Genomic DNA, 57,390 nt, shown 5'->3' with positions numbered 1-57,390 from the left:
CGCCTCATCTTTACCCCTGTATTAATGCATGCAGCGCAGAAGATTGTGAGCGTGGCAGGCATTATTCTTCACAATGGAAAAACGTCTATGTCTAAAGTGGATTTACGATCCAAAAAAACCTGGGGAGCGCTGGCCTTAATTGCCGCGATCGCGGGGGCGATGGCTTCCGCATTTGCGTGGACGGCGGGCTGGCTTGGTTCACGCACCATCAGCCAGGCATTAGTCCCGGAAACGCCAACGCCGTTTCCTCCTGGATTTCGCCGTGCGCACGGCAAAGGGATGTGCTTTACCGGAAACTTCGTTCCTGAAGGAGCTGCGAGGTCACTGTCTACTGCGCGTCTCTTTTCACAAACGGAAACGCGCGTTGTCGGCCGGTTTTCTATTGGCACTGGCAACCCCTACGCGGCGGATAACTCAACGAAAACCCTGAGCATGGCACTGATGTTCAGCACAGACGACAAACAGCAGTGGCGTATGGCGATGAACAACGAGCCCTACTTTGCCACCCGGGATCCAGAAGGCTTTCTGGCTCTTCGCAAAGCAACCGCGCCAGATGCAGCAACCGGCAAACCGGATCCGCAGCGCCTCGCTGCATTCTTAAAAGCCTATCCGGAAGCAGAGAAATACCTTAAATGGGCGGCACACAAACCCGCACCCGGCAGTTTTGCTGGCGCAACGTTCTACAGCATTAACGCCTTCTACCTTGTTGACGCCCACGGTAATCGCCAGGCGGTTCGCTGGATGATGCGCCCGCACGATCCTTTTATATCGTTGAGCGAGGCGCAGCGTCAGACAGCCGATCGCAACGCCATGTTCGAGGGCGTCAGTCAGAGACTTGCTCAGAAACCACTCTACTGGGATTTCGTTCTTCAGCTCGCGCAGCCGGGTGACCCGGTGGATGACCCTTCCCAGCCGTGGCCGAACGATCGCAAGCAAATTGTGGCCGGAACGCTGGAGGTGACGCAGGTGGAACCCCAGGCAGAGGGTCCCTGCCGCGACGTTAACTTCGACCCATCGACGGTTCCAGCGGGTGTGGAAGTGTCTGCCGATCCTGTCCTGAACGCACGTTCTGCCGCGTATTCACACTCTTTCAGCCGCCGCGAGCGGGAAATTGGCTACGGCAAGGCAACCGAGGCCGTTCAAATGCAGGAGGTTAAATGAACCCGAACCGTGAAGGACAAGAAAAAACGCCCCAGCATTTCAACGCGCTGGCTCGAGGGCTGCACTGGCTCATGGCGGCGATGATCCTGGCAATGCTGTTCATTGGTACGGCAATGATGACGACGCTCCATCATCGGATAGCGCTAATCGACCTGCATCGCCCTCTGGGGATTGCCATACTACTGCTGGCGCTGCTCCGTCTGATGAACCGCCTGCGTAGCCAGCCCCCCCAGCTCCCTGCAGATTTGCCCTTCTGGCAGGTATTTGCGGCAAAGGCGTCGCACTGGCTGCTGTATGCGCTCATGCTGGCAATGCCATTTTTGGGCTGGGCGCAGCTGTCGGCAGCAGGCTTGCCCGTCGTTATGTTTGAGGGTTTTAACCTCCCACCGATTGTGCCAACAAGCCCAACGCTTTTCGCATGGTGCCACGATGCCCATAGCCTTCTGGCGAAACTCCTTTTTGCCGTGGTGCTCTTACATATTTCAGCCGCATTAGTTCATGCCTGGATCTACCGGGACAGCGTTTTTGCCAGCATGGCGAAAAGCGGCAAATCGGCGAGTGAGCCGTCTCAAGAGCGCTAACATTCCCATCGCCCAACCGCGTCCGTTTGTTTAATTCCCCTGTTCGCTACCCGGATGGAAATCGGGTGGCGCATCATTTAGCAACCTGAGCGAGGCATATTGTTTTCGCTCTGGGTACACCTTGAAATACCATGAAAATATTATCGACACTCCCGATATTATGCCGAACATTCCGGGGCTCCCCTGCCAGAATAAACGCGACTGATATATTAAAGAAATGGATAATATCCACAGACGAAGGTCTAAGATTTTTCCTAGAAAAATGGAGGCTGCTCTACGACATTTTACTCTTTCGCCGTCGGTACAAAGTCAGGTCATAATTTCAGGCGTGACAAATAAAGATTACTGTTCGCGCACCCAACAAACTTTTAAAAAAAGACTGTCGCCTGTCGCCCCGTCGTCAGACATGCAGGGGCACGATTTAGCAGGGTAGCATAGCGCATGAGCGGGTAGCATTCCGGCGCCTGCCCGGGCGGATAACGACACCTCTTTCAGGCGTTAAGTACGTTTAAAGCGTTTGTATCACAGATGAATCTGCGGAGAGAAAAACGTGAGTCAATAAAAACGATCGTTTTTTAAACGCCAGAGAGTTTATTCAAGTAAAACCAGCGTATCTAAAAAAAATGACGCGTTTAAGGCTCCTTACTCCCACCATTGCAAAAACACGCTAACCACATGATTTGCAAGAAATTTAAAAGATAACCACTGCAAAGATAAGGGTGGCTCAACAAAATATATAAACTAGTAGGATTACTAAATTATAATTCATATACTTCTGTTCAAAAGTGGAGGCCATAATGCGATTAACCCTAATGCTGGTATGCTGTCTGGTTCAGAGTTTAGCCTGGGCGGGTGAGTTGCCGAAACCCGCGGGAAAACCCATTTTGACGATTTACGGTAATATAGAAAATACGAACGAAGCTGGAAAAGCAGTGTTTGATCTCGCCAGCCTTGAAAAACTGGGTATGGTGAGCTTCGAGACGACCTCTCCCTGGTATACGGGCCGCACGAAGTTTGAGGGTGTTCCAATGAGCAAGCTCATGGATTATGTTGGGGCAAAAGGGACTAACGTAAATGTGATTGCGCTCAATGATTACGCTACCGCTATACCTCTTAGTGATTTTAAAAAATATAATGCCATTCTTGCCTTAAAGATTAATGGCGAATATATGCGCATCCGCGATAAAGGACCCTCATTCATTGTATACCCTTATGACAGTCTTCCTGAGTTGAATAATCAGATTTATTACTCGCGTTCAGCATGGCAGGTTAGCAAAATGAAGATTGAATAGCAGTTCAGGAGAACATAATGAACAGGATACTGGTTGGTATCATTTTTTCTCTTTTTATCACGACGGGATATATTGCCTTTCTTGTTTACGATCGTCAGCAAGAGCTGCAAAAATTAACTCATTACACCGAGTCCTGGTCCGTGGCTCAACTGGTATCCGAGTATTACCGATTTGAATCATGGCTTGGTCTATACGCAACCGATACCGATGACGTTACGATAGACCAGGCCCGCATGCGTCTCGAAATTATGCTCAGCCAGGGCGAATTGTTGAAAGGAGGAGATTTAGGCCGCTATATTGGGAGCGATAAAACGCATCAAGAGCTTGCTGCACGCCTGGAAGAAATACTGGCGTATCTGGACAGTAATCTGGAAAAAATGAGCCATGCAGAGTTAAAAAAGTACCTGGCAAATATGCACCTGCTCGACGCGCCGCTAAGTCAACTGTCTTCAAGTGCGTTAACAAAAGATATTAACACGATTAATGAATCCAACCATAAAATACAGATTCTTTATTATATTTACTCTGCACTTTCGTTACTGCTGGTGATATTAAGCTTTATTCTGGGATTCTTAATGATCTACCAGAATAAAAATATTCTTAAAGCCCATATGCAGGTTAAAACCCTCGCTGACGAACTTCAGCTGTCAAAAGAAACGCTGCAAATCCAGAATTCGAAGCTGGAATACGATGTGTATCATGACTCCCTCACCGGCATGAAAAACCGTCTTTTCTTCTGGGACGACCTCAATAAAATTAACCTTCAGGCAGATAAAAACCATACCCCTGTTACGGTGATGTTATTTGATTTAGACCGATTTAAAGAGGTCAACGATACCTATGGCCATGATGCGGGCGATTTACTGCTGAATCAGGTATCCCGACGGCTTACCTCAATGAGCAACGCGACAGATACGTTTTACCGCCTGGGCGGTGACGAATTTGCACTTCTCTCGAGCGGCCTGACCGAAAGCGCTGCGGTTTCGCGCGCTAAAGAGATCAGCGATCGTATCAGTCAGCCCTACACGATTAATAACCAGCTGATAAAAATTGCCACCTGTGTGGGTATCGTTTTATCTGATAATGAACGGCGCTCGGATTATCTCTATAAATTCGCCGATCTTGCCCTCTACGAAGCCAAAAAAGAGGGCTCACAGCAGATAAAAGTCTTCCGCCAGTGGATGCTGCAGAAGCTGCAGGAAAGCAGAACCCTTGAGCATGATATGGCTCTCGCGATCGATAACCATGAATTCGTTGTTTATTACCAGCCTATTGTCGATTCATTCAGCAATGAAATTTACGGCTATGAAGCGCTTATTCGCTGGATACACCCGGTGAAGGGGATATTGTCACCTGATTACTTTATTTCTGTTGCTGAAAAAACCGGCATGATCAATGAGATCGGCAAAAATGTGCTTGAACTTGCCTGCCGGGAAGCGGTGTCCTGGGCGGTGCCGGCCAGAATCTCGGTGAACGTCTCACCCGTTCAGTTAGGCACAAAATCGTTTACGACGATGGTTCAGTCCATCCTGAAAGAGACAGGCCTGCCGGCCAGCCGACTTGAGTTAGAGGTAACAGAGTCTTCGCTCTTCAGTGACAGCAACATGCCGATCACTATTCTCAAAAAACTCCGAGCACTGGGCGTCAAAATTTCTATCGATGATTTCGGAACGGGATATTCATCGCTCTCGCGACTGAGTGAACTGAATTTTGATAAAATTAAGATAGATAAATCCTTTGTGAACCCGATATCCACGCAGGATGATGCCCTTAATATCGTTAAACTGATTACCAGCATGGCAAAGAGCCTGAATATGCGGGTTATTGCAGAAGGTGTGGAAACCGAAGCGCAGCTTGAACGCCTTCAGGCGCTGGGCTGCGATCTCGTGCAGGGCTATCTTTTCGGAAAGCCGCAGGCTGAAATCGACAGAAAAATAAAAAACGGTACCGTGTGATCCTACCGGGATCACACTTTTCAGCTCTGGGTATTCACATACAATAACCCGGTGTTACCATTCACTCAGTAAATACCTTTCTACTCAACCCGAGGCTTTGATGCTGGAGAATGTCATCATCCGATAATCAGTTTCCCCGACCTTTTCAGGCCGGACTGATTATCACTGCGCCGAAATCGAATGCGGACACCGCTGTGTGTTTGCACGTTTTGCACATGATGATGAAACAGGTTTTCCAGTATGAATTTATCCCGTCAGGAACAGCGTACCTTACACGTTCTCGCCAAAGGTGGCCGTATTGTGCACGTCCGCGATACGTCCGGCCGCGTCACCGCCGTTGAATGCTACAGCCGCGAAGGTCTGCTGCTCAGCGACTGCACGCTCGCCGTCTTCAAAAAACTCAAAACCAAAAAGCTGATCAAATCCGTTAACGGTCAGCCCTACCGCATCAATACCACCGGGCTGAATAACGTCCGTGCCCAGCCTGATAATCGTTAAGGAGAGGATGATGGATATCCCACGTATTTTTACCATTAGCGAAAGCGAACATCGCATTCATAACCCCTTCACACCAGAAAAGTACGCCACGCTGGGGCGCGTGTTACGCATGAAGCCAGGCGCACGCATTCTCGATCTCGGCAGCGGCTCAGGAGAGATGCTGTGCACCTGGGCACGTGATTACGGGATTACTGGTATCGGCATCGACATGAGCCCGCTCTTTACCGCGCAGGCAACGCGGCGCGCAGAGGCGCTCGGCGTCAGCGAACGCGTCCATTTTGTGCATAACGACGCGGCAGGCTACGTGGCTGATGAACAATGCGACGTGGCGGCCTGCGTTGGCGCCACGTGGATTGCGGGCGGCGTTGCCGGGACGATGGACCTGCTGGCACAAAGCCTTAAGCCTGGGGGAACCATGCTCATCGGCGAACCTTACTGGCGACAGGTTCCCGCAACGGAGGAGACGGCTCGGGCTTGCGGCGTCTCGTCCACCGCAGACTTTCTCACCCTGCCCGATCTCGTCGCGTCTTTCGATCAGCAGGGTTATGACCTGGTCGAAATGGTGCTGGCAGACCAGGAGGGCTGGGACAGATACGAAGCCGCGAAATGGATGACAATGCGCCGCTGGCTGGATCAAAACCCCGACGATGATTTTGCACAGGAGGTGCGCGCGGAGCTGACGGTAGCGCCCAAGCGCCACGTGGCTTACACAAGGGAATATGTTGGCTGGGGCGTGTTTGCGTTAATTGCACGATAGGAGGGAACGAGTGGTATAGCCTTTTGGGGCTATACCGCCTTAGGCAGGAAGCGCTCAGCGTTGTGAACGCTGCGCTACGCCTGACATGAAAAACTTCTATCATTGCTTTTTCGGTTACCGTAATCACAGGCGCCTTATGGACACCCCTTCTTTTCTCTATTTATTACTTTTCCCGGCCAAAAAAATGATGAAAGTGGGTAAAGCCAACAACATCTATAACCGAATTCAGTCGCTAAAACGGTTCTGGGGCGATGTGGATTATGCCCATTCTTACCGTATTGCCTTGCCGCAGTCCGAGGTTTTTAAGCTGGAGAAAATGCTGCATTTTCTTTTGGCCAAATATCAAACGGGTATTGATGCCGGCGACGGCTATACCGAGCTGTTTTCCATTGAGGCGCTGGAGCCCGCAATTAAGCATATTCATTACGTTATTGAGCATGGCGTCATTAATGCTCAGCTACTGCAGGGGATCGAAAAGCCACAGCTTCGCCCCGGTAAAAGCGCGGCGCACCGTCACGGGAAAATGAAAAAGCGGTCAGATGCAATGATTAGCAACGTTGTCAGGGTGACGGAACAGTTCAGCAGGATAAATCGCTTACTGCTTATCTTGCTGTTTAAGCAGCAGCGCCTTCGTTATCAATATGACATTGAAGGTAATACCATACTGTTTCGGATAGCGGATAACCGTACTAACCAACGCGACATTCACAAAATAATGCATATGTTCAGCTTTTTTATTGAAGACTTCAGATACATGGGCGGGACCAACTACTGCTCGGGGGTCTTTGGTGAAGGCACGATCACGCAATACAACGTGGAGTTGATTTCAGCCGACCCTGACGCACATCCTCTGGTGGCCTATCTCGCCTCGCAAACGGAGCGCTTGTTTAATAAATTGCCATCGAGATCGTCGTTATTAATGGAAGATCTGCCGATACTGGAATCGAGCCGCATCCTGCGTGAGATATTACAGAGTGAAGACGAGGCTTAAGTTGCTAATGCCGCAACACTTATTGCTATTCAAAGGCAAACCGACGCACGGTCATCAAGAAACCCAAAAAACGTCCAACGTTTTTCCAACGCCGGGTAAGAATTTAAGTTGCAATGACATCACATCATGCCTTCATCAATCCAGTCAGTTTTCGAGCAATACATAATGCCATTGCACCGGCCATTTCTACCGCTCCGAGTAAAATGCCAGGCTCACCCAGTAACAGGGTATTCAGCGTTTCCGCTTCTGTCACACTCTTATCTGAAAGCACTACCGCTAGCTGTGTATATAAAGCTTTATAAATTAGAGGAATTATAGACTTATGAGGAAGAAATGGTGCCGATAATAGGAGTCGAACCTACGACCTTCGCATTACGAATGCGCTGCTCTACCAACTGAGCTATATCGGCCCTGAGAGGCCGGTTACGAGTGTAACCACGGGGCAAAAGGTTAGATCTATCCGGGTGATGCGTCAATGCCCTTTTGAATCAAACGGCTATTTTTGCATCACCCGTGATTATTTACGCACGAATCGTATCGTCACCGAAGCCGATCCACTTGTAAGTGGTGAGTGCTTCGAGGCCCATCGGACCGCGCGCGTGCAGTTTCTGCGTGCTGACCGCCACTTCTGCGCCCAACCCAAACTGTCCACCGTCGGTGAAGCGGGTGGAGGCATTCACATACACAGCGGATGAGTCCACTTCGTTCACGAAGCGATCGGCATTGCGCAGCGTGCGCGTCAGAATGGCGTCCGAGTGCTGGGTGCCGTGTTCACGGATGTGCGCAATGGCGTCGTCGAGATCCGCCACCAACTTCACGTTCAGATCCAGTGACAGGAATTCGTCATCGTACTGCTCCGCTTTTACGGGAACCACGTTAGCCGGGCCATTCTGAAGCAGTGCGAGCGCGTTGGCGTCAGCATGCAGCGTCACGCCGCTCTCCGCCATCTGCTTGCTCAGGGCCGGCAGGAAGGTGTTTGCGATATCCTGGTGCACCAGCAGCGTTTCCACCGTATTACAGGTGCTTGGACGCTGAGTTTTCGCGTTCACGATAATCTTCAACGCCGGTTCAATTTCAGCGCTGTCGTCGACCACGATATGGCATACGCCGATGCCGCCGGTGATCACCGGAATGGTCGACTGCTCACGGCACAGCTTGTGCAGGCCCGCGCCACCGCGTGGGATCAGCATGTCGATGTATTTGTCCATGCGCAGCATTTCGTTGACCAGCGCACGGTCAGGACTTTCTATCGCCTGCACGGCACCCGCCGGCAAGCCGCACTCTTCCAGCGCCTGCTGGATGACCTTTACCGTCGCGGCATTAGTGCGCCAGGTCTCTTTCCCGCCGCGCAGAATGGCGGCGTTACCGGTTTTCAGGCACAGGGAAGCGACGTCAACCGTCACGTTTGGACGGGCTTCATAAATCACGCCGATGACGCCGAGCGGCACGCGGCGGCGCTCCAGACGTAAACCGCTGTCGAGCAGCCCACCGTCAATCACCTGCCCTACCGGGTCAGCCAGATTGCAGACCTGACGCACATCGTCGGCGATGCCCTTCAGGCGTGCCGGGGTCAGCGCCAGGCGGTCGAGCATCGCTTCGCTCAGACCGTTGCGACGCGCTTCCAGTAAATCCTGCTCGTTGGCGAGCAAAATTTCCTGGGACTGTGATTCCAGATAATCAGCGATTTTTTCCAGCACGCGGTTTTTCTCGCGGCTGGAAAGGAGCGCCAGTTTGTAAGAGGCGGCCTTCGCGGCGGCGCCCATTTGTTCCAGCATGTTCTGGCTCCTTAACGAATAATCATGTCATCGCGATGCACGGCAACCGGGCCATATTCATAGCCCAGAATGGCGTCGATCTGCTGCGAGTGGTGGCCCGCAATGCGGCGCAGGGCATCGCTGTTATAGCGGCTTACGCCGTGGGCGATGTCGCGACCTTCAAGGTTACGGATGCGGATCACTTCACCACGGGAGAAGTTGCCTGTCACGCTTTTAATTCCTTTAGGAAGCAATGAACTCCCTCGTTCCAGAATCGCAGCGGTTGCCCCTTCATCGACGACGAGTTCGCCAGCGGGAGGCGCACCAAATATCCAGCGCTTGCGGTTTTCCAGCGGGGATTCCTGGGCATGGAAGCGGGTGCCGACGGAAATGCCTTCCATCACATCGCCAATCACGCCAGGGCGGCTGCCCGCAGCAATAATAGTGTCGATACCGGCACGACAGGCCACGTCAGCGGCCTGCAGCTTAGTGCCCATGCCACCCGTACCCAGGCCTGAAACGCTGTCACCGGCAATGGCGCGCAGGGCATCGTCGATGCCGTGAACGTCGGCGATCAGTTCAGCATCCGGGTTGGAACGCGGGTCGGCGGTAAATAGCCCCTGCTGATCGGTCAGCAGCAGCAATTTATCGGCACCGGCCAGAATGGCGGCCAGCGCAGAGAGGTTATCGTTATCGCCCACTTTAATTTCAGCGGTGGCAACGGCATCATTTTCGTTAATAACGGGAACAATGTTGTTGTCCAGCAGCGCGCGCAGCGTATCGCGCGCGTTAAGGAAACGCTCCCGGTCTTCCATATCCGCACGCGTCAGCAGCATCTGCCCGACGTGAATACCGTAGATAGAGAACAGCTGTTCCCAGAGTTGAATGAGTCGGCTTTGTCCCACGGCGGCCAGCAACTGTTTAGAGGCGATCGTCGCGGGGAGTTCGGGGTAACCCAGGTGTTCACGCCCGGCGGCAATCGCCCCGGAGGTCACAATCACAATACGGTGCCCTGCGGCATGCAGCTGAGCGCACTGACGTACAAGCTCAACAATGTGGGCGCGATTTAGGCGGCGCGATCCGCCTGTTAACACACTGGTACCGAGTTTTACCACCAGCGTCTGGCTGTCACTCATGATTCTCTGCCGTTCAACGATAAGGGAAAGTAATGTCGAACGAACGTTTTAACAGGAGTCAGCCCGGTTGCCAACTGCCTTAGTGCATCACCAGGCACTTTGTTGCGCGGGATCAGGAAGCGTAGCGGCAGAATTTGACAAATTTATTACCGTAATAATAAATCACAGTTTTTTAAAATTATTCTTAGTTTGTCATAAAAGTTTCATTCCAGAACGATAAAACCCTTCCTGTTTTTTCACGGGACTTAAGCATGAGCTTATCGTCCAGCGAATTTTTTAAGCGCGTTTATAAGACAGGATCGAAAATGAAAAAGAGCACTCTGGCATTAGTGGTTATGGGCGTGGTGGCTTCCGCATCTGTTCACGCAGCAGAAGTTTATAATAAAAACGGTAATAAACTGGACGTGTACGGCAAAGTGAAAGCTATGCACTATATCAGTGATGATGACACCAAAGATGGTGACCAGACGTACGTTCGTTTCGGTTTTAAAGGCGAAACCCAGATTAACGATCAACTGACGGGCTATGGCCGCTGGGAAGCAGAATTTGCCGGTAATAAAGCGGAAAGCGACTCCTCGCAGAAAACACGCCTGGCGTTTGCTGGTCTGAAAGTGAAAGACTTTGGCTCACTGGACTACGGTCGTAACCTGGGTGCCCTGTACGACGTCGAAGCGTGGACCGATATGTTCCCGGAGTTCGGCGGCGACTCTTCCGCGCAGACCGACAACTTTATGACCAAGCGTGCGTCCGGTCTTGCCACCTACCGTAACACGGATTTCTTCGGTGCGATTGACGGCCTGGACATGACGCTTCAGTACCAGGGTAAAAACGAAAACCGTGACGCCAAGAAACAGAACGGTGACGGTTTCGGTACGTCTCTGACCTATGACTTCGGCGGCAGCGATTTCGCGGTCAGCGGCGCGTACACCAACTCTGACCGCACCAACGCGCAGAACTTGCTGGCGCGCGGCCAGGGGCAGAAAGCAGAGGCCTGGGCTACCGGTCTGAAATACGACGCGAACGATATTTATCTGGCAGCGATGTATTCTGAAACCCGCAATATGACGCCAATTTCAGGCGGCTTTGCAAATAAAGCACAACACTTTGAAGTTGTTGCGCAATATCAGTTCGATTTTGGTCTGCGCCCGTCGCTGGGTTATGTCCAGTCTAAAGGCAAAGATATCGAAGGTATTGGTGATGAAGATCTGGTGAAATACATTGATGTTGGCGCGACCTATTACTTCAACAAGAATATGTCCGCGTTTGTTGATTATAAAATCAACCAGATTGACGACGATAATAAACTGGGCGTAAGCAGCGATGATATCGTTGCGCTGGGCGTGACGTACCAGTTCTAAGATTATCCAAATAAGATAATCCCGGCATATAAGCCGGGATTTTTTTGCCCGAGATAAATGCGGTCTGATGCCCTCACCCCGGCCCTCTTCCACAGGGAGAGGGAGAAAACCATTACGCGGTCAGCTTCACCGCTTCGCTGGAAAAGTCATCCGCTGGCTCGAATTTAAGGTCCAGGGTGGCCAGCAGTGCGCTCGCTTTGTCGTGGAACTCTTTCAGGGTATATTCCAGGCGATCGATCACTTCCTGATCTTTAATGGTGGTCGCCTGCCAGTTGCCGTCTTTATTAAACAGGCCAAACTGGTAGCTATACGTAAAACGCTTCTCCTCTGCTTCCATTTCCATCCACCAGCCCCAGAATTCACGTTTTTCGGGTGCAGGCTTCACGTTGACGCAAACAGCCAGGCAGTCGAAAAAAAAGCGATTCTCTTCACACTGCTCTTCTCGAATATACGGGCCGAGAGCCATAAATTTCTTAATCAGCCTACTTTTCGGGTGTCCACTCGGTAACGTCATTGCGATCTCCTTTTGTGAAGCCACTGTTTTACCAAACCAGCGAAATTTAGCAATCTATTAACACACTCTCTGGGCGATCCAGCGCGTGATCTCTTTCAAGGCTTTGTCAAAATTCTGATACACCGGGCTGAACGGCACCTCAAGCAATTTGCCATCCGCAGATGACGAAGTGATTAAGCGTGACTCTTCTTCAGGGCTGAACGGATCGTTTTTCCAGAAACCGGAAAGCATCGGCGTCGGGCAGCGGCGGCCCAGTAACCCCTGCGTTTTTAACGAGTAACGATTGAGTTCGACACGCAGCGCTTCGTCTGATGCATCATGCATGCCAAGGCGACTGGCCAGCACGTCAAGGTACATCTCCGGCACGCTCCCCTGACGGGCAGGATCGCTGAGCAGGGCGTGAACCACCGGGCCCAGGCAGGCGACGGCCTTCAGCCGCGAAGATTCAAGATAAGCCAGACGCACCGCGACGTTTGCCCCAAAACGGAAGCCGAATGCCGCAACGCGGGTGTGGTCAACCCACGGAACATTTTCCAGCGCTTTAAGCGCATGCTGGTGTAGCAGGCTGGAATCCTGCGTTAACTTCCACTTCGACGAGAAGCCAATGGATGGCATATCGAGCGTCAGCATCGCGATCCCTTTTGGTGCGAAGTAGCGCTCATACAGGCTGTAATAGTCAATTTGCAGGGAATCCAGACCGCCGCACATCAGCACGGTCGGGAACGGGCCATCGCCTTCAGGCATGTGCAGGAACCCGGTGACGGGCGCACCGCCCGGAACGGCGAACTCAAGCTCGCGCATCTGACCCGGCAGGCGTTGAGCCGCCTCCTCATAGGCACGGTTCGCCAGCGCCTGAGCCTGCTCGGCCAGCTCATCCCCTTTCAAATGCGGATAGGCGGCGATGGCGTAGAGATTGGCTGCATGCAGCCAGTGCTTGCCGCTGCGCGTGGCATCTTCTTCCTGACTGGCTTTTTGCTGCCAGAGCATCGCCTGTTTAGACCATTCGTAGATCCAGTTTCCGCCCCGGTAGCCCACCACCGTATCGTAAAGCTCGCTGTCGGTACGCTCCGACTCGCTCATCACGATACGCGCCTGCACGTCGAGGATTTCACGGGGGTCTATACCGCGCCAGATCCACATCAGGCGGTTAATCATGCGGTACCAGTGGGGCACGTTTTTACCGTCTAACGCAGACTGGACGGCAGGCATGGTACCCGGATTAAACCGACGGACCAGCGTCGACGTTTCAGGGTGTTTGAAACGGGGTTTGAAAAGAGTCTCGGTGAGATTCGCCTGCGTCATTGCGTTGCCTCCATGGATACGTCATATAGTGCCCATTGTAACGCGTGGCGGGATAAAAAGAACAACGCCCGGCATAGCCGGGCGTGTAAAGTTACGTACTGAAATTAACGGCCTGAAATAGGCGGTACGAAGACCACGCCCATATCCCACGGCTGTTCAATCCAGGTATCCTGCGGGATATCAATTACGTAATCGTCAACCAGCGGACGGCCCGCCGGCTTAGCAAAGATCGTCACGAAGTGCGCTTTTGGATACATTTCGCGGATAGCCACCGCGGTACCGCCGGTGTCCACCAGATCGTCGATAACGATGAAGCCTTCACCGTCGCCTTCAGCGCGTTTCAGCACTTTCAGCTCACGCTGGTTATCATGGTCATAGCTGGAGATGCAGACGGTATCGACATGACGAATACCCAGCTCACGTGCCAGCAGCGCCCCCGGTACCAGACCGCCACGGCTGACGGCAATAATGCCTTTCCACTGTTCGGAAGGCATCAGACGCGCAGCCAGTTTGCGTGCGTGAATCTGCAACATGTCCCAGGTGACGACGTATTTTTCGCTCATGTGAAGTGTCCCAGCCTGTTTTTATACGGCTTAAAAAGTGTTCGAGGGGGAAATAGGTTGCGCGAGATTATAGAGATCTGACGCACTAAAAACCAGTGTTTAGCGCCCTCAGCCTGAGTTTTTACATGCTTTATGCTACCCGCCAGCAGAGAAAGTGGTATTCTCAGTTGCATCTCGCAAGCCTGTCTTGTGGTAACTATTAACCTGCTAACCCTGTGGCCTGCAACCCTGTTTGCAGCGCCTCGACAAGGAGACTTATCGTGTCTGAACTGTCTCAATTATCTCCGCAGCCGCTGTGGGATATTTTTGCCAAAATTTGCTCCATTCCACACCCTTCCTACCATGAAGAACAGCTTGCCGAACATATTATGGGTTGGGCGAAGGAAAAAGGCCTGCACGCTGAGCGCGACCAGGTTGGCAACATTCTGATCCGCAAACCTGCCACCGCAGGTATGGAAAACCGTAAACCGGTTGTGCTGCAGGCGCACCTGGACATGGTGCCGCAGAAAAACAACGACACCGTTCACGACTTCACTAAAGACCCAATCCAACCGTACATCGACGGCGACTGGGTGAAAGCGCGTGGCACCACGCTGGGCGCGGATAACGGTATCGGTATGGCCTCTGCGCTGGCGGTGCTGGCCGACGACCGCGTTGAGCATGGTCCGCTGGAAGTGCTGCTGACCATGACAGAAGAAGCGGGCATGGACGGCGCGTTCGGTCTGCAGGCGAACTGGCTGCAGGCAGACATCCTGATCAACACCGACTCCGAAGAAGAAGGTGAGATCTACATGGGCTGCGCGGGCGGGATTGATTTCATCTCTACTCTGCCGCTGTCTCGCGAAGCGATTCCTGCAGGCTTCCAGACCTTCAAGCTGACGCTGAAAGGGCTGAAAGGCGGTCACTCCGGCGGTGATATTCACCTGGGACTGGGTAATGCCAACAAGCTGCTGGCTCGCTTCCTGGCGGGCCACGCGGCCGAGCTGGATCTTCGTCTGGTGGACTTCAACGGCGGTACCCTGCGCAACGCAATCCCACGCGAAGCCTTTGCCACCGTGGCGGTGCCAGCGGCGAAAGCGGACGAGCTGAAAAAACTCTCCAGCGTCTACCTGGATATCCTGAAAAACGAACTGTCGGCGAAAGAGAAGAACCTGACCGTGGTGCTGGAATCCGTTTCTACGGATAAAGCCGCGCTGACCGCGCAGTCTCGTGACACTTTCGTTCAGTTGCTGAATGCGACGCCAAACGGCGTTATTCGCAACTCTGACGTGGCGAAAGGCGTGGTGGAAACCTCCCTTAACGTGGGCGTGGTGACCATGAGCGACGACAGCGCAGAAATCATCTGCCTGATCCGCTCCCTGATCGACAGTGGTAAAGAGTACGTGGTGAGCATGCTGGAATCTCTGGGTACGCTGGCGGGCGCGAAAACGTCTGCAAAAGGCAGCTACCCGGGCTGGCAGCCGGATGCAAGTTCTCCGGTAATGGCGCTGGTGCGTGAAACCTATCAGCGTCTGTTCAACAGCACCCCGAACATCCAGGTGATCCACGCTGGTCTGGAGTGTGGTTTGTTCAAGAAACCGTATCCGGATATGGACATGGTTTCCATCGGGCCGACCATCACCGGTCCGCACTCTCCTGATGAGCAGGTTCATATCGAAAGCGTCGGCCATTACTGGACGCTGCTGACGGAACTGCTGAAGGCGATTCCTGCGAAGTAATCCCCTCACCCCAGCCCTCTCCCTCAAGGGAGAGGGTGAACAACCTCGTGCCACGGGGCTATTACAATCCCAAAACCAACTGACGTTCTAACTGCGGGTCCAGTAATGTGACATGCAGTCCCACCAGCCTCACCCCTCGTCCACCTCGTCGTTCTTCCCACGCCTTTTTCGCCGTTGCGATAAGGTCCTCCTTGTTCAGGCGCGGCCAGACGTGCTCCTGCGTTGTCTGTTGAAAGTCGTTAAATTTCAGTTTGATGCCCTGTCGGGCAATCAGTAAATCAGGCTTTACTTTGCTCAGGCGTCGTTCCAGCTCCGGATAGAGCTGTTCCGTAATAATGGTTTCGCATTCCGACCAGTCATGGATGTCTTCGCTCAGCGTGCGTTCAACCCCGACCGATTTACGTAACCGTTCGCTGCTTACGCTGCGCTCATCGATGCCCTGACTGCGCTCCCACAATACGCGACCAAACTTCCCAAAGCGCTTGAGCAGCATCGCCAGGTCGCTTCGCTGCACATCTTCGCAGGTGCGTAACCCCATACTTTCCAGCTTAGCGGCGGAGACTTTGCCTACGCCGGGGATTTTGCCAAGCGGCAGCGTTTTTAAAAACGCCGGGACCTCTTCAGGGGTGATGACGTACTGGCCGTTGGGTTTATTTAAATCGGAGGCGATTTTGGCGAGAAATTTTACCGGCGCGACGCCTGCCGATGCGGTGAGATTCAGCTCGTTAAAAATGGTCTGACGGATCTCCTGCGCCATCAGGGTAGCGGAGCCGTGACAGTGCAGGCTATCGGTGACGTCCAGATAGGCTTCGTCCAGCGATAGCGGTTCAATCAGTGAGGTGTAGCGGGAGAAAATTTCCCGAATATGGTTTGAGGCTTCTTTATAGGCGTCAAAGCGACCGGGCAAAAGGGTGAGGTGCGGACAAAGTTTCAGCGCCATCGCCGTCGGCATGGCGCTGCGCACGCCAAATTTGCGCGCAGGATAGTTGGCGGTGCTTATCACACCGCGCTGAACGCGGCTGCCGCCAATGGCGATGGGAATATCCCGCAGCGCCGGGTTGTCACGCATCTCCACTGCGGCAAAAAAGCAGTCCATATCAACATGGATTATTTTGCGCATCGGTCATACCACACATGTATTTATATACAGTATAACAAAAGGCAAAAAATGCGTCAGCAATTTTCCTTACTCACAGTTGTCATAAAAACGTGTTACAAACGCTCAAGACAAATCCTTTATTTACATAGAGTTAGCTAATAAATGGAGAGCAATCATTCATGAAGAAAATATTATCAGTTTCGCTACTGTTTCTGGCGAGTGCCGCATCAGCAAATCCAGAAATCGTCGCCCACCGGGGCGGTACCGCAGATGCACCTGAAAACACCCTGCCAGCCATAAAGCTCGCGCTCGAAAACAAAGCAGATATCGTCTGGATAACCGTGCAGTTAAGCCGGGATGACTTACCGGTTCTCTATCGACCAGCCGACCTGAAGGCGTTAACCAATTTGCAGGGAAAGGTGTCACAGTATACCGCTGAAGAACTGGCAAAGGCGGATGCCAGCGTGAAGTGGAAAGATAAAGGCCTGCCGGAAAACCTGCTTAATACTCCGATACCGACGCTGAAGTCGGTACTGACCGCCTGGCCAGATACGCGATTTTTCATTGACATCAAATCGCCGGATGCAGATCCAGCGACCATGGGCAACACGCTGCTTAACGTATTGAAAGAGACCAACAGCCTGAACCGCGTTCGCGTCTATTCAACCGAAGATCGCTATATGGAAGCATTGCCTGCCGAAATCCCCCGCTTTGTCACACGCAGCGAGACTCGCACGCGTCTGGCCACGATTTCGTTGAGCCACGAATGTCTGCCTCCTTCACAAAAAATGGACGATTACTGGTATGGGCTTGAGTTAAACCGAAAAATAGAGGTAGTCGAGAAATTCACCTTAGGCGAAGGTGTCTCTCCTGCAACATTAACGTGGGACAAAGAGGCCGTTGACTGCTTCCGCTCTCAGGGCAATGCCCATCTGATTTTTATCGGCGTGAACTCTGAAGAGGACTACCAGAAGGCGAAAACACTGGGTGCCGAAGGAGTTCTGGTGGACTCTCCAGCCAAAGCCAAAAGCTGGGCAAAATAAATGATAAAGGCCGCATGAAGCGGCCTTTTTCTAGATGATCCTCTGCTGGTCCCGAGCCATCCGTTTTTTACGCGCATCGCACGGTTCCGGGCAGTCGCATACCTTTTCCATCCCGATGGAAGAGATGCCTCCACAGCTGCCCTGAATACTTTTACGCTTGATGATCCAGCCCAACGACATCCCGAAGATCACCAGCACAAACACCGCGAAGGTTGCCAGAAAGGTCAACACGATCAGCCTCCGAAATCATCAAGGAGGATGTTCTCATCTTCCACGCCGAGATCTTTTAGCATCTTGATCACCGCGGCGTTCATCATTGGCGGACCACACATATAGAACTCGCAGTCTTCCGGTGCCGGATGCTGTTTGAGGTAGTTTTCATACAGCACGTTGTGGATGAAGCCCGTATAGCCCGTCCAGTTATCTTCCGGCTGCGGATCGGAAAGCGCCACGTGGAAGGTAAAGTTAGGGTTCTCACGCGCCAGCTGCTCGAACTCATCGTCGTAGAACATTTCGCGCAGCGAACGCGCACCGTACCAGAAGCTGATTTTACGCTTGCTGCTAAGACGTTTGAGCTGGTCGAAGATGTGCGAGCGCATCGGGGCCATACCGGCACCGCCGCCGATAAAGACCATTTCCGCGTCGGTATCTTTAGCAAAGAACTCGCCGAACGGACCGGAGATCGTCACCTTGTCACCCGGCTTGAGGGACCAGATATATGACGACATGACGCCCGGCGGCGCATCAGGCACATTCGGTGGCGGCGTGGCGATACGCACGTTGAGCATAATAATGCCCTTCTCTTCCGGGTAGTTAGCCATGGAGTAGGCGCGCAGCGCTGGCTCTTTTACCTCGGAAACGAAGCGGAAGAGGTTAAATTTATCCCAGTCGGCCCGGTATTCATCGGGCACGTCGAAGTCAGCATACGCCACGGTGTGCGCCGGACAATCAATCTGAATATAGCCCCCCGCGCGGAACGGGACGCTCTCCCCTTCAGGGACACGCAGCTTAAGCTCTTTAATGAACGTCGCTTTGTTATCGTTCGAGATAACCTCGCACTCCCATTTTTTCACGCCGAAGATCTCTTCCGGCAGCTCAATCTTCATGTTCTGGCGCACCGCAACCTGACATGCCAGGCGGCAACCCTCTTTCGCTTCACGCTTCGTGATATGCGACAGTTCAGTTGGCAGAATATCCCCGCCTCCCTCTTTCACCGTCACACGGCACTGCCCACATGAACCACCGCCACCGCAGGCTGACGAGACAAAAATCCCGTTCCCCGAGAGCGTATTAAGCAGTTTATCCCCTGCCGGGGTGCGGATCTGGTTCTGCGGATCGTCATTGATATCAATGATCACATCCCCGGAATTGACCAGCTTTGCGCGCGCCGCCAGAATCAGCCCTGACAGCACCAGTACTATCAGCGTGAACATTACCACGCCAAGAATAATTTCCATCTGTTAGCCCTTATAGCTGCACACCGGAGAAGGACATAAAGCCCAACGCCATCAGGCCGGTGGTGATAAAGGTGATCCCTAAGCCGCGCAGCCCAGCGGGCACGTTGGCATATTTCATTTTTTCACGGATCCCCGCCATGGTGACAATCGCCAGCATCCAGCCGATACCGGAACCGAAGCCGTACACCACCGATTCACTGAAGTTGTAATCGCGCTGCACCATAAACGAGACGCCGCCAAAGATGGCGCAGTTCACCGCGATCAGCGGCAGGAAGATCCCCAGCGCGTTGTACAACGACGGGAAATACTTATCGAGGATCATCTCCAGGATTTGCACCAGCGCCGCAATCACCCCGATAAAGGTGATGAAGTTCAGGAAGCTAAGATCAACCCCCTCCACCAGCGCGCTGTCCCGCAGCACGAAGTTGAACACCAGGTTGTTAATCGGAACCGAAAGCCCCAGCACAACGGTGACCGCCACGCCCAGGCCAAATGCCGTCGAAACCTTTTTAGAAACGGCAAGGAACGTACACATGCCCAGGAAGAAGGCGAGCGCCATGTTTTCAACAAACACCGCGCGCACAAATAAACTCAGGTAATGAGCCATCGTCGGTTACTCCTTTTCCTGCTGTTCAGGCTTCAACGTACGAATCAGCCAGATCAGCAAACCGATAATGAAAAATGCGCTTGGGGCCAGCAGGAACAGGCCGTTCGGCAGATACCAGCCGCCGTTCTGTACCGTATCCAGTACCTGAACGCCAAACAGCTTGCCGCTGCCAATAAGCTCGCGCAGGAAACCGACCGTCAGCAGGATTACGCCGTAACCCAGGCCGTTGCCAATACCGTCCATAAAGCTCGCCAGCGGCGGCATTTTCATGGCGTAGGCTTCAGCGCGCCCCATCACGATGCAGTTGGTGATAATCAGGCCGACAAACACCGAAAGCTGCTTCGACGTTTCGTAGGCGAAAGCGCGCAGCAGCTGATCGACCACGATCACCAGCGAGGCGATGATCGCCATCTGCACGATGATCCTCACGCTGTTGGGGATGTGGTGGCGAATCATCGAGATAAACATGCTGGAGAACGCCGTTACCAGCGTTACCGCCAGCGTCATCACCACCGCCGTTTCCAGTTTGGTGGTCACCGCCAGGGCAGAACAGACGCCCAGCACCTGCAGAGTTATCGGGTTATTGGCTAAAAGTGGGCCAATCAGCACTTTTTTAACTTCTTTCAGTTCACCCGTATCAGCCATTGTTCAGCGCTCCTTCACGTACATTTTTCAGGAAGGGACCAAAGCCCAGTTCACCCATCCAGAAATCAAAACTGTGCTGTACCCCGTTAGAGGTGAGCGTGGCGCCGGAAAGGCCGTCAACGGCGAATTCATCACCGGGACGCGCGCCTCCTTTCACCACCTTCAGCGCAGGCTGGCCGCTGTCGTCGAGCACTTTTTTACCGACAAACTGCGCACGCCAGTTAGGGTTCTCAACTTCCCCCCCCAACCCCGGCGTTTCGCCCTGATCGTAATAGGTGATGCCTTTGACCGTGCGGCCATCGGTATCCAGTGCCACAAAGGCGTACATCATTGACCACAAGCCGTTGCCGTAGATGGGCAAAACCACTTCCTGCACACGCTTTTGCTCGTCACGCACCAGGTAAATCTCCGCGATGTTGCTGCGGCGCTTAATACCTGCCGGATCCTGCGAGGCGTCAAGCGCGGTGCTCATCTGCGGATCTTTCAGCGCCAGCGCCTGGTTGTATTTCGCCGGGTCTTTATCCATCAGCTCGCCGGTTTTTAAATCCACCAACCTTGCGGTAATACGTTCAGCAAACACGGCCGCGACGTCGTCCTTCGTCATGCCTTTCTGCATCAGCCCGGCTACGGCCAGGATGTTGCGCTGTTTATCCAGCGCGCGCTGTTCCTGCTGCAGCGGTTTCAACCCTACGGCAGAACCGGCAACCACGATGGAACAAACCAGACACAGTACCAAAACCACCAGCAGCGTTTTGCTGATGCTGTCGTTATTTTTAACCTCAGCCACGCGCCTTCCTCCGCTTAATGTTGGCGCGCACGACCAGGTAGTCGAACAGCGGCGCAAACAGGTTGGCAAACAGAATGGCCAACATCATCCCTTCCGGATAGGCCGGGTTGACCACGCGAATCAGTACACACATCACGCCAATGAGCGCCCCGTAACACCATTTACCTCTGTCGGTAAAGGAGGCCGAGACGGGATCGGTGGCCATGAACATCATGCCAAACGCAAAGCCTCCCAGCACGAGGTGCCAGTACCACGGCATGGAGAACATCGGGTTCGTGTTTGAACCAATGAGATTGAACAGCGTGGCGGTAAGCACCATGCCGAGCATGACGCCCGCGACGATGCGCCAGGACGCCACGCGGCCAAAGAGGATGATGGCCCCGCCGATCAAAATCATCAGGGTAGACACTTCACCAATGGAGCCCGGAATGTTGCCAATAAACGCGTCGAACCAGGTCACAGGCTGGCCGGTAGCATTGTTGACCAGCGTTTCACCGCCGCCTGCCGCCCACTGAGAAAGCGGCGTCGCGCCGGAGAAACCGTCCGCCGCCGTCCATACCAGGTCGCCCGAAATCTGCGCCGGGTAAGCAAAGAACAAGAACGCACGCCCCGCCAGCGCCGGGTTGAGGAAGTTCCGTCCGGTCCCGCCGAAGATCTCCTTGGCAATCACCACGCCAAAGCTGATCCCCATCGCCGCCTGCCAGAGCGGCAGCGTAGGCGGAACAATCAGCGCAAACAGAATGGAGGTAACGAAGAAGCCCTCGTTGATCTCGTGTTTACGGATGATGGCGAACAGCACTTCCCAGAAACCGCCCACGATAAAGACGGTCATATAGACAGGCAGGAAGAAGACGGCCCCCAGCGTCATCATGCTGAGCCAGCCGGCATCTGCCGCAAAGCTCACGCCCAGCGACTGGGCCAGACGATAGTGCCAGTCAGACTGAATTACCTGCGCCAGCTGCTGGGCGTCGTACATATGGTGCAGCGCCGGAATGGTCTGCAGGCCGACGTTGTACATGCCCCAGAACATGGCCGGGAAGACCGCAAACCACACCAGGATCATCATGCGTTTCAGATCGATGGCATCGCGAACGTGCGCTGCCCCTTTCGTTACCAGACCCGGGGTGTAGAAAATGGTCGTCGTTGCTTCATACAGCGGGTAGTACTTTTTGAGCTTCCCTTCGGTAAAGTGCGGCTCAATTTTTTCGAAGAGGTGTTTTAATCCCATGGTTATCCTTCCTGCTCAATGCGGGTTAACACCTCGCGCAATACGGGTCCATATTCGTATTTACCTGGACACACATAGGTACAGAGCGCCAGATCTTCTTCATCCAGTTCAAGACAACCGAGCGCCTGCGCGCCGTCGGTGTCGCCGGCCAGGAGATCGCGCAGCAGCACGGTGGGTAGAATATCCAGCGGCATTACACGTTCGTAGTTGCCAATCGGGACCATCGCGCGCTCGCCGCCGTTCGTGCTGGTAGAGAAGTTAAACAGCTTGTGCCGCAGGAAGTGGCCCAGCGTGGTGCGGGTGACGGAGTATTTTTCTGCACCTGGCAGAACCCAGCCGAACAGCTCTTTCTCGCGCCCTTCCATAACTACGCTCACCTGAAGATGGAAACGTCCCAGGTACGCGTACGCATTTACAGCGCGGCGGCCGCTGAGTACCGAACCGGAAATCAGGCGGTTTTCACCCTCTTTCGTTTCCCCCGCAAGCAGTTCATTAATGTCTGCTCCCAGAAGCGTTTTAACCAGACGCGGGTTGGCGGCCTGAGGCCCGCCGATAGCGACGATCCGTTCAGCGCAGAGTTCACCCGTGGTAAAGAGCTTACCGATGGCAATGACGTCCTGATAATTAAGGTGCCAGACCTGTTTCTTCAGGCTCACCGGCTCAAGGAAGTGGATATGGGTCCCGACCAGCCCCGCCGGATGCGGACCGGAAAATTCATTAAACGTGACCTGCCCCTGAGGATGGCCGCCAAGCTTGCCGCCCCCGGCCTGGCAAACGTGCACTTTTCCGGGCGTCAGGCGAGTCAGAACGGTCAGCCCGGCATCAAAGGCTTTACGCTGCGCCAGAATAATGGGCTGCGGATCCGCGCTGAGCGGGTTGGTGTCGATGGCCGTAACGAAAATAGCGGCCGGGGCGGTATCAGGAACGGGCGATTTGCTGAAAGGACGCGTACGCAACGCCGTCCACAGGCCGGACGCGAGCAGCTGAGCCTGCACATCTTCGCGGCTAAGCGTCGCGAGGTCTGCCGCATCATAACGAGCAAACTCACGCTGTTCATCGCCTTCGATGCGGATAACCACCGACTGCAACACGCGACGCTCGCCGCGGTTGATCGCCACAACGGTGCCGCTGGCGGGGGCCGTGAACATGACGCCGGGATTTTTTTTGTCCTCAAAGAGCGCCTGCCCTTTGAGCACGCGATCGCCCTCCTGCACCAGCATTGAAGGACGCATTCCCAGATAATCGTCACCTAAAATTGCGACATGACGGACGCTTACGCCAGACGAGACGTGCTGCTCAGGCACGCCTGCAATCGGCAGATTAAGTCCTTTTTTTATTTTAAACATGTGGTTAGCAGGTTTCCATAAACAACAATCCAGTGGGCGCGAAGTGTAACATTTTCCCCTTCTGACGGGCAGGTAATCCGCCGTCGGGCGCGCCAAAATGCGAGCTATTACGCAAAGTTCCTGGAGCCAGCGGGTATTTGATGGTTTATAAAGTAAAACTAATTTGTAAACTCACCGCCCGGCTCTTGCGAAAATCTATAGCGGTGCTAATGTGAGCGCTCCTAACAGAATAATCTGATTTCGGGTCTCTTTTGCCGTCCTGGCAAGTTGGTCATGGTTTTATCAAGGAACTAGTAGTATGCGTAAAATCGCATTGTTCATTGCGATGCTTCTGATTCCGTGCATGTCGTTTGCCGGGCTGCTCAGCAGCAACAGCTCCACGACGCCGATCAGCAAAGAATATAAACAGCAGTTAATGGGATCCCCGGTTTATATTCAAATCTTCAAGGAAGAGCGCACGCTCGATCTGTTTGTAAAAATGGGCGAGACGTATCAGCTGCTTGATAGCTACAAGATTTGTAACTATTCCGGCGGGCTGGGCCCGAAACAGCGTCAGGGCGATTTCAAGAGTCCGGAAGGGTTTTACAACGTTCAGCGCAACCAGTTAAAGCCGGATAGCCGCTTCTATAAAGCGATCAACATCGGTTTCCCGAACGCCTATGACCGTGCTCACGGTTATGAAGGGAAATACCTGATGATCCACGGTGCCTGCGTGTCTGTCGGCTGCTACGCGATGACCGATTCCGGCATTGATGAGATTTTCCAGTTCGTGACCGGCGCACTGGTCTTTGGGCAGCCTAACGTTCAGGTCAGCATCTATCCGTTCCGCATGACGGATGCCAACATGGCGCGCCATAAGTACTCTTACTACGCCGATTTCTGGAAACAGCTGAAGCCAGGTTATGACTACTTTGAGCAGACCCACAAACCACCAGTGGTCTCCATCGTCGATGGTCGTTACGTGGTCAGCAAACCGCTGAGCCACGAAGTTGTCCATCCACAGCTGGCGTCAAATTACACGGTCCCCGAGACAAAATAGCACCCACTCGCCTGGCATAATCTTTTGCCAGGTTTCGTTGCCCGTCAGCGGCTGCGTTGCAATGACTGTGACCACATCGTTGGGTGTGGTCTCTTTCTGAAAATCTATCTCCACATCCTGATCGAGCAGCGTAGCGACGCCAAACGGCGCGCGGCGCGTGATCCAGAAGAGATTCGTCGAGCAGAACGCCATCACATAGCGCCCGTCAGACAGCAGCATGTTAAACACGCCTTTTTCTCGCAGTTCAGCGGCCAGCGTCGCGATGTATTTGAATACGGCGGCCATGTTGCCGGGCGTACGCGGATAACGTTCCGTCAGCTTATGCAGCAGCCAGCAGAAGGCCTTTTCACTGTCCGTTTCGCCAACCGGTCGGAAGTTCCCCGTCTCCAGCGACTTATAGCCCGTGAGCTGCCCGTTGTGCGCGTAGGTCCAGTTACGGCCCCACAGCTCACGGGTAAAGGGATGGGTATTTTCCAGTGCCACTTCGCCGCGGTTTGCCTGACGAATATGCGCGATCACCGAACAGGATTTAATGGGGTAATCCTGCACCAGTTTGGCAATCGGTGAGTTAAAGCTGGGCTGCGGATCTTTGAACGTGCGACACCCTTTGCCTTCGTAGAAGGTGATGCCCCAGCCGTCTTTGTGCGGCCCGGTTCCTCCACCGCGCTGCACCAGCCCGGTGAAACTAAAGCAGATATCGGTTGGCACATTGGCGCTCATCCCGAGCAGTTCGCACATAGATTACCTCCACTCCACAACTGCGGGGGGCGCTGGTGCCCCCCCAGCGAAGCCTTACTTAACCATCTCTTTTTCGATCAGTTGAATCAGGATGTGGATCACTTTGATGTGAATCTCCTGAACGCGGTCTGCATAGCCGAAGTGCGGAACGCGAATTTCGATATCTGCCGTACCGTCCATCTTACCGCCATCTTTACCGGTCAGGGTGATGACCTTCATCCCTTTTTCACGCGCGGCGGCGATCGCTTTGATCACGTTCGCGGAGTTACCGGAGGTAGAGATACCCAGCAGCACGTCGCCTTCACGGCCTACTGCCTCAACGTAGCGGGAAAAGATGTGGTCGTAACCGAAGTCGTTGCCTACGCAGGAGATGTGGCTCACGTCGGAAATCGCAATCGCCGGGTAGCCCGGACGGTTTTCGCGATAGCGTCCGGTCAGCTCTTCGGCGAAGTGCATGGCGTCACAGTGGGAACCGCCGTTACCGCAGGAGAGTACTTTGCCACCGGCTTTGAAGCTGTCGGCCAGCAGGACCGCTGCGCGCTGAATAGCGTGAATATTGGCATCATCTTTCAGAAAGTTCGCCAGCGTTTCCGCCGCTTCGTTCAGTTCGTTACGAATAAGATCCTGGTACATGAGGATAATCCTTCAGTATTGATGAAATAACACAGTGGAGTGTACCGGATAGCGGGAAAAGCGAGAAGCTAAAGCCATGCGAATCGTCCGGCGTTTTGATTTTTTGTGCCGGCGAAAACACGAACAATGTGAACCAGGTTGTAATTATTTTGTAAACACATTGCTAAAGGAATTCACATCAACTACAACCATATCATCACAAGTGGTCAGACCTCCTACAAGCAAGGGAGCTTTTCTTTATGATGATTTTGAGCATTCTCGCAACCGTTGTACTGCTCGGTGTGTTGTTCTATCACCGCGTCAGTTTATTCCTGAGCAGCCTGATTCTTATGGCCTGGACGGCTGCGCTTGGCGTCGCAGGCCTCTGGAATATCTGGATTTTAGTCCCTCTTGCCATCATTCTTCTGCCGTTTAACCTGGCCCCGATGCGCAAGTCGATGATCTCCGCGCCGGTGTTCAAGGGCTTCCGTAAAGTGATGCCGCCGATGTCGCGCACGGAGAAAGAAGCGATTGACGCCGGTACCACCTGGTGGGAAGGCGATCTGTTCCAGGGCAACCCGGACTGGAAAAAGCTGCACAACTATCCACAGCCGCGTCTGACCGCCGAAGAGCAGGCCTTTATCGACGGCCCGGTGGAAGAAGCGTGCCGCATGGCAAACGACTTCGCTATCACCCACGAGATGGCCGACCTGCCGCCGGAGCTGTGGGCGTACCTGAAAGAGCACCGCTTCTTCGCGATGATCATTAAGAAAGAGTACGGCGGTCTGGAATTCTCCGCTTACGCTCAGGCTCGCGTCCTGCAAAAGCTGGCGGGCGTCTCCGGGATCCTGGCGATTACCGTCGGCGTGCCGAACTCCTTAGGGCCGGGCGAGCTGCTGCAGCACTACGGTACGGAAGAGCAGAAAGATCACTACCTGCCGCGCCTGGCGCGCGGTCAGGAAATCCCTTGCTTCGCGCTGACCAGCCCGGAAGCGGGCTCCGATGCAGGCGCAATCCCGGATACCGGCGTAGTGTGCATGGGCGAATGGCAGGGCCAGCAGGTACTGGGCATGCGCCTGACCTGGAACAAACGCTATATCACCCTGGCACCTATCGCCACGGTGCTCGGCCTGGCGTTTAAGCTCTCCGACCCGGAAAAATTGCTGGGCGGAGAGGAAGATCTGGGCATTACCTGTGCGCTGATCCCAACCTCTACTCCGGGCGTTGAAATTGGCCGTCGTCACTTCCCGCTGAACGTGCCGTTCCAGAACGGTCCGACCCGCGGTCAGGATATCTTCGTGCCGATTGACTACATCATCGGCGGCCCGAAAATGGCCGGTCAGGGCTGGCGCATGCTGGTTGAATGTCTGTCGGTGGGCCGCGGGATCACCCTGCCGTCGAATTCAACCGGCGGTCTGAAGTCGGTAGCGATGGGGATTGGCGCGTACGCCCATATCCGCCGTCAGTTCAAAATCTCCATCGGCAAGATGGAAGGTATCGAAGAGCCGCTGGCGCGCATCGCGGGCAACGCCTACGTGATGGACGCCGCTGCATCCCTGATTACCTACGGCATCATGCTGGGCGAAAAACCGGCCGTGCTGTCCGCGATTGTGAAGTACCACTGTACCCACCGCGCGCAGCAGTCGATCATTGACGCGATGGATATCGCGGGTGGTAAAGGCATTATGCTCGGCGAAGGCAACTTCCTGGCGCGCGGCTATCAGGGCGCACCGATTGCCATCACCGTGGAAGGGGCAAACATCCTGACCCGCAGCATGATGATCTTCGGCCAGGGGGCGATTCGCTGCCATCCATACGTGCTGGAAGAGATGGCCGCCGCGCAAAATAACGACGTGGATGCCTTCGACAAGCTGCTGTTCAAACATATCGGTCACGTGGGCAGCAACAAGGTGCGCAGCTTCTGGCTCGGCCTGACGCGCGGCCTGACCAGCGCAACGCCAACCGGGGATGCGACCAAACGTTACTACCAGCATCTGAACCGTCTGAGCGCCAACCTGGCTCTGCTGTCTGACGTCTCTATGGCAGTGCTGGGCGGTAGCCTGAAGCGTCGCGAACGTATCTCTGCCCGTCTGGGTGATGTGCTGAGCCAGATCTTCCTGGCCTCTGCGGTCCTGAAGCGCTACGACGACGAAGGCCGTCAGGAAGCGGATCTGCCGCTGGTGCATTGGGGCGTACAGGATGCAATGTATCAGGCGGAACAGGCGATTGACGACCTGCTGGCGAACTTCCCGAACCGCTTCGTGGCGGGCGCCCTGCGCGCGGTGATCTTCCCGACCGGTCGCCATCATCTGGCGCCGTCGGACAAACTGGACCACAAGGTGGCGAAGATCCTGCAGGTTCCGAGCGCAACCCGCTCCCGTATCGGCCGCGGTCAGTATCTGGCGCCAACGCCGCATAACCCGGTGGGCCTGCTGGAAGAGGCGCTGCTGGACGTGATGGCCGCCGATCCGATTCACCAGAAAATTTGTAAACAGCTGGGTAAAAACCTGCCGTTTACCCGTCTGGACGAACTGGCGAAACAGGCGCTGGCCGGTGGCATTATCAATAACGACGAAGCTGCGCTGCTGGTGAAAGCCGAAGAGAGCCGTCTGCGCAGTATTAACGTGGATGATTTCGAACCGGAAGAGCTGGCGACGCAGCCGGTAAAGCTGCCGGAGAAGCACCGCAAACCTGAAGCGGCATAACCCGCTTCGCTCTGACAAACCCCGCCCGGTGCGGGGTTTTTTATTGCCACATTTTCTCGTAATGACGTGCTACAGTGTCAAAAAGGGGTCGTTTGAGGAGTCTGTATCGTGCCTGGTTTGAAGATTTCGATTTTGCAGCAGCCTTTAGTGTGGATGGATGGCCCTGCCAACCTGCGCCACTTTGATCGTCAACTGGAAGAAATTACCGGGCGAGATGTGATTGTCCTGCCGGAGATGTTTACCACCGGCTTCGCGATGGAAGCGGCTAAACAGTCGATGCCGCAGGAAGAGGTGGTCGCCTGGATGCATGCCAAAGCGCAGCAGACCAACGCGCTGATCGCCGGTAGCGCCGCCCTGCAGACGGAGCGCGGACCGGTGAACCGCTTCCTGCTGGTGGAGCCGGAAGGAAAAGTGCATTTTTACGATAAACGCCACCTGTTCCGCATGGCCGATGAACATCATCACTATGAAGCCGGTAACGAACGCGTGGTGTTCGAGTGGCGCGGCTGGCGCATCCTGCCGCTGGTCTGCTACGACCTGCGCTTCCCGGTGTGGTCGCGCAATCGCAACGATTACGACCTGGCGCTGTATGTCGCCAACTGGCCCGCGCCGCGCTCGCTGCACTGGCAGGCGCTGCTGGTGGCCCGCGCGATTGAGAACCAGGCGTACGTGGTGGGCTGTAACCGCGTGGGAACGGACGGCAACGGGCATCACTACCGCGGCGACAGCCGGGTGGTGAATCCGCAGGGCGAGATTATTGCCACCGCCGAGCCGCATCAGGCGACGCGCATTGATGCCGAGCTGTCGTTAACGGCGCTGAAGGAGTATCGGGAGAAGTTTCCGGCGTGGCAGGATGCGGATCCGTTTAGCATTGGGTGAAATTTTCCCCTCACCCTGACCCTCCCCCCAAAGGGGAGAGGGGATTGTTCGCTGCTCGCATTAGGGGGATAAAACATTAACTCACTAACGCCTGCCCGTCTTTGCGGCTTTCCGTCGCGGCCACGTAGTGCCCTTCCGGCATGCGGTAAATCACCTGCGCTCCGCCGAAGTTGTAATCCTGGAGCGGATCTTCTACCACGATCTGATGCCCGCGCTCGCGCAGCGCCGCAATCGTGTTGCGATCGAACGTCGATTCAACGATCACCTCCCTGCCCTGCACCACGCGCCAGCGCGGCGCGTCGATGGCCGCCTGCGGGTTTTGCCCGTGCAGCATAATGCGCAGCGCCATCTGCATGTGCCCCTGCGCCTGCATCGGGCCGCCCATCACGCCGAAGGACATCAGCGGCTGGCCGTTGCCGTCCATCGCAAAGCCCGGAATGATGGTGTGGAACGGACGCTTGCTGCCCGCCAGCGCGTTCGGGTGATTAGGATCCAGCACAAATCCACAGCCCCGGTTTTGCAGGCTGATCCCGGTGTCCGGCACCACGATGCCTGATCCAAAGCCCATAAAGTTGGACTGGATAAACGAAACCATCATCCCGCTGGCGTCGGCGGTGCTGATGTAGACCGTGCCGCTCTGCGTCGGGGAGCCGTAGACAAAATCAGAGGCTTTATCGTGGTCGATAAGCGCCGCGCGCGACTTCAGATAATGGTCGCTCAGCAGCTCTTTTGCGGCGAACTCCATGTGTTCTTCATCCGCCACGTAGCGGTCGAGATCCGCCAGCGCCAGCTTCATCGCCTCGATGGACAGGTGAAGGGACTGCACGGAGTCCGGATGATGCTTCTCAATTCCGCACTGCTCCAGAATACCGAGCGCAATCAGCGTGGCGATCCCCTGGCCGTTTGGCGGCAGCTCCTGCACCGAGCCGCCCGCGAAGTCGCGCGACAGCATCTCGACCCAGTCCACGCGGTGGTTTGCCAGATCCTCAGCCGTCAGGTGCGCGCCGTGTTCTTTGGCAAAAGCAGCAATTTTCTGCGCCAGCTCGCCGCGGTAAAACGCGTCGCCGTTGGTTTTGGCAATCAGCTCCAGCGAATTAGCCTGCGCCGGGTTACGGAAAATCTCTCCCACGCGCGGAGCGCGCCCTTCCGGCGCAAAGCAGGCGCTAAAGCCCGGCTGATCTTTCAGCTTGTTATAGCCTCGCTGCCAGAGATGACCAATCAGCGGTGAGACCGGGAAACCGTTGCGCGCGTAGTCAATCGCAGGCTGCGCCAGCGTGGTCAGCGGCAGCGTGCCAAAACGTTCCGCCAGGGCAACCCAGCCGGACACAGCTCCGGGCACCGTCACCGCGTCCCAGCCGATTTCCGGTACCGCCGTTTTGCCGGCAAACAGATCCGCATGCCAGCTGGCCGGCGAGCGCCCGGATGCGTTCAGGCCGTGAAGTTTTTCACCGTCCCAGACGATGGCAAAGGCGTCGCTGCCGATCCCGTTGCCGGTCGGCTCAACCACCGTCAGCGCCATCGCGGCAGCAATGGCCGCATCGACGGCGTTGCCACCCAGCTGCAGCATTTTCATTCCCGCCTGCGCCGCCAGCGGCTGCGACGTGGCAACGGCATTATGGCCCATCATCGGTGGGCGTCGTGAATCGTAACCGGACGTAAAATCAAGCGCTTTGGTCATCATGACTCCTTAGTCATGGCGCGGATCGAGCGCATCGCGCAGCCCGTCGCCAAGTAAATTAAAGCCCTGCACGGCAAGAAAAATCGCCACGCCGGGGAAAACAGACATCCACGGTGCCTGCTCAAGAAACCCTTTCGCGGTGTTGAGCATGGAGCCCCAGGACGGATTGGGCGGCTGCTGCCCCAGCCCTAAAAACGACAGGCTGGCTTCGGCGATAATCGCCGAGGCGATGGCCAGCGTGGCCTGCACCAGGATCGGCGACATCACATTTGGCAGAACGTATTTAATGATGATCCAGCGATCCGGCAGGCCAATCGCCCGCGCGCCGTCGATGTACTCTTCGTTGCGGATGGCGATCACCTGCCCGCGCGTCAGGCGGGCAAAGATCGGCATTGCCGAAAGACCGATGGCGATCATCGCGTTGGTCAGGCTCGGGCCCAAAAATGCCCCCAGCGCGATCGCCATGATCAGGAACGGACAGGCCAGCAGCGCCTCGATAAAGCGCGATATCACGCCGTCCCACATCTTCTGGAAGTAGCCCGCCACCAGCCCCAGCGGCACGCCGATGACCACGGCGATAACCACCGACATACAGCCCGCCATCAGCGAGGTGCGAGCCCCCCAGATAATGCGGGACAAAATGTCGCGTCCCAGCTCGTCGGTGCCGAACCAGTACATCGCCGACGGCGCTTTACGCACCGCCAGGAAGTTGGCTTTGACCGGATCGAACGGGGCAATCCACGGGGCCAGCAGCGCCACCAGCACAAAGAAGCCCACCACAAGCGCGCCAATCACCGCGCTTTTGTTGGCAAGGAATTTCTTCAGCACCCGGTTTTCCGCGCGCGGCAGCGCGGGCGCAACGGTTTGCGTCGTCAGTTCCGCCATCGTTAACCTCGCATTTTCGGGTTGATAAGGACGTAAAGCACGTCGGCCAGCAGGTTGAGCAGCAGAAAGCCGATCGCCACGATCAGCACCACGCCCTGCACCACCGCGTAGTCACGGTTGAACACCGAATCGACGATCATCTTGCCAAAGCCCGGAATGGTGAAGACCTGCTCGGTCAGTACCGCGCCGCCCAGCAGCTCGCCGAACAGCAGCGTGGTGAGGGTGATCACCGGTACCAGCGCGTTGCGAAACGCGTGCTTCAGGATCACCGCTTTCGGCAGCAGCCCCTTAGCCCGGGCGGTGCGGATATAGTCAGCCTTCAGCACCGCAATCATCGACGCGCGGGTGTGGCGCATCAGCGTCGCCGCGAGGCCGGTTCCGAGCACGGACGCGGGCAACAACAGCGTGCGCAGGTTCTGGAGCGGATCTTCACTGAACGGCACGTAGCCGGACGCGGGCAGCCACTGCAGGTTCACCGAGAAGACCAGAATCAGCAGGATCCCCAGCCAGAAGTGGGGTATCGAGATCCCCGAGATCGCCACGAAGTTCGCCCCGTGATCGACCCAGCTGTTTTTATTCACCGCCGCGAGGATCCCCATGCTAATGCCAAACACCAGCGCGATAATCATCGCCAGCAGGGACAGCTCCAGCGTAACCGGCAGCTTGCTGGCGATAAGCTCAGTCACCGGTTCGTGCGTGCGTAAGGAGACGCCCAGATCGCCCTGCAGCGCCCGCGTCAGCCAGTGGAAATACTGCACAGGGATCGGCGCATCCAGGTTCAGCTCCGCGCGCAGCTGGGCGATCACCGCCGGATCGCGCTCTTCCCCGGCCATGGCGATCAGCGGATCGCCGGGCAGCAGCTTTTGCAGGCCGAACACCATCATGCTCACCAGCAACAGCGTCGGGACGGCCAGCAGCAGACGTTTGCAAATCAGTTCCAGCATGGGTTCTCCTCAGGACCTTTATTTCGCCAGCGTCAAACCGGCCAGACGCACGATGCCGTCCGGGTACGGCTTAAAGCCCTGCACGCTTTTGTTCAGGCCAAAAATGCGCGGCTCGAAGTAGAGGTAGGCAATCGGCATGTCGGTTTGCAGCTGCTTCACCACCTTGTCGTACAGCGGCTGGCGCGCGGCCTGGTCGGTGCTCTGGCGCGCCTGGGTCAGCCACTCGTCGACCTGAGCGTTGCTGTAGCGGCCGTCGTTCAGGGTACCTTTGCTGTGGATAAAGCCGTAGATGCTGCCGTCCGGGTCCGGGCGTCCCGACCAGCCGGAGAAGCTCAGCTGATAGTCACCGCTCTGCTGGCGATCCAGCAGCGTGGCGAATTCGGTCATCTGCAGGTTCAGCGTGAAGCCCGCCTCAGCAACCATCGCCTGCAGCACCTGTCCCACCTGCTGCGAGGTTGGGTTGTTCGGCACCAGCAGGTTGACGGTCAGCGGCGCGGTGACGCCTGCGGCTTTGAGCAGCGCTTTGGCCTTCTCGACGTCACGAGGTGGCACCGGCAGGTTGACGTGATACGGGCTCACCGTAGAAAACGCCTGGTTTGCCGGGGTGTAGAGGCCTTCAAAGACCACCTGATTTAACGCCTCACGGTCGATGGCCTGAGAAAACGCCTCGCGCACGCGGGCATCCTTGAACGGATCGTTCGCCGGGACCTTGCCATTGTTGATGTTGAAGGTGATCCCCTGATAGCCCAGACCGGTTATCTTCGCCAGCGCCAGCTTGCTGTCGGCTTCGACGGTTTTAACGTCGCTGGCGGCGATGCCTTCGGTCAGATCGAGATCGCCCGCGCGCAGGTTCGCGAGGCGCACGGAGGCGTCCGGGATCGGCAGATAGATAATTTTGTCGAAGTGGTAGGCGTCTTTGTTCCAGTAGTTGTCGAAGCGGGTCAGAACAATGCGGTCCTGCGACACGCGGCTGTCGAACTTGTACGGGCCGGAACAGACCGGATGGGCGGCAAAGTCAGGCTTCTTCGCGGCTTCGGGTGCCATCATCGCGCCCGCACGGTCGGTAAGCTGCATCAGCAGCGCGGCGTCAGGGGTTTTCAGGTGCAGCGCAATCTGCATCGGGCCGGTGACCTCTACCGACTCCACGGAAGAGATCTCGCTTTTACGCAGGGAACCTTTGAGAGTCAGGGCGCGGTCGAGGTTGTATTTCGCGGCGGCGGCATCAAATTTTTCACCGTCGTGGAAGGTCACGCCTTCACGCAGATCCATGGTCAGGGTTTTTCCGTCTTCGCTCCAGGCCCAGGATTTCGCCAGACCCGGCACCACCTTAAGGTGCTCGTCGACGTCCACCAGCCTGTCGCACAGGGAGGCAAACACGAAGCGGCCATAGTAGGTGCGCGCCAGATGTGGGTCGAGCATGTCCGGGTCTGCCCCCAGACCGATCCGCAGCACGCTTTCAGAATGGGCGGGCAGCGCCGCGCCAAGCAACATAACACTTCCCAGTACGGTCAAAAGAGAATTACGCATTGTCATTATCATGAGTTCCTTGAAGGAAGGGAGGAGTGAGCAGCAGCGTGTTCAAACAGCGCGCGGCGGCGCAGAAAGGCTGCGGATGGCGGTGCGATCTGGATAACGCTGCGATCGCGATTAATGTCCTGCCAGCGGTGGCAGGCAACCTGACGCCCGCCGTCGAGCACCTGATTAATCGGCTCGACCTGCCGGCATTCATCGGTGACGTACGGGCAGCGGGTGTGGAAGCGACAGCCGGACGGCGGGTTAGCCGGGTTCGGCAGATCCCCCTGCAGCAGCGGCGCGTCGCGTTCCACGCCGGGCTGCATCTGGGGAGCCGAGGCGATCAGCGCCTGCGTGTAAGGGTGCAGCGGTGCGTCAAAGATCTCGTCGACGGTAGCAAGCTCAACGATTTGCCCAAGATACATGACCGCCACGCGGTCGCTCATGTGGCGGATCACCGCCAGACCGTGGGCGACAATCACCATCGTCAGCCCCAACTGGTGCTTCAGGCTCTCCAGCAGGTTGACCACCTGCGCCTGCACCGACACATCCAGCGCGGAAACCGGCTCGTCGCCCAGCAGCAGCTTTGGCCCCGAGGCCAGCGCGCGCGCAATGCCGATACGCTGGCGCTGCCCGCCGGAAAACTCGTGCGGATAGCGCCCGGCCCAGGCGGCAGGCAGGCCAACGGTCTTGAGGAGCTCCGCGACGCGATACTGACGATCCGCTTTCTTCATGTTCTGGTGCAGCCACAGCGGCTCGCCGACGATCTGCTCCACCGTCATGCGCGGGTTCAGCGAGGCAAAAGGGTCCTGGAAGATAATCTGCAGCTCGCGCCGGAGCTGGTTCAGACGGGCGCCGGAGGCGTCGGTGATATCCTCCCCCTGATAAAACACGCGCCCTTCGCTGGCGGCCAGCAGGCGCAGCAGCAGACGACCGAGGGTGGATTTCCCGGAGCCGGACTCGCCGACAATCGCCAGCGTTTCGCCCGGCATCACGGCAAGCGAAACGCGATCGACCGCTGTGACAAACCGGGCCGGAGAAAAGAGTTTTTTCGGGCCGGGGAAAAGCTTGCTGAGGTCCCGGGCTTCAAGAATGGGCGCGGTCATGCGGTCTCTCCCAGGGCAATGTGGTGTTCGAGCGGCACGCGGAAGCAGGCAACCTGATGGCCCGCGCCGAGCGTAGTGAGCTGCGGTTTTTCATCATGGCAGCGCGACTGCGCAAACGGGCAGCGCGTCGCGAAACGACAGCCTTTCGGCATGGACTCCGGGAGCGGAACCGATCCGGGAATGGTGGAGAGCTGGCCTTTGCGTGCCCCCAGCGAGGGGATCGAGCCCATCAGGCCGATGGTGTACGGGTGCTGCGGGTCGGCAAAGATGGCCTTCACGCTTCCCTGCTCCACCACCTGCCCGGCGTACATCACCGCCACCTGCTGCGCCACTTCTGCCACCACGCCCAAATCGTGGGTGATCATCAGCACCGCCGTGCCGGTTTCTTCTTTAAGGGTGTTCAGCAGAGTCAGGATTTGCGCCTGAATGGTGACGTCCAGCGCGGTGGTCGGTTCATCAGCAATCAGCAGTTTAGGATGGTTGATCAGCGCCATCGCAATCATCACGCGCTGGCGCATGCCGCCGGAAAGCTGGTGCGGATACGCCTTGAGGCGCATCTCCGCCGCCGGGATCTGTACCTTCTCGAGGATCTGCAGCGCGACCTTCATCGCCTCGGCGCGCGAAACGTTCTGGTGCCGCATCACCGCTTCGCTCAGCTGATCCCCCAGGGTAAACGCCGGATTGAGTGAGGTCATCGGCTCCTGGAATATCATCGCCAGCTCGCTGCCGCGCAGGTCGGCATACTCCCGCGGCGAGAGCTTGCGCAGGTCGTGGCGGCGAAACTGCATCTCGCCGCTGACGATCTGCGCACTGGCGGGCAGTAGCCCCATCAGCGCCAGTGAGGTGATACTTTTTCCGCAGCCGGACTCGCCCACCAGCGCCAGCGTTTCGCCCGCTTTGACCGTCAGGGAAATGCCGTCCAGGACGCTGACCGGCGAGCCGGAAAATTTAACGTTGAGATTATTCAGCCGGAGTACAGGCGCGGAGTCCTTAAACGGGATCGTCGTCATAGCGTGAAGTCGTCCTCAAGATGGATCGCCTGAATCAGGGCGGTTTGCAGGCTGAGCAGGTGTTCGCGCATGGCGGCCGCTGCTTCATTAGGCTGGCGATGGATAATCGCGGACATGATCTTGTGATGGTGGTCGTTGTAGCTGTCGACACGTTCGGGCGTGCGGGCCAATTCACGCAGATGCTGCCAGCCGGGTTCGCGCCGCACAGCATCAATGGCATCAAACAGACCGAGCATCAGGCGATTACCCGCCGCCTCGGCAATAGCGCGGTGAAAGGCGCTATCCCACAGTTCGTTGAGATCGCGGTCATCCGGGCTGACCTTGTCGATGCGTTCCAGCATGCGCTGCATGAGCGCGAGGTTTTCCCTGGTGGCACGCAGTGCCGCAAGCCGGGCTAAGCCGGGTTCGATCTGTATACGAGCTTCCATCACTTCCAGCAGATTGGTCTGCTGAACCAATCCCTGAAGGGCCAGCGGTTCAACCGGGGCAGCCGGACCAATAAAGGTGCCTTTCCCCTGTTTACGCCAGATCCGCCCCTCTTCTTCCAGCACGTCCAGCGCGCGACGCACTTCACGTCGTCCTACGCCGAGTGTTTCCGACAGCTCACGTTCCGTGGGCAGCGGAATGCCTGGTGTTGACTCATGCTGGTTGATTAGCCCGCGCAGCTGCTCAAGCGCGGTGCTGGAATTGGCCAGAAACCGTGACGGTTTTTCCATATTGGTTCGCTCACTATCATCATTATTTTCTTGTTATGAACGATAAGTTATTGATATGAGGTGCTACTTATCGTGCTAATGATTAAGCAATAAACGAACCAATTTTGTATTGGTTCAAAATAGATTTTGAAAAACGACAGGAAATGAAGGGGTTACAGCAACGTATTGTTACAGATGCAGGCGGGTTCCGAAGACGTCAGAGACCAGAAAAGAACACAAAATGCACAAAAACAGTGCAATTAATGCACCGCGAAAGCGCTTATGTTAATTTATTGCACTACAAATGATAATAGTTAGTTAACAAAAAGTAATTAGTAAGTCGCGTTCACGCCTGAAAAAGGCCCCCTTGCGAGGGCCGCGAAAGATTAAGGTACAGGCTGCCAAAGCGTCGCAACCGCTGAAGGAGTCCAGTCGGACTGAGACGTATGACCCTGCACGCAGCGATACTGTGTGCCGTTATAGGTAACGATTTCTCCGGTCTTATAGCTCGTACCGACTTTCCACTCGCCTTCCGGCTCAGGCGTCACTGAACCCTCTTTCGTCGTGGCTTTAAGCGGCGCACTCGCAAGAGACTGATGACCTTTGGCATTTTCGGCGATTACCTGGTAGCTGTAAGTCGTTCCCGCGCGCAGGCCGCTGTCGGAAATCTGCGTTTCGCTCACGGTAAGCAACTCTGCACCATCGCGCAGTACGCGATATTTCACCGCCTTATCTACCGCATTCCATTTCACCGTCAGGCTGTTTTCCGTCGAAGAAACCAGGGTCAGACCGGTTGGCGCGCCCGGGCGTCCCTCTTCGACCTGGACGGTTTCAACCTCAACCACGTTGCTGCTTTCGGAAATATTGTTCGCTGCATCATGTGCTTTCACGCTGTAGCGGTACACCACACCACCGGTTTCAACCGCACTATCGGTCCACTGGGTGTCCGTTGAAGTTCCGACTTTTTTGTCATTACGGTAGATGTCATATCCCACCACGCCATGGTCATCGGTGGAGGGCTGCCAGGCAAGGGTGATCGTCAAGCCATTGTTCAGCACCTTCAGTCCTGTTGGTGCAGTTGGCGCGACGGTGTCTTGCGGGCGTTCGGGCGACATCAGGTCCGCGCGCTCTTTCATTTCATTGAAGTAGTCAACCTGCTGCGACATGGAAAGCTGCTGATCGTTTGAACCCAATGTCCAGATAAAGAAACCGCCATAGCCGTTCTGCGCCTGCCATCCCGCACGGTTTACGTTGTTCTGCCGGCTCTCAACAAAGCGGCCTTCTGGCCCCCACTGGGAGTTGATAGTCTGGCCGAGAACGATTTTACTCTTATCCCCCACCGCCCGGGCGTAGTTGGCCATCGCCACGTCATACTTAAAGCGCGGGCCAGCGTCATAGGCCATGACGTTGAAGAAATCGAAAACGTTTTTCCCCTGCGTCAGCAGCGGCAGAACTTCGCCGTGGTGTGAAGAGCGAGCCGCCTCAACGAAGGAACAATTCTCGGTTACCGCACTGTTTGCGCAGTTCTCCGGGTCAGCACCAACGTGATAGGTGGTCAGGCTCAGCAGCTTTTTGCTGCCGGACGCATTGAGCTTGCTACGAACCCGTTCAGCCAGATCCAGCAGGTTTGCGTTTTCCTCTGGCGTGACGCGCTCGGGTTTTTCAAAGTCAAAATCGATGCCGTCAAGCTGAACGGTACCCGCCTTCTGGTAGTTCGCCATATTACATTTGCCTTGCCAGTCGGCGCTCAGGCATTCGCCGACCATCTCTTCCGGCTTCAGGTTCTTTTTATACACCGGGAAGTTGGTATTCAGCAGATTCACCAGATTCTGCGCCAGCGTTTCTCGCGTTTGCGCGTTATTCAGATAAGACCACATGGAGGAATAAGTCTCACCGCCGAGCGCCAGCATCATTTTTTTCTCCGGATGCGCCAGCTTCAACTGACTCCACACGACATAGGCTGGCGCATTAATGTACCAGGGATCATATTGTGGTACTGCAACAATATTATCTGAACTGGACAGCTTACCGCTTGCATCCCAGCCACCAAATGAAAGCAGGAACGTATCCGCTTTCACCTCTTTCATATCCTCAACGGACTCAACCGGAACCCCCCAGGAGGTCAGATAGGTGACCGCTCGCGGTGCCTGCGCCGCGAAAGCCGACTGCGCCATTAATGCGCTACCAATTAACAGAGATAATGTAAGTTTTTTCATCAAAGTTCCTTATTGCTTTGTGATGATAGTCCTGTGGATTACCTCTCAAATTGTCTTTTTTTTTAGCGCTGAGATCGTTGGGGATTAAAGAGTGGCGAATCAGGAATCCGTCCGCGTTAAATAAGAAATTTCTTTTGCCAAAAAAAATCGCGTTATTTATATTTATTTGCTCGATGTATATTGAACACCATCAAAAACCTACGACTTCACTCAGAAATATCTCTCGTATTTATAATAAATACCTCAACGACAGCCCGGGAAAATTCTCGCATCCTGTAAGACGCTTCTTTATTTAGTTTTCCCATCTTCACTAATTAAAAAAGATGGCATACCTGTGTGCCCTCTCTTTTTTCAGGGAAAATTCAGAAATTAATCACAACTTATATCCAATAAGGACGCTCTCAATGAAATACGCAACAAACGTGATGCGAAAACAGGGTGGTTTCACCCTGCTTGAATTGCTGGTCGTACTGATGATTATTGCGCTGCTGGCAGGGTTCGTCGGACCTAAGGTCTTCTCCAATGTCGACTCGGCTAAAGAGAAAACCGCTGCCCGACAGATGCGCTCACTTGCGGAGGCGCTAGGGCAATATCGCCTCGACACCGGCAGTTATCCAAGTGAAACGCAAGGGCTGAAAGCACTGACCGAAAAACCGTCCAACGTACAAAACTGGAATGGCCCTTATCTCAGCCAGCATGTGCCGTTAGATCCCTGGGGCAATCCGTACCAGTGGCATAACCCCGCCCGGACAAAAGACGCTATTAATGAAGTTGAAATTACCTCCGGCGGTAAAGACGGTAAGCCTGTCACGTACGGGTTCTGAACATGCTGCGCCTGTCCTTATATTCGCTGTTTATCTTCAGCGTATTTTCATGCCGCGCCGATTGCTGGCAGCTGGCGGGAGAACGTTACGGTATTGAGCCAGAGCTATTACAGGCGATAGCGATAGTGGAATCCAACGGCAACACGCGGGCCATCAACAAAAACCGTGATGGCTCACTGGATGTCGGGCTGATGCAGATCAATAGCATTCACTTCGATGCGCTGCGTAAATTTCGTATTAGTCAAAAAGATCTGCTGACCGACCCTTGCCAAAGTGTCATGACAGGCGCCTGGATCCTGGCTGGTCAAATCCAGCACTTTGGTTATACCTGGGACGCGGTGGGCGCATATAACGCCGGAACGGCAAATACGCCGCAGCGCCGCGCGCTTCGTCAACAATATATAAAAAAAGTGGCTCCGCATTATGCCCGCCTTAAAAGGCAGAGCCATACACTGTCGCCAAAATGAAACCATATATCGTCACCATCCTTCAGGGGGGGAAGCGCGTCAATCAAACCGTGCTTGCCGCGTCGCCTGATGATGCCAGCGCCCGCATTATTGCCGCCGGCGGCATCGTTTTGCAGGTACAGGAACGCCCTGCCCGCAAGGAGAAACGCTTTCCATTGAATCTGTTCTTGCAGGAGCTTATCGCCCTGCTGGAGGCCGGGCTGGTCGTGGTCGAGGCCGTCGAAGCGCTGCGCGAAAGCAGCCGCGACGGTGGTACCTCGCTGGTTCTGGATACGCTGGTTAAAAAGCTCTATGAAGGAGCACAGCTATCCCAGGCGATGATGGCGCTACCGGCGCTCTTTCCGCCTCTGCTGATTAATACCGTCGCCTCTTCTGAGCAAACCGGACACTTACCCGAAGCGCTAAAGCGTTTTCAGTTTTACGAATCAAGAATGGAAATTCTGCGCAAGCGGATTAAATCAACCCTGCTCTATCCGACGATTGTGATCGCCGCCGGCGGGATAATTCTGTTCTTTCTGCTCGGCTTTATTATTCCGCGTTTTTCCGTGGTGTTTGACGGGATGAAGAACCCGTCCGCCAGCGCACAGCTTATCCTCTGGTGGGGACGTCTGACGCAAACCCATGGTTCACTGCTGCTGGCCGGTTGTGCGGCAGCGGTTGCAGGCATCGTGATGGCGGTGCGTAGCCCGCGCCTGCGCCAGCGTGCGCTCGGTTTGTTGCTGCGCATTCCCGCCTTACGCCAGCAGCATCAGCTTTCTGTGCTGGTGCGTTTCTACCGCACGCTGGGCCTGCTGCTGCAGGGCGGCCTCCCCGCGCCTGATGCGTTAATGCTGAGCCGGGAGATCCTGCCCGCCACGCATCGTCAGCAGGTTGAACAGGTTATCCGCGACGTCGCCGCCGGCGAGTCGCTCTCCCGCATGCTGGAAGCCCAGCAGATGACGACTCCTGTCGCCAGCCGTCTGCTGCAGGTCGGCGAGCGCAGCGGCGAACTGCCTGCCATGTGCGAGCGGATCGCCGCTTTTTATGATGAATCGCTGGAACGCGCGATTGAAACCTTTAGCAAAATTTTTGAACCGATTCTGATGATGGTCGTTGGCGGCATCGTTGGGCTCGTCGTGTTTTTACTGTACATGCCCATTTTTGAACTGGCAGGAGGATTGCAATAATGTCTCACTCACCGTCTGTAGACCCCCTTTTCGACCTGCCGGACGAGCAGCGCTGTCAGGCCCTGGCGGAACTGCTGGACAGTTTCCCCGGCGCATTAGAAGAAGCCGCCAGTTCCCTGGGGCTCACGCCGCTCTCACCCACACAGCTCGCCGACAGCGAAGAGGATTTCGAAGCCGTACCGTTGACCGAATCACTCAGCCAGCGGGCATTGCCGCTTCGCGTGAACGGTCAGCTCCACGTTGCGCTGGGCGATCCGTTTTCGCTGGCGCTGCGCCAGTGGGCCTATAACGTGAATGCGTTACCCGCGCTGGCTCCGCTTTCTCAGCTTAATGCCCGGCTTGATGAGCTCGCCAAACAGCAGCGCACGCTCGATCAGCTGGAACAGCAGCAGAGTGAAGAGAATAAAGAGGCCCGGTGGCTGGAGATCACCCCTGCGGCCATTGCCAGTGAACCCCATGCCGTCATTAAGCTGGTTAACGCCACGCTGTTTGATGCCCTGCAAAGCCGGGCCAGCGATATTCACCTTTGCGCCGTAGCGGATGGATTGATGGTGAAGTACCGCATCGATGGCGTCCTGCACAGCATTCGCCACTGCGCCGGGCTTCAGCAGGCGGAACAGGTGATCTCCCGTCTCAAGGTATTGAGCTGTATGGACATTTCCGAAAGGCGCACGCCTCAGGACGGACGCTTTAAGGCGTTAATTCTCCAGCGTCCCGTCGATTTTCGCGTGTCCATTATGCCGGGCGTGTACGGCGAGGATGCCGTATTGCGCGTGCTGGATAAATCACACGATCAAAACCTGCGCCTGGAGACGCTCGGCTTTGATGAGCACACGCTGGGCGCCATTCGTCAGTTAACCCATCTGCCCCACGGTATGGTGCTCGTCACCGGACCTACTGGGAGCGGGAAGTCCACCACCCTCTATTCGGCACTCAGCGAACTCAACAGCGGTGAATGCAAAATCATCACCATTGAAGATCCCGTGGAGTACCAGCTCAACAGCGTGCTGCAAATTCCGGTCAACGATAAAAAAGGGCTCACCTTCGCCCGAGGCCTGCGCGCCATTTTGCGTCACGACCCGGACATCATTCTGGTGGGTGAGATCCGCGATGGCGAAACCGCCGGCATTGCCGTGCAGGCGGCGCTCACCGGCCACGTGGTGCTCTCCTCGGTTCACGCCAATGACGTCTTTAGCGTACTGGAACGTTTTTTATATATGCAGGTCGAGCCCGCCAGCCTGATCACCGCCCTTAACGGCGTCGTGGCGCAGCGGCTGGTTCGCCAGATTTGCCCGGACTGTATTGATGACACCACGCCCACGGATGACCTTCTCGCGGCGTGGCAATCCGGCCCGCTACAGCAGCTTACGCCCCGATGGCGTCGAGGGAGGGGCTGCGATACCTGCCGCGACAGCGGCTTTCGCGGCAGGCTGGCGCTGGCGGAAGTGCTGCATTTCAGTGATGCGATGAAAGAAGCAATGCTGGCGCGATCGCCCCGGCGCAAGTTAAAGGAGGTGGCGCTGAATGACGGTTTTGTTCCGCTCTCAACCATCGCGCTGCGCGCCGTGGTCGAAGGCAAAACCACCTGGGAGGAGGTGAACCGTGTTATCACTCACTAACACCTGGCAGTGCGACATCTGGCCTCATGCCGTGCGGTTGCGCCGCAACAATGTGGTACTTGCCACGCATGAACGCCAGCCCGATCAGCCTCTGGAGGCCGCGCTCGAAACGCTGCTGCGCCTGCGCCCCGCCGCCTTACCGTGGCGTGACGCGGTGGAGTTTCACCTCGATACCGACGATCTGACGTTTTTAATCCAGCCCTGGCATGACGGCGTGACCACACCGCAGGAGCTGCTCCAGCTCGCCCGACAACAGGCGGTTCATCGCGCGAGTCCGCCCGTCGACTGGCTGGTGCGCTTCGAGACCCTGAACTGGCAGCAGTCGGCGCTGGCCGCGTGCCTGAAGCAACCTTGCTGGCATCTGCTTGGCGCGCTGGCGCGTCGGGAGCGGCTGCGTTTTCGCGGGGTTGTCACGCCGTTTCAAAAGCTGTTAAGCCACTTCGCCCGCGCCCTGCCGGAAAACGGCCTGTTTGTGGCGATGAGTCCCCACCATAGCCGGATTGCCAGCCGTCAGCATCACAGCTGGCGTGACGTCTGGACACTGACTCTTCCACAGCAGGAGATGGACGCCCAGCTGCGGGTTATCGCCCGGCTAAGCGGAATGCATGAATGTCCAGGCTACGTCATTCATACCGACGGCGAGCATCACCAGGAAGTCGCGCTACAGGAGAGTCCACATGGCACCGCTGTTTACGCGTAGCACCCCGTGGGCCGCACGCACGCTGTTGTTAACCGGGCTCCTCTGTTTACCGCTCGCCAGCGCCGTAGTGTATGGCCTGTTTGAGCACCAGCGCCTTGAGCTGGAGACGTCGAAGGTACAGCAGCAGCTCGCCCAACGGCAGCAGGTTCTGCGCCAGTTGCGTGAAGCAGAGCAGCGCCGGTTGCGCATGTCTCAGCAGCTACAGGCCGTCCCACCGGCTATCAAACTGCTGGACAACATCGGCAGCGTGCTAACTCCTGATATTGCGCTACTGAGCATTGACGTCATTGCCAGTAAAGGCGATGCGCGACTAACGGTGAATGCAAGCAATCTTGACGCCCTGCTCGCCTTTAGCGAGCGGCTACAGCAGTTGCCCGCGCATGTGGTGCTGGAGAACCATCGCCAGACGGCGCAGGGCGATCCCGCCTGGCCGATTAACGCGGTACTCGACGTCAAGGTGACGACGGAGGAGCACCATGCGGCTTCAGAATAAATCCGCCGTGCTGCGCTGGCAGGCGGCGTTGTTTGCCGGACGCATCGGAACGCTTCCGCTCGTGCTCGCCGGGCTTCCCGCTGGGCTGCTGGTGTTATGGCTGGGCGGCGTGCGGCCGCACACCATTCATTTGCAGGAGAACCTTGCCCGGATCCAGACGCAGCTACAAACCTCGCTGCCGCTGGATAAACAGCAGCCGGAACTCCAGAACCGCATCAGCCTCGGAGAATATCAGCAGGTCAGGCTCATTTTTGAGCAGCTCAGGAGCCGGGGAATGAAGGTGGACGCCAGCCGCTACCAGCTGGAAAACGACGACGGTAAAACCGCGCTACGGCTGGATATTCCGCTGCGCGGTGAATATCTGCCGCTGGTGGACGCGCTGGAAACGCTGAGCCGCACCCTGCCGTTACGCATTGAGCAGCTAAGCCTGCGGCGCGCCGGGCCATCGGAAAGCCAGCTCAGCGCCACCGTGCAGCTTCGTCTGTTGAAGGAGTCGCCATGAAACTGCCGCGCTATTTACAGCTCGCACTGGTGCTGACAGCCGGTGCTGTGTTCTGGAGCCAGTTTGCCGATGAAGAGATATCGCAAGCGCCGCCTGAGGTGCAGCCGGTCTCACGCCCGCGCCCCGCGCCGGCAAAGCCTGAGACGGCTCACCCAACGCGTGTCGATCTCTTTTCAACCCCACACAGCAGGGCGCAAGACGCGGCAGAAGAGCAGCCGGACAGCGATCGGCCTGAAGAGGCGATACCGACCGCACCGCCGCTACCGTTCCAGCTTCTCGGCGCCTGGTGGGAAAACCGTCAGAGGATCGTTGTGCTGACGGATGGCAAAGAGACCTGGCCGGTCTGCGAGCGCTGCAGAGCGGACGGCAGGATCTGGATCGGTAGCTCGCCGGTCAACAACTGGATTTTAAAAGCGGTGGCGAACGACCACCTCCTGTTTGAATGGCAGCCCACCCATACCCAGCAGCGGCTGGAACTGGATGAACTGCAATCGGAACCGACACATTAATCATGAAAAAAACAATTGCTCTCACTTTTTTGTTGTCATGCGCGCTACTGAGCGGCTGTGCACAACGTGCGGCGCCTCCGGCCCGGGAATCGGTGACCGCCTCGCCACAGGTACTGGTTAAGCGGCTGAAGGAAATAGACCAACAGCGCATCGCCAGTCCGCAGGATATTGCGCTTCGCGCCGAGCAGGCTGATATCAGCAAAAAGCTGGTAAATGACTACCTGAAAAATGCCGATCTCGCGGTGCGTCAGAATAACTACACCCTGGCGACGCAAATGTGGCGCGATGCGCTTACCTATGAGCCCGGCAACCTGCGCGCCCTGCAGGGGCTACGTAAACTCGATGCCCGTCGGGCGCTGGACACGTTGTATAAGGAGGCGGTGGCTAACAGCACCCGCGACCCGGCACGCGCGCTGCACAAAATCCAGCAGGTGCTGGAAGAGGACCCTAACTGGCCACAGGCGCGCGCCCTGCGCGATCATCTGATGCGTGAGGTTTCACGGATCAACCAGCCGGAGCAGCGTCTGAACCGGGAGCTGCAAAAAACGATTGCGCTTAATTTTCGCGAGCACAGTCTGATGGCCATCTTTAACACCATCAGCCAGATGACCGGGGTCAATATCATCTTCGACAAAGATATTTCTTCCAGCACCACCGGCAGCCTTATCGCCAAACGCACCACTGCGGAAGATGCCATCAACGTGCTGCTGTTGTCGAATAACCTGCGGAAAAAAGTGCTGAACAGCAATACGTTGCTGATCTACCCCGCTACCGCGCAAAAAGAGAAGATCTATCGTGACGTGGTCGTCAAAACCATCTTCCTGGGCTACGCGAAAGCGAAAGATGTCAATGTCGCCCTGCGCAACATGGTCAAGCTGAAGGATGTGCACGTTGATGAGCGAACCAACTCCGTCACCCTGCGCGGACCAAAAGAGAGCGTGGAAAAAGCGGAGCGCCTGTTAGTGACGCTCGACCGGCCTGAAGCGGAGGTCACGCTGGCCGTTGAGGTGCTGGAGGTGAATACCAACGATCTTGAAGCGCTTGGCGTGAAGCTGCCGCAAACCATCAGCGCGGGTTTTGCCAAAAGTAAAGACGGTGATTTAAAGGGAAGTGGGATCCCGCTGGGCGACCTGAGCGCCAAAAATATCATGGTCGATGTCGACAATATGACCATTGACATGAAAAAGGTGTTGAGCAACGCCAGAGTGCTGGCAAACCCGCGGATCCGGGTGAAAAACAATAAAAAAGCATTGGTCGATATTGGTCAAACTATCCCGGTACTGACCACAACCGTCAACGACGGTATTTCGCAACAGAAAGTGGATTATCAGGATGTCGGCCTGAAGCTGGAAGTCACTCCGGAAGTCAGTATGGATGACAATATCTCAATGGAGGTGAAGTTCACGCTCAGTGCCCTGGGTGCCGAGGAACCCGGCGAGAACGGCGCAAAGTATTACCGCACCACGAAACGCGAAGCCAATACCACGCTCAGCAGTATGAACGGCGAGACCCAGATGCTGGCAGGGCTGATCAAGCAGGATGAAACCACGACCCAAAAAGGAACGCCATTATTAAGTGACATCCCAGGGCTGGGCCGCCTGTTTAGCAGCAATTCCGACAATAAAGAGCGCACGGAGGTCGTGCTGTTAATTACGCCGACCATCGAACGCAACCTCGATTTACCGGGAAGCCACGTCAGTACCATTGAGATGGGCAGCGACGATTTAACGGGCGACAGCATCCAGCTGCGCGACCTGCAGCGCGAGGAACCTGGCAGCGGGTTCACCGCACCGGCGCTTGCGCCGCCAGCCCATTTCCCTGACCGCGCGGCAACCCTGCCGCCACCGATCCTCGATGAGTCTGAAACGGAAAACGGAGCATCGTAATGCAGCGCCAGCGCGGTTTTACCTTGATTGAGATGATCGTCACGCTGGCGCTACTCGCCACGCTTGCCGCTGCCGCTGCGCCGCTGATGCGTAACTACCACCAGCGGCAGCAGGAGACGCAGCTACGCGAGTCGCTTCGCACGCTGCGCGATGCCATTGACCGTTATCACCAGGCAAGCGTGGACGGCATCATTGAGAAAAAAACCAGCGAATCCGGATACCCGCCGTCGCTAAAAAGCCTGGTGGAAGGCGTGCGGGATAAGACGTCGCCCACTGGCGCGATGATCTACTTTCTGCGCCATATTCCGCGCGATCCGATGTGCGATTGCGAGGGAAAAAATGATGAAGAGACCTGGCGGTTACGCGCATCCACACAGCCACCCGGCGATTTCAGCGGCGGAGGGAAAGACGTGTTTGATGTCAGCAGCACCAGTACGGCCAGCGGTTTGAATGGAGTGCCCTATGCGCAATGGTGAAAAAGGTTTTACGCTCATCGAGCTGCTGGTGGTGATGGCAATCATCGCGACATTGATGACCCTTGTCGCCCCACGATTTTTCCAGCACGCGGACAGAGCCAAAGAGGTGGTGCGCGAGCATAACCTGCATGCGCTGCGCAGCGCGATCGATCACTACCGCCGCGATCGCCTGGCAGGGCCGTACAGCCTGGAGGATCTGATCGAGGCCGGTTACCTGCGCCAGATGCCGCTGGATCCGATCACCAACCGCCGCGATATCTGGGAAGCGAAGACCGATGACGAAGGGCAAATTATTGACGTCGAGACGCCACCTAAACCCGGGCAGGATCATCCCGATGCGTTCGATTAAACAACAGGGAGGCTTTACCTATCTTTTGCTGCTGATTGCGCTCTCCACGCTGGCGTTGTCGCTGCTGAAAAGCCGCGACGAGGTGCAGATGCGTTATCAGGCGCAGCAGGAGGCTGAGCTTTTATTTCGCGGCGATCAAATCCGCGCAGCAATACAAGCCTACCGCGGCAACGGTGATGGCTGTTTTCCCGTGCGTTTTGAACAGCTACTTATTGATAAACGCGGGCGAAAACCGCTTTATCACCTGCGCCAGCACTACGCCGACCCGCTAACCGGGAGTAAAAACTGGGGAATGATCCTCGACCCTCAGGGGCGATGGATTGGCGTGCGCAGTCTCGGAAAAGGTACACCACGGAAAAAAACCGGCTTTCGTCACGATCCAAAACAGTTTGCCAAAGCCAAAACGTATTACGACTGGAAATTTCAGGTAGAGAGCGATCCGCAGGCCCCGCTGCCTGCGTCCTGTGGTCGCTAATGGAATAATACGGTGTTAGACACAATATCATAAAAATATATCTTTTTCTTACCAGCGGGGCCATGGCGGGCATGTTATTGATCGTCACTCTGGACGTGCGGAAATACACAAACTGGAGAGTGCGTATATGCCAAAAAAACGACTGGCTTACCTTCTTATTTCACTGGCCGTGGGATCTCTAAGCATCCTTCCTGTATTTGCAGGCGAGCAGGCAATAACGGTAAATAATCATGCAACGAATACCCCACTGGAGGCCGCTGATAATTATCTTAATCAAAATAAAACGCAAGAGACGGTTGTTATAGAAGATGCGGCGCTGCTTGATGTCCATATCTCGTATGCTAACCTGCCCGCCGATGCGATAGTGGAAATTGCAGGTAAAAATAACAACGAAGTTTACCGTTATGCGGCTGAGAAAATTCTGAGCGGCTCAGATGAGCACCATGTCAGTTTCGATGCATTATCCATCTTTGGTGATAGCGTAACGGTAAGGTTGTTAGCTGCCGATGGTTCTGCACTTCCCTCTTCCCGACAGGCCGAAATTGCCTTCCAGGTCAGGGGCGAGCCAGCGCTTCAGGATATGTCATTGTTTAATATCATTCCGGGTGACAAAAACCCGCTCCCGCACTCCTGCTTTAAAGACTCACCTTTTATCTATAACTATACAAAACCCGTCGCGGTGATCCGCGACACCTATGACCGAGAAAAACCGCATTACAATACCGGATGGCGCATCGGCGAAAAAGGGGTTGATGGTGACCTGCTGGTATTGAGCAGTTTCCCGTTAAAAGAAGATAAAAAGGTAAGAACTACAGAGGTCTGGTTTGTTCAGGAGGTTGAGGTCAATCCAAATGATTGCACCAGTTATCAGATAAAGAAAACGGCCAAAGTGAAAGCGTTTGGCAAGTCATCCAGCAGAGATGGTAAATATCGTTTATTGTCGTTAGATTTTGCGGGCGATAAAGCGCAGGAAGATTTTGTCAAATCACTGGGTTATTTAGGAATTGATCCAAGAGATGAGACGAAGGCTAACGACATTGCCACCCAAAAAACCGAATTTTATCTGCCGCAGGCGCAGTTTAAAAAAGATAATGCGCGTTTGTATGCTGCAGTGAATAAGTCAGATAGCACCCACTGTGCTATTGAGCTATACGACCGCGAAGCGGGTCAGTTCCGGCATCGTTGTAGCACATACAACAACGATATGGGTAATAAGAACAACCCTATGAAGCCGGGCGTAGGTGCGCCGTTGATCGATAACTACACGCAACGCGTTCTGGCACTCAGTACCAGCGGTGAGCTGGTGAATGGTTATAACCAGGCAATGCCGATTGCCCGGATCTGGCCGCAGATTAAAGCATTCTTTCCTGACGGCGCGATTCCCGATACGTCTTTTATCATTAAAGACCAGGTGGCTGCCGCCCAGAAATCATTGAAAGGTTATGCGAGCGTCAATGTGGCGCAGGTCATTCCGGATCCGGGCTCCATACCCGATGTTTCTCAGTTTGCCTGCAAATGGTGGCTACCCGCAGGGGTTAAAGCATCCGAACCCAACCCGGAGAGCAGTACAATGTTACTCTATGAAAAAACTGGCGCTGTTACCGACCCGCTAATGGCCTGGTGTGATATCAAAGGTGGGGAGCAAAAATATCGACCACAATGGGTGATGACCGCCATTCCATAAGACTATGACGCGTCAGGCAACACGCTTTTGAGATGTTGCCTGACGGCTTTGTTAGCTTTTTGAATACGATCGTTTTTTATCTGAATCTCGTTACTCTCAAGGGCGCAGAGCGCATTTTGCTCCCCACCCTGAAGACGATAAAGCTGGTTTTCTGTTAAGGAGTCCAGCGAGGGACAGATGACCTCTTTTTGTGAACCCGGCTCAGCCAGCGCGTAGCTAAACTTCACTTTCAGGTTATCACCGTGGCGAACGCCCTGTTTTTTCCATGTGCCACTGTCCCCGGTAAACATTCGGATCCCGTTGGGGATGATCGAGCTGCCGGCAGCAAAAAAATCGCTCCCGTTAACAGAAAAATAGGGTCGCAGATTTAAAGATGAATCATTAATAATGGTGACCACGGGAGAGTTAACGAAACGGTAATTCTTTTTCTTATAACTACACTTTTTACCGTTTGCCTGTAAGTTGACGCCGTTTTCTTCGTTACCAAACCAGACATGGGTAATAAAATCACTATTGTTACCCTCTTCATAGATAGCATTATAAATCCTGATTTTCAGATGGTCAGGATTTTCAATGTTGATCATACGCGCGTAATCACTGGCACATACTGATGCTGTGAAAAAATGCTAAGCATTGCTAATGCTAAGACTTTCTTTGTCATGAAAAAATCATCTTTGAAAAAAATAAAAATTACAACTTTGCACAACACTGACCATATCTTAATGTGCCAGGCAGTAGAACATGGCTCTGAATAATATCAGCGGTTATTTATTGTTAGCTCATAGACAAAGAGAGGATTCTTAATAATCACAATACCAATCCCATCTTATTTTATTCTGAGTAATGAATATAATGCCTTGCCAGCCTTTAGTCTGGAATAGTAGCCTTGAAAGCCATCTCATATTTTGTACCATGATGAGCGAGACAAAAGATGGATTATTCAGTTAAACAGCCTCCTGAAAAAATTCGGGTTTGCGTGCGAACAAACTCTTTTTTATTTGAAAAAGGGCTTGCGGAAATTGCACGCTATTACTTTATCGCCAGAGATAAAATACTTTGCATTATTGATGCTGACACGTTTGGCACGAAGGTGCATCTGGTGAAGTATCTGGAGTTCATCAGAAGAATTAAACCCGACATGCTTGTTTTGATTACAGGTCATCACCCCCGAAGCGAACAGCATGCATGGTATGTAAGAGCAAATGAATCCCTTTCGGGCTGGTGTGAAACCATCGACGCCATGAACTTTATGCGACCCAATCTCGACAGCATTATCGATTTTTACAGAAGGCAACATGACTGAAACGCTTTTGCAAACGGAGGACTAAACGTGAAGTTAAGTTTTTGTATCAGGACGAATATTATGGCGAAGATGGCCGATGTCACTGAAGCTGAATTAGTTTATGCGCTGATGACGACAGGTGAGCTATTCGGCGTGAAAATACCGGCACCGTTACCCGGCAGGCATAACGCAAAGACGCGTCGTTTTGATTACAAAGAAGCGTTGGATTTTGCTGAAGAAGTGAAAATTGCCCGAAGCAGTAATAATCAGCTTTGAAAGCGAATTAAAAGCCATGCCTTTAACCGTTAGATGTATCAAGCCACTCATAATATTGACAACAGCATTGCCCGCAGGGCTGAGCGTTTTCCTTCAACATTGAAAGTGCCAGATAAATCACCTCAGCATACAGGCAATCATCAATACGCCTGGCATACTCAAGTTTTTTACTCAGGTAATGACTGAGCGAAACATGATCAATATTAATACCCTGCAAGGATAAATGCGTGGCTGCATCACCGATGAGTAGTGATGCTTGCTTTTCAGGATAAACATTATTCATGAATTTTATCCCTGTGCTCCGTAAACAAATATTCGACAGGTAGGATTCAGGGGGGCTTATGCCCCCCTGTTTACAAAAGTACCTCAGAAAGAATTAACCTACTTACCAATCACAGGTACTTGATCCCGTGTTTTTAAACGTTTTTGATTCCGTCTTACCTCTGATACCGTCTTTATTTACTGGCGTCACATACAGTGTGACCTCACCCCAATAGCCTAAAGTAACGCCTTGTACGTTGGAAACGACGGTGCTTCCCCATTTCCACTGAAATATAGTGTTGCCTTCAGATGCTCCGCCATTAGCATTATAAGTGTAGGTTGCCGTTATTCTGTTACAGGCCCCGGTTTTGCCGCTGTATCCCAAATTTGTAACGAAAGGCACGGGCTTAGATCTTATGGTAACAGCATTACTAAAGACCTCATTGCCGGGCTCAGGTTGCCCTGAACCTTTAGGCTTTACGGCTACCCGCACGTCATAGCCCGCATAGCTGTCCGGCAGCGTAAACGTTTTTGCCGTGCCGCCTGCAACATTTCTCCACGTCTGACCATCCCTCCACTGCCACTGCCTGGTGGAGGCATCCGAACCCGATCCGTTTGCCGTGAAGGTATATTCCGCGCTCAGCGTCTGCCCCACCTCCGGCGTGCCGGAGATCCTCAGCCCCACCACAGACGGCACGCCATATACCGCTACCGCCGGGCTATTCTGTACCGTTCCGGGCAGCAACGGCTGGCCAGCGCCCTTCGGCGTTACGACGACCCGCACGCTGTAACCCGCATAGCTGTCCGGCAGCGTGAACGTGCTTGCCGTGCCGCCTGCGGCGTTCTTCCATGTTGCCCCGTCCTGCCACTGCCACTGGAAGCCGGAGGCGTCCGTACCGGCCCCGTTTTCCTTGAAGGTGTATTCCGCCCTCAGGGTCTGCCCCACCTTCGGCGTGCCGGAAATACGTAGCCCCGTCACTACTGGCGCACCATAGGCTGCCATCGGCGGACTTTCCTGTGCCACACCGGTCAGCAACGGGTGACTGCTTCCCTTCGGCGTTACCACCACGCGCACGCTATAGCCCGCATAGCTGTCCGGCAGCGTGAACGTACTTGCCGTGCCGCCTGCGGCATTTTTCCATGCAGCACCGTCCTGCCATTGCCACTGGAAGGTGGACGCATCCGTCCCGGCCCCATTTGCCTTGAAGGTGTATTCTGCCCTCAGGGTCTGCCCCACCTTCGGCGTCCCGGAGATGTGCAGATCAGTTACCGAAGGCGCACCATAAACGTCTACCGCCGGGCTGTTCTGCACCGCGCCGGGCAGCGACGGCTGAGTACTGCCTCCCGGTACTACCGTCACTTTAATGCTGTGCCCAGCATCCCCGGCCTGAAGGGTATATTCCCGATCCGTTGCCCCCTCAATCGGCATCCAGCTGGTTTTCTCGTATCTCCCCCAGATGTAGGTAGACGCATCTGCACCGGTACCGTTCGCCGTAAAGGTGTAATCCGCTCTCAGGGTCTGCCCCACCTCCGGCGTACCGGAAATACTCAGGTTCGTCACCGTCGGCGCGCCATACGCATCTACCGTCGGGCTATGTTGTGTCTCGCCCTGCAGCTGTGGCTGACTGCTGCCCTGCGGTATTACCGTCACTTTAATGCTGTAACCTGCATCTCCGGCCCGCAGAGTATATTCCCGGCCGGTTGCCCCCTCGATCGGCATCCAGCTGGTTTTCTCGTACCTCCCCCAGATATAGGTAGAGTTATCCGTACCGCTTCCGTTTGCCGTATAGGTGTATTCAGCCCTGAGGACCTTACCCACCTCCGGCGCGCCGGAAATCCTCAGATTCGTCACCGAAGGCGCCCCAAAAGCGTTCACCTCCGGGCTGCTCTGTACCGTCCCGGTCAGCATCGGCTGGCTGCTGCCCTTCGGTATTACCGTCACTTTAATGCTGTAACCCGCATCTCCGGCCCGGAGGGTATATTCCCGACCCGTTGCCCCCTCGATCGGCATCCAGCTGGTTTTCTCGTACCTCGCCCAGATATAAGTTGAGGCATCTGTACCGGTTCCGTTCGCCGTGAAGGTGTATTCTGCCCTTAAGGCCTGACCCACCTCCGGCGTGCCGGAAATCCTCAGATTCGTCACCGAAGGCGCCCCAAAAGCGTTCACCTCCGGGCTGCTCTGAACCGTCCCGGTCAGCGTCGGCTGGCTGCTGCCCTTCGGTATTACCGTCACTTTAATGCTGTAACCCGCATCTTCGGCCCGGAGGGTATATTCCCGATCGGTGGCCCCCTCGATTGGCATCCAGCTGGTTTTCTCGTACCTCGCCCAGATATAGGTTGAGGCATCCGCACCGGTTCCGTTCGCTATGAAGGTGTATTCTGCCCTTAAGGCCTGACCCACCTCCGGCGTGCCCGAGAGACGCAGATCTGTCACCGAGGGCGCGCCATAAACATCCTGTGCGGAGCTATGCTGGACCGCGCCGGTCAGCGTCGGCTGGCTGCTGCCCTTCGGTATTACCGTCACTTTAATGCTGTAACCCGCATCTTCGGCCCGGAGGGTATATTCCCGACCCGTTGCCCCCTCAATCGGCATCCAGCTGGTTTTCTCGTACCTCGCCCAGATATAGGTTGAGGCATCCGCACCGGTTCCGTTCGCCATAAAGGTATAATCCGCTCTCAGGTTCTGCCCCACCTCCGGCGTGCCGGAGATACGCAGGCCCTCCACCGCTGGGGCGCCGTACGCCGCCACCGCCTGGCTCTCCTGTACCGTCCCGGTCAGCGACGGGTGACTGCTGCCCTTCGGCGTCACCACCACCCGCACGCTGTAACCCGCATAGCTGTCCGGTAGCGTGAAGGTTTTTGCCGTTCCGTCTTCAGCATTTTTCCATGCTTCACCCTCCTTCCACTGCCACTGCCAGGTGGAGGCATCCGTACCGGCCCCGTTTGCCGTGAAGGTGTATTCCGCCCTCAGGGTCTGCCCCACCTCCGGTGTGCCGGAGATATGCAGGTCTGTCACCCACGGTGTGCCATAAACCTCAACGTCGGACTCACCTTTTTTCCCGTTAACCGTGGCGCTCACGGTGACGGTTCCACCGGTCCTTTTCGTGGTGACGGTCATCGTTCCCGCGCCTTCCGCGCCGGTAGCAGCGCTGGCCTCTCCCCGGCTTACCAGCTCCGGTTTGTCGATATCCCAGACAATCGCCTCGCCGACTACCGCACGGCCAAAGCGGTCCTTCGCCGTGGCGGTGTAGGTAATGGTGTTCAGCCCGTTCGCCTCTACGCTGTCCGCGCTGGCGCTCACCGTCACGGTCGATGCCTTCCCGACCACCGGCTCCGTTTTCGACGACGCCTTATACCCCTCATTTTTGTCCGCGTTGGTGGCGGTTACCGCCACAAAGAGGGTTGCCCCCGCGTCCTGCTCCGTCAGGTGATAACTGCCCGACGTGGCACCGTCGATCGCGCCACCGTCACGATGCCACTGGTAGCTCAGCGTCACCTCGCCGCCGCCGTTTTGCTCCACGTCCACCTTTTCCACGCTTACCGTGTCGCCGACCTTCAGCCCGGCGGTTTTGTTCAGGGTGATGCTTTTAATTGTTGGAATCCCTTTCAGCACCGCGCCGGACTCGCCTTTTTTACCATTGACCGTGGCGCTCACCGTGACGGTTCCGCCGGTCTTTTTCGTGGTTACGGTCATCGTTCCCGTGCCTTCCGGATCGGTAACAGCGCTGGCCTCTCCCCGGCTCACCAGCTCCGGCTTGTCGATATCCCAGGTAATCGCCTCGCCCACGACCGCACGGCCGAAGGTGTCCTTCGCCGTGGCGGTGTAGGTAATGGTGTTAAGCCCGTTCGCGTCCACGCTGTCCGCGCTGGCGCTCACCGTCACGGTCGATGCCTTCCCGACCACCGGCTCCGTGTTCGACGACGCCTTATACCCTTCATTTTTGGCCGCGTTGGTGGCAGTTACCGCCACAAAGAGGGTCGCCCCCGTGTCCTGCTCCGTCAGGCGATAACTGCCCGACGTGGCGGCATCGATCGCGCCACCGTCACGATGCCACTGGTAGCTCAGCGTCACCTCGCCACCGCCGTTCTGCTCCACGTCCACCTTTTCCACGCTTACCGTGTCGCCGACCTTCAGCCCGGCGGTTTTATTCAGCGTGATGCTGCGGATAATCGGGTAACCGTTAAGCGTCAGCTGCGTCGTTTGTTTTTTGCCGTCGATGTCGACCTCAATTAGCGCATTGCCCCCCGCTGATGCGGTCGTAAACGTGGCCGTCGCTTTGCCGTCCGCATCCGTTTTTTCAATCGTTTTACTCAGCGCGCCATACTGCTGCGTGATGAGGGTCCACTTCACGGGAACCTCCGACACGCTATTGTTGTGCTCATCCAGCGCGATGGCGGTTAGAGTAGAGGTACTGCTGCCATTGGCATTCAGCGTATCTGGCGTGCCTTTCAGCTCGACATGATCCACCTTCCCGACATTCACATTGATAATCTTATGCTCATCACCGGCGTAGACTTTCACCTGCGATGGCGCTTTTTCAGGCACCACGACGGTTGCACTGACAATACCGCGCTCATCGCTGTCTCCGGTGGGCGCTTCCCGGAACTGG

Annotated in this window: 54 protein-coding genes and 1 tRNA gene (1 of these 55 only partly in view); 28 read left to right on the top strand and 27 right to left on the bottom strand. The window is 55.5% G+C overall.

The window, feature by feature from the left end:
- Positions 1-87 precede the first annotated feature (87 nt).
- The 7 genes from AC4ICF_RS04760 to AC4ICF_RS04730 all read left to right on the top strand — a co-directional run bounded on the left by AC4ICF_RS04760 (position 88) and on the right by AC4ICF_RS04730 (position 7,235).
- On the top strand, positions 88-1,161 hold the full coding sequence (locus tag AC4ICF_RS04760; protein WP_316380315.1) for a catalase family peroxidase: 1,074 nt from the start codon (positions 88-90) through the stop codon (positions 1,159-1,161).
- Positions 1,158-1,742 carry a cytochrome b gene (locus tag AC4ICF_RS04755; RefSeq protein ID WP_316380314.1) on the top strand — a complete coding sequence of 195 codons (585 nt, stop codon included), beginning with the start codon at positions 1,158-1,160 and terminating at the stop codon, positions 1,740-1,742. The genes AC4ICF_RS04760 and AC4ICF_RS04755 overlap by 4 nt, the downstream gene beginning before the upstream one ends.
- Positions 1,743-2,539: 797 nt before the next feature.
- Positions 2,540-3,034 carry a putative pterin-binding protein gene (locus tag AC4ICF_RS04750; RefSeq protein ID WP_116341701.1) on the top strand — a complete coding sequence of 165 codons (495 nt, stop codon included), beginning with the start codon at positions 2,540-2,542 and terminating at the stop codon, positions 3,032-3,034.
- Between the two features lie 17 nt (positions 3,035-3,051).
- Positions 3,052-4,989 carry a putative bifunctional diguanylate cyclase/phosphodiesterase gene (locus tag AC4ICF_RS04745; RefSeq protein ID WP_163330392.1) on the top strand — a complete coding sequence of 646 codons (1,938 nt, stop codon included), beginning with the start codon at positions 3,052-3,054 and terminating at the stop codon, positions 4,987-4,989.
- 240 nt (positions 4,990-5,229) lie between these two features.
- Positions 5,230-5,487, top strand: coding sequence for a YjhX family toxin (locus tag AC4ICF_RS04740; RefSeq protein ID WP_028012097.1), 258 nt, complete (start codon positions 5,230-5,232; stop codon positions 5,485-5,487).
- 10 nt (positions 5,488-5,497) lie between these two features.
- Positions 5,498-6,244, top strand: coding sequence for an SAM-dependent methyltransferase (locus AC4ICF_RS04735; protein WP_116341705.1), 747 nt, complete (start codon positions 5,498-5,500; stop codon positions 6,242-6,244).
- Between the two features lie 136 nt (positions 6,245-6,380).
- Complete coding sequence (locus tag AC4ICF_RS04730; RefSeq protein WP_163330391.1) at positions 6,381-7,235, top strand: GIY-YIG nuclease family protein; 855 nt, start codon at positions 6,381-6,383, stop codon at positions 7,233-7,235.
- Between the two features lie 334 nt (positions 7,236-7,569).
- Here AC4ICF_RS04730 and AC4ICF_RS04725 read toward each other — a convergent pair.
- The 3 genes from AC4ICF_RS04725 to proB form a co-directional block, all read right to left on the bottom strand.
- A tRNA-Thr gene (locus AC4ICF_RS04725) sits at positions 7,570-7,645 on the bottom strand.
- A gap of 111 nt (positions 7,646-7,756) precedes the next feature.
- Entirely contained in the window at positions 7,757-9,010 is a 1,254-nt protein-coding gene (gene proA / locus AC4ICF_RS04720; protein ID WP_166710221.1) for a glutamate-5-semialdehyde dehydrogenase, read from the bottom strand.
- Between the two features lie 11 nt (positions 9,011-9,021).
- Positions 9,022-10,125, bottom strand: a complete 1,104-nt coding sequence (proB, locus tag AC4ICF_RS04715) for a glutamate 5-kinase (RefSeq protein ID WP_116341711.1) — start codon at positions 10,123-10,125, stop codon at positions 9,022-9,024.
- Between the two features lie 305 nt (positions 10,126-10,430).
- On the opposite strand from proB, the gene phoE reads away from it, so the two are divergent.
- Positions 10,431-11,483 carry a phosphoporin PhoE gene (gene phoE / locus AC4ICF_RS04710; RefSeq protein ID WP_116341713.1) on the top strand — a complete coding sequence of 351 codons (1,053 nt, stop codon included), beginning with the start codon at positions 10,431-10,433 and terminating at the stop codon, positions 11,481-11,483.
- A gap of 112 nt (positions 11,484-11,595) precedes the next feature.
- On the opposite strand, the gene crl is transcribed toward phoE, so the two are convergent.
- The 3 genes from crl to gpt all read right to left on the bottom strand — a co-directional run bounded on the left by crl (position 11,596) and on the right by gpt (position 13,862).
- Complete coding sequence (crl, locus tag AC4ICF_RS04705) at positions 11,596-11,997, bottom strand: sigma factor-binding protein Crl (protein ID WP_008500249.1); 402 nt, start codon at positions 11,995-11,997, stop codon at positions 11,596-11,598.
- Positions 11,998-12,054: 57 nt separating this feature from the next.
- Entirely contained in the window at positions 12,055-13,299 is a 1,245-nt protein-coding gene (gene frsA, locus AC4ICF_RS04700; protein WP_028012084.1) for an esterase FrsA, read from the bottom strand.
- Positions 13,300-13,403: 104 nt separating this feature from the next.
- Positions 13,404-13,862, bottom strand: a complete 459-nt coding sequence (gpt, locus tag AC4ICF_RS04695) for a xanthine phosphoribosyltransferase (protein ID WP_003863205.1) — start codon at positions 13,860-13,862, stop codon at positions 13,404-13,406.
- 260 nt (positions 13,863-14,122) lie between these two features.
- Between gpt and pepD the strand changes: the two genes are divergently transcribed.
- Positions 14,123-15,580: a cytosol nonspecific dipeptidase gene (gene pepD, locus AC4ICF_RS04690; RefSeq protein ID WP_116341717.1), complete on the top strand. Its 1,458-nt coding sequence runs from the start codon at positions 14,123-14,125 to the stop codon at positions 15,578-15,580.
- A 61-nt stretch (positions 15,581-15,641) separates the two neighbouring features.
- On the opposite strand, the gene dinB is transcribed toward pepD, so the two are convergent.
- Positions 15,642-16,700: a DNA polymerase IV gene (gene dinB, locus AC4ICF_RS04685; RefSeq protein WP_116341719.1), complete on the bottom strand. Its 1,059-nt coding sequence runs from the start codon at positions 16,698-16,700 to the stop codon at positions 15,642-15,644.
- A 158-nt stretch (positions 16,701-16,858) separates the two neighbouring features.
- On the opposite strand from dinB, the gene AC4ICF_RS04680 reads away from it, so the two are divergent.
- The gene (locus AC4ICF_RS04680; RefSeq protein WP_316380313.1) at positions 16,859-17,722 is read left to right on the top strand and encodes a glycerophosphodiester phosphodiesterase family protein; all 864 of its coding nucleotides are present in this window, start codon (positions 16,859-16,861) and stop codon (positions 17,720-17,722) included.
- A 30-nt stretch (positions 17,723-17,752) separates the two neighbouring features.
- Here the strand turns inward: AC4ICF_RS04680 and nqrM are convergent, their stop codons facing one another.
- From nqrM to AC4ICF_RS04645, 7 genes are read right to left on the bottom strand one after another with little or no spacing between them, the layout of a single operon-like run.
- Positions 17,753-17,902, bottom strand: coding sequence for a (Na+)-NQR maturation NqrM (gene nqrM, locus AC4ICF_RS04675; protein WP_192845943.1), 150 nt, complete (start codon positions 17,900-17,902; stop codon positions 17,753-17,755).
- A 53-nt stretch (positions 17,903-17,955) separates the two neighbouring features.
- Positions 17,956-19,179, bottom strand: a complete 1,224-nt coding sequence (nqrF, locus tag AC4ICF_RS04670; RefSeq protein ID WP_116341725.1) for an NADH:ubiquinone reductase (Na(+)-transporting) subunit F — start codon at positions 19,177-19,179, stop codon at positions 17,956-17,958.
- A 10-nt stretch (positions 19,180-19,189) separates the two neighbouring features.
- A complete protein-coding gene (gene nqrE, locus AC4ICF_RS04665; RefSeq protein WP_061099102.1) occupies positions 19,190-19,786 on the bottom strand; it encodes an NADH:ubiquinone reductase (Na(+)-transporting) subunit E in 597 nt (198 codons plus the stop codon).
- Positions 19,787-19,792: 6 nt separating this feature from the next.
- Positions 19,793-20,431 (bottom strand): NADH:ubiquinone reductase (Na(+)-transporting) subunit D, encoded by a 639-nt coding sequence (locus tag AC4ICF_RS04660; protein WP_028012078.1) that lies wholly within the window; start codon positions 20,429-20,431, stop codon positions 19,793-19,795.
- The gene (locus tag AC4ICF_RS04655) at positions 20,424-21,218 is read right to left on the bottom strand and encodes a Na(+)-translocating NADH-quinone reductase subunit C (RefSeq protein WP_316380312.1); all 795 of its coding nucleotides are present in this window, start codon (positions 21,216-21,218) and stop codon (positions 20,424-20,426) included. Before AC4ICF_RS04655 ends, AC4ICF_RS04660 begins: the two co-directional genes overlap by 8 nt.
- The gene (locus tag AC4ICF_RS04650) at positions 21,211-22,446 is read right to left on the bottom strand and encodes an NADH:ubiquinone reductase (Na(+)-transporting) subunit B (protein ID WP_163330383.1); all 1,236 of its coding nucleotides are present in this window, start codon (positions 22,444-22,446) and stop codon (positions 21,211-21,213) included. Before AC4ICF_RS04650 ends, AC4ICF_RS04655 begins: the two co-directional genes overlap by 8 nt.
- A gap of 2 nt (positions 22,447-22,448) precedes the next feature.
- Positions 22,449-23,792 (bottom strand): Na(+)-translocating NADH-quinone reductase subunit A, encoded by a 1,344-nt coding sequence (locus AC4ICF_RS04645; RefSeq protein ID WP_316380311.1) that lies wholly within the window; start codon positions 23,790-23,792, stop codon positions 22,449-22,451.
- Between the two features lie 298 nt (positions 23,793-24,090).
- Here AC4ICF_RS04645 and dpaA point away from each other — a divergent pair, with 298 nt between their 5' ends.
- Positions 24,091-24,831 carry a peptidoglycan meso-diaminopimelic acid protein amidase gene (gene dpaA, locus AC4ICF_RS04640; protein ID WP_041911140.1) on the top strand — a complete coding sequence of 247 codons (741 nt, stop codon included), beginning with the start codon at positions 24,091-24,093 and terminating at the stop codon, positions 24,829-24,831.
- Here dpaA and AC4ICF_RS04635 read toward each other — a convergent pair.
- Positions 24,802-25,569, bottom strand: coding sequence for a class II glutamine amidotransferase (locus AC4ICF_RS04635; RefSeq protein ID WP_028012073.1), 768 nt, complete (start codon positions 25,567-25,569; stop codon positions 24,802-24,804). The two genes, dpaA and AC4ICF_RS04635, sit on opposite strands and share 30 nt — an antisense overlap.
- Positions 25,570-25,623: 54 nt before the next feature.
- Positions 25,624-26,202, bottom strand: coding sequence for a D-sedoheptulose 7-phosphate isomerase (lpcA, locus tag AC4ICF_RS04630; protein WP_003863232.1), 579 nt, complete (start codon positions 26,200-26,202; stop codon positions 25,624-25,626).
- Positions 26,203-26,441: 239 nt separating this feature from the next.
- Between lpcA and fadE the strand changes: the two genes are divergently transcribed.
- Together fadE and AC4ICF_RS04620 are read left to right on the top strand one after the other, a co-directional pair.
- On the top strand, positions 26,442-28,886 hold the full coding sequence (gene fadE / locus AC4ICF_RS04625) for an acyl-CoA dehydrogenase FadE (protein ID WP_316380310.1): 2,445 nt from the start codon (positions 26,442-26,444) through the stop codon (positions 28,884-28,886).
- Positions 28,887-28,994: 108 nt separating this feature from the next.
- Complete coding sequence (locus tag AC4ICF_RS04620; protein WP_041911141.1) at positions 28,995-29,765, top strand: amidohydrolase; 771 nt, start codon at positions 28,995-28,997, stop codon at positions 29,763-29,765.
- Between the two features lie 76 nt (positions 29,766-29,841).
- Here the strand turns inward: AC4ICF_RS04620 and AC4ICF_RS04615 are convergent, their stop codons facing one another.
- From AC4ICF_RS04615 to AC4ICF_RS04580, 8 genes are all read right to left on the bottom strand, one after another.
- Positions 29,842-31,443 (bottom strand): gamma-glutamyltransferase family protein, encoded by a 1,602-nt coding sequence (locus AC4ICF_RS04615; RefSeq protein WP_316380363.1) that lies wholly within the window; start codon positions 31,441-31,443, stop codon positions 29,842-29,844.
- A 9-nt stretch (positions 31,444-31,452) separates the two neighbouring features.
- Positions 31,453-32,328, bottom strand: a complete 876-nt coding sequence (locus AC4ICF_RS04610; RefSeq protein ID WP_116341735.1) for an ABC transporter permease — start codon at positions 32,326-32,328, stop codon at positions 31,453-31,455.
- Between the two features lie 2 nt (positions 32,329-32,330).
- Positions 32,331-33,272 carry an ABC transporter permease gene (locus tag AC4ICF_RS04605; protein ID WP_028012068.1) on the bottom strand — a complete coding sequence of 314 codons (942 nt, stop codon included), beginning with the start codon at positions 33,270-33,272 and terminating at the stop codon, positions 32,331-32,333.
- 18 nt (positions 33,273-33,290) lie between these two features.
- Positions 33,291-34,805, bottom strand: a complete 1,515-nt coding sequence (locus AC4ICF_RS04600) for an ABC transporter substrate-binding protein (protein WP_316380309.1) — start codon at positions 34,803-34,805, stop codon at positions 33,291-33,293.
- A 2-nt stretch (positions 34,806-34,807) separates the two neighbouring features.
- Positions 34,808-35,890, bottom strand: a complete 1,083-nt coding sequence (locus AC4ICF_RS04595; RefSeq protein WP_491466155.1) for an ABC transporter ATP-binding protein — start codon at positions 35,888-35,890, stop codon at positions 34,808-34,810.
- The gene (locus tag AC4ICF_RS04590) at positions 35,887-36,900 is read right to left on the bottom strand and encodes an ABC transporter ATP-binding protein (RefSeq protein WP_491466154.1); all 1,014 of its coding nucleotides are present in this window, start codon (positions 36,898-36,900) and stop codon (positions 35,887-35,889) included. Before AC4ICF_RS04590 ends, AC4ICF_RS04595 begins: the two co-directional genes overlap by 4 nt.
- Positions 36,897-37,616 (bottom strand): FadR/GntR family transcriptional regulator, encoded by a 720-nt coding sequence (locus AC4ICF_RS04585; protein ID WP_116341741.1) that lies wholly within the window; start codon positions 37,614-37,616, stop codon positions 36,897-36,899. The genes AC4ICF_RS04590 and AC4ICF_RS04585 overlap by 4 nt, the downstream gene beginning before the upstream one ends.
- Before the next feature lie 365 nt (positions 37,617-37,981).
- Entirely contained in the window at positions 37,982-39,811 is a 1,830-nt protein-coding gene (locus AC4ICF_RS04580; protein WP_116341743.1) for a glycosyl hydrolase family 18 protein, read from the bottom strand.
- Between the two features lie 404 nt (positions 39,812-40,215).
- Here AC4ICF_RS04580 and gspG point away from each other — a divergent pair, with 404 nt between their 5' ends.
- From gspG to AC4ICF_RS04515, 13 genes are all read left to right on the top strand, one after another.
- The gene (gspG, locus tag AC4ICF_RS04575) at positions 40,216-40,635 is read left to right on the top strand and encodes a type II secretion system major pseudopilin GspG (protein ID WP_116341745.1); all 420 of its coding nucleotides are present in this window, start codon (positions 40,216-40,218) and stop codon (positions 40,633-40,635) included.
- Between the two features lie 2 nt (positions 40,636-40,637).
- The gene (locus AC4ICF_RS04570) at positions 40,638-41,102 is read left to right on the top strand and encodes a lytic transglycosylase domain-containing protein (protein WP_316380307.1); all 465 of its coding nucleotides are present in this window, start codon (positions 40,638-40,640) and stop codon (positions 41,100-41,102) included.
- Entirely contained in the window at positions 41,099-42,268 is a 1,170-nt protein-coding gene (locus AC4ICF_RS04565) for a type II secretion system F family protein (RefSeq protein WP_116341749.1), read from the top strand. The genes AC4ICF_RS04570 and AC4ICF_RS04565 overlap by 4 nt, the downstream gene beginning before the upstream one ends.
- On the top strand, positions 42,268-43,887 hold the full coding sequence (locus AC4ICF_RS04560; protein WP_163330380.1) for a GspE/PulE family protein: 1,620 nt from the start codon (positions 42,268-42,270) through the stop codon (positions 43,885-43,887). Before AC4ICF_RS04565 ends, AC4ICF_RS04560 begins: the two co-directional genes overlap by 1 nt.
- Positions 43,871-44,587, top strand: a complete 717-nt coding sequence (locus tag AC4ICF_RS04555; RefSeq protein ID WP_316380306.1) for a hypothetical protein — start codon at positions 43,871-43,873, stop codon at positions 44,585-44,587. Before AC4ICF_RS04560 ends, AC4ICF_RS04555 begins: the two co-directional genes overlap by 17 nt.
- On the top strand, positions 44,565-45,080 hold the full coding sequence (locus AC4ICF_RS04550) for a hypothetical protein (protein ID WP_491466153.1): 516 nt from the start codon (positions 44,565-44,567) through the stop codon (positions 45,078-45,080). Before AC4ICF_RS04555 ends, AC4ICF_RS04550 begins: the two co-directional genes overlap by 23 nt.
- Complete coding sequence (locus AC4ICF_RS04545; protein WP_233003104.1) at positions 45,064-45,582, top strand: hypothetical protein; 519 nt, start codon at positions 45,064-45,066, stop codon at positions 45,580-45,582. The genes AC4ICF_RS04550 and AC4ICF_RS04545 overlap by 17 nt, the downstream gene beginning before the upstream one ends.
- Positions 45,579-46,091 (top strand): hypothetical protein, encoded by a 513-nt coding sequence (locus AC4ICF_RS04540; RefSeq protein WP_116341759.1) that lies wholly within the window; start codon positions 45,579-45,581, stop codon positions 46,089-46,091. The genes AC4ICF_RS04545 and AC4ICF_RS04540 overlap by 4 nt, the downstream gene beginning before the upstream one ends.
- A gap of 2 nt (positions 46,092-46,093) precedes the next feature.
- Entirely contained in the window at positions 46,094-47,977 is a 1,884-nt protein-coding gene (locus AC4ICF_RS04535) for a secretin GspD/PilQ domain-containing protein (RefSeq protein WP_439209925.1), read from the top strand.
- The gene (locus tag AC4ICF_RS04530) at positions 47,977-48,453 is read left to right on the top strand and encodes a type II secretion system protein (protein ID WP_061099126.1); all 477 of its coding nucleotides are present in this window, start codon (positions 47,977-47,979) and stop codon (positions 48,451-48,453) included. Before AC4ICF_RS04535 ends, AC4ICF_RS04530 begins: the two co-directional genes overlap by 1 nt.
- Positions 48,440-48,802, top strand: coding sequence for a type II secretion system protein (locus tag AC4ICF_RS04525; RefSeq protein WP_080442026.1), 363 nt, complete (start codon positions 48,440-48,442; stop codon positions 48,800-48,802). Before AC4ICF_RS04530 ends, AC4ICF_RS04525 begins: the two co-directional genes overlap by 14 nt.
- Positions 48,789-49,277 carry a hypothetical protein gene (locus tag AC4ICF_RS04520; protein ID WP_316380303.1) on the top strand — a complete coding sequence of 163 codons (489 nt, stop codon included), beginning with the start codon at positions 48,789-48,791 and terminating at the stop codon, positions 49,275-49,277. The genes AC4ICF_RS04525 and AC4ICF_RS04520 overlap by 14 nt, the downstream gene beginning before the upstream one ends.
- Before the next feature lie 127 nt (positions 49,278-49,404).
- Positions 49,405-50,961, top strand: a complete 1,557-nt coding sequence (locus AC4ICF_RS04515) for a hypothetical protein (protein WP_316380302.1) — start codon at positions 49,405-49,407, stop codon at positions 50,959-50,961.
- A gap of 2 nt (positions 50,962-50,963) precedes the next feature.
- Here AC4ICF_RS04515 and AC4ICF_RS04510 read toward each other — a convergent pair whose 3' ends face one another.
- Complete coding sequence (locus tag AC4ICF_RS04510) at positions 50,964-51,545, bottom strand: hypothetical protein (protein ID WP_316380301.1); 582 nt, start codon at positions 51,543-51,545, stop codon at positions 50,964-50,966.
- Positions 51,546-51,892: 347 nt separating this feature from the next.
- Here AC4ICF_RS04510 and AC4ICF_RS04505 point away from each other — a divergent pair, with 347 nt between their 5' ends.
- Positions 51,893-52,264, top strand: a complete 372-nt coding sequence (locus tag AC4ICF_RS04505) for a hypothetical protein (protein WP_316380300.1) — start codon at positions 51,893-51,895, stop codon at positions 52,262-52,264.
- Between the two features lie 60 nt (positions 52,265-52,324).
- The gene (locus AC4ICF_RS04500; RefSeq protein ID WP_316380299.1) at positions 52,325-52,519 is read left to right on the top strand and encodes a hypothetical protein; all 195 of its coding nucleotides are present in this window, start codon (positions 52,325-52,327) and stop codon (positions 52,517-52,519) included.
- A gap of 22 nt (positions 52,520-52,541) precedes the next feature.
- Here the strand turns inward: AC4ICF_RS04500 and AC4ICF_RS04495 are convergent, their stop codons facing one another.
- Positions 52,542-52,802 carry a hypothetical protein gene (locus AC4ICF_RS04495; protein ID WP_316380298.1) on the bottom strand — a complete coding sequence of 87 codons (261 nt, stop codon included), beginning with the start codon at positions 52,800-52,802 and terminating at the stop codon, positions 52,542-52,544.
- Between the two features lie 102 nt (positions 52,803-52,904).
- Positions 52,905-57,390, bottom strand: partial view of an inverse autotransporter beta domain-containing protein gene (locus AC4ICF_RS04490; protein ID WP_439209923.1) — the 3' portion only. It continues 2,219 nt past the right edge of the window; the window shows 4,486 of its 6,705 coding nt (coding positions 2,220-6,705); its start codon lies beyond the right edge, outside the window — the gene reads right to left on this strand; its stop codon occupies positions 52,905-52,907.

This window comes from Enterobacter sp. ECC_219_Taxon_10, from assembly GCF_058354905.1.
Note: the sequence above shows the minus strand (reverse complement) of the source record. Positions and strands in the feature narration are given on the sequence as shown.

Coding starts and splice junctions, on each gene's coding strand:
- proA (WP_166710221.1), bottom strand. CDS start 9,010: ATGCTGGAACAAATGGGCGCCGCCGCGAAGGCCGCCTCTTACAAACTG.
- AC4ICF_RS04540 (WP_116341759.1), top strand. CDS start 45,579: ATGAAACTGCCGCGCTATTTACAGCTCGCACTGGTGCTGACAGCCGGT.
- AC4ICF_RS04510 (WP_316380301.1), bottom strand. CDS start 51,545: ATGATCAACATTGAAAATCCTGACCATCTGAAAATCAGGATTTATAAT.
- crl (WP_008500249.1), bottom strand. CDS start 11,997: ATGACGTTACCGAGTGGACACCCGAAAAGTAGGCTGATTAAGAAATTT.
- phoE (WP_116341713.1), top strand. CDS start 10,431: ATGAAAAAGAGCACTCTGGCATTAGTGGTTATGGGCGTGGTGGCTTCC.
- AC4ICF_RS04570 (WP_316380307.1), top strand. CDS start 40,638: ATGCTGCGCCTGTCCTTATATTCGCTGTTTATCTTCAGCGTATTTTCA.
- AC4ICF_RS04580 (WP_116341743.1), bottom strand. CDS start 39,811: ATGAAAAAACTTACATTATCTCTGTTAATTGGTAGCGCATTAATGGCG.
- AC4ICF_RS04635 (WP_028012073.1), bottom strand. CDS start 25,569: ATGTGCGAACTGCTCGGGATGAGCGCCAATGTGCCAACCGATATCTGC.
- AC4ICF_RS04500 (WP_316380299.1), top strand. CDS start 52,325: ATGGCGAAGATGGCCGATGTCACTGAAGCTGAATTAGTTTATGCGCTG.
- fadE (WP_316380310.1), top strand. CDS start 26,442: ATGATGATTTTGAGCATTCTCGCAACCGTTGTACTGCTCGGTGTGTTG.
- AC4ICF_RS04590 (WP_491466154.1), bottom strand. CDS start 36,900: ATGACGACGATCCCGTTTAAGGACTCCGCGCCTGTACTCCGGCTGAAT.
- AC4ICF_RS04600 (WP_316380309.1), bottom strand. CDS start 34,805: ATGACAATGCGTAATTCTCTTTTGACCGTACTGGGAAGTGTTATGTTG.
- proB (WP_116341711.1), bottom strand. CDS start 10,125: ATGAGTGACAGCCAGACGCTGGTGGTAAAACTCGGTACCAGTGTGTTA.
- AC4ICF_RS04585 (WP_116341741.1), bottom strand. CDS start 37,616: ATGGAAAAACCGTCACGGTTTCTGGCCAATTCCAGCACCGCGCTTGAG.
- AC4ICF_RS04525 (WP_080442026.1), top strand. CDS start 48,440: ATGCGCAATGGTGAAAAAGGTTTTACGCTCATCGAGCTGCTGGTGGTG.
- AC4ICF_RS04550 (WP_491466153.1), top strand. CDS start 44,565: ATGGCACCGCTGTTTACGCGTAGCACCCCGTGGGCCGCACGCACGCTG.
- nqrE (WP_061099102.1), bottom strand. CDS start 19,786: ATGGCTCATTACCTGAGTTTATTTGTGCGCGCGGTGTTTGTTGAAAAC.
- AC4ICF_RS04545 (WP_233003104.1), top strand. CDS start 45,064: ATGCGGCTTCAGAATAAATCCGCCGTGCTGCGCTGGCAGGCGGCGTTG.
- AC4ICF_RS04520 (WP_316380303.1), top strand. CDS start 48,789: ATGCGTTCGATTAAACAACAGGGAGGCTTTACCTATCTTTTGCTGCTG.
- AC4ICF_RS04735 (WP_116341705.1), top strand. CDS start 5,498: ATGGATATCCCACGTATTTTTACCATTAGCGAAAGCGAACATCGCATT.
- AC4ICF_RS04515 (WP_316380302.1), top strand. CDS start 49,405: ATGCCAAAAAAACGACTGGCTTACCTTCTTATTTCACTGGCCGTGGGA.
- nqrM (WP_192845943.1), bottom strand. CDS start 17,902: ATGTCGTTGGGCTGGATCATCAAGCGTAAAAGTATTCAGGGCAGCTGT.
- AC4ICF_RS04660 (WP_028012078.1), bottom strand. CDS start 20,431: ATGGCTGATACGGGTGAACTGAAAGAAGTTAAAAAAGTGCTGATTGGC.
- gpt (WP_003863205.1), bottom strand. CDS start 13,862: ATGAGCGAAAAATACGTCGTCACCTGGGACATGTTGCAGATTCACGCA.
- AC4ICF_RS04745 (WP_163330392.1), top strand. CDS start 3,052: ATGAACAGGATACTGGTTGGTATCATTTTTTCTCTTTTTATCACGACG.
- AC4ICF_RS04740 (WP_028012097.1), top strand. CDS start 5,230: ATGAATTTATCCCGTCAGGAACAGCGTACCTTACACGTTCTCGCCAAA.
- AC4ICF_RS04595 (WP_491466155.1), bottom strand. CDS start 35,890: ATGACCGCGCCCATTCTTGAAGCCCGGGACCTCAGCAAGCTTTTCCCC.
- AC4ICF_RS04605 (WP_028012068.1), bottom strand. CDS start 33,272: ATGCTGGAACTGATTTGCAAACGTCTGCTGCTGGCCGTCCCGACGCTG.
- AC4ICF_RS04750 (WP_116341701.1), top strand. CDS start 2,540: ATGCGATTAACCCTAATGCTGGTATGCTGTCTGGTTCAGAGTTTAGCC.
- AC4ICF_RS04505 (WP_316380300.1), top strand. CDS start 51,893: ATGGATTATTCAGTTAAACAGCCTCCTGAAAAAATTCGGGTTTGCGTG.
- AC4ICF_RS04755 (WP_316380314.1), top strand. CDS start 1,158: ATGAACCCGAACCGTGAAGGACAAGAAAAAACGCCCCAGCATTTCAAC.
- AC4ICF_RS04535 (WP_439209925.1), top strand. CDS start 46,094: ATGAAAAAAACAATTGCTCTCACTTTTTTGTTGTCATGCGCGCTACTG.
- AC4ICF_RS04760 (WP_316380315.1), top strand. CDS start 88: ATGTCTAAAGTGGATTTACGATCCAAAAAAACCTGGGGAGCGCTGGCC.
- dinB (WP_116341719.1), bottom strand. CDS start 16,700: ATGCGCAAAATAATCCATGTTGATATGGACTGCTTTTTTGCCGCAGTG.
- AC4ICF_RS04495 (WP_316380298.1), bottom strand. CDS start 52,802: ATGAATAATGTTTATCCTGAAAAGCAAGCATCACTACTCATCGGTGAT.
- AC4ICF_RS04650 (WP_163330383.1), bottom strand. CDS start 22,446: ATGGGATTAAAACACCTCTTCGAAAAAATTGAGCCGCACTTTACCGAA.
- AC4ICF_RS04530 (WP_061099126.1), top strand. CDS start 47,977: ATGCAGCGCCAGCGCGGTTTTACCTTGATTGAGATGATCGTCACGCTG.
- AC4ICF_RS04645 (WP_316380311.1), bottom strand. CDS start 23,792: ATGTTTAAAATAAAAAAAGGACTTAATCTGCCGATTGCAGGCGTGCCT.
- dpaA (WP_041911140.1), top strand. CDS start 24,091: ATGCGTAAAATCGCATTGTTCATTGCGATGCTTCTGATTCCGTGCATG.
- AC4ICF_RS04610 (WP_116341735.1), bottom strand. CDS start 32,328: ATGGCGGAACTGACGACGCAAACCGTTGCGCCCGCGCTGCCGCGCGCG.
- AC4ICF_RS04615 (WP_316380363.1), bottom strand. CDS start 31,443: ATGACCAAAGCGCTTGATTTTACGTCCGGTTACGATTCACGACGCCCA.
- lpcA (WP_003863232.1), bottom strand. CDS start 26,202: ATGTACCAGGATCTTATTCGTAACGAACTGAACGAAGCGGCGGAAACG.
- frsA (WP_028012084.1), bottom strand. CDS start 13,299: ATGACGCAGGCGAATCTCACCGAGACTCTTTTCAAACCCCGTTTCAAA.
- AC4ICF_RS04730 (WP_163330391.1), top strand. CDS start 6,381: ATGGACACCCCTTCTTTTCTCTATTTATTACTTTTCCCGGCCAAAAAA.
- AC4ICF_RS04565 (WP_116341749.1), top strand. CDS start 41,099: ATGAAACCATATATCGTCACCATCCTTCAGGGGGGGAAGCGCGTCAAT.
- AC4ICF_RS04680 (WP_316380313.1), top strand. CDS start 16,859: ATGAAGAAAATATTATCAGTTTCGCTACTGTTTCTGGCGAGTGCCGCA.
- gspG (WP_116341745.1), top strand. CDS start 40,216: ATGAAATACGCAACAAACGTGATGCGAAAACAGGGTGGTTTCACCCTG.
- nqrF (WP_116341725.1), bottom strand. CDS start 19,179: ATGGAAATTATTCTTGGCGTGGTAATGTTCACGCTGATAGTACTGGTG.
- AC4ICF_RS04560 (WP_163330380.1), top strand. CDS start 42,268: ATGTCTCACTCACCGTCTGTAGACCCCCTTTTCGACCTGCCGGACGAG.